The sequence below is a fragment of the Nostoc sp. FACHB-152 genome (genome assembly GCF_014697475.1).
GTDB lineage: Bacteria > Cyanobacteriota > Cyanobacteriia > Cyanobacteriales > Nostocaceae > Nostoc_B.
In genome coordinates, this window is the sequence record NZ_JACJRV010000054.1 from 1 (window position 1) to 48,050 (window position 48,050).

46 protein-coding genes, 1 tRNA gene and 1 pseudogene are annotated in these 48,050 nt (G+C 40.8%); 25 read left to right on the forward strand and 23 right to left on the reverse strand.

Going from position 1 to position 48,050, the window contains the following annotated elements; genetic code table 11:
• Positions 1-39: 39 nt before the first annotated feature.
• Positions 40-573, reverse strand: a complete 534-nt coding sequence (locus tag H6G76_RS25535; protein ID WP_199337533.1) for an alcohol dehydrogenase catalytic domain-containing protein — start codon at positions 571-573, stop codon at positions 40-42.
• A 259-nt stretch (positions 574-832) separates the two neighbouring features.
• Here H6G76_RS25535 and H6G76_RS37825 point away from each other — a divergent pair, with 259 nt between their 5' ends.
• Complete coding sequence (locus H6G76_RS37825) at positions 833-1,378, forward strand: OmpP1/FadL family transporter (protein WP_277883128.1); 546 nt, start codon at positions 833-835, stop codon at positions 1,376-1,378.
• Positions 1,375-2,160 carry an OmpP1/FadL family transporter gene (locus tag H6G76_RS25540; protein ID WP_277883129.1) on the forward strand — a complete coding sequence of 262 codons (786 nt, stop codon included), beginning with the start codon at positions 1,375-1,377 and terminating at the stop codon, positions 2,158-2,160. The genes H6G76_RS37825 and H6G76_RS25540 overlap by 4 nt, the downstream gene beginning before the upstream one ends.
• Positions 2,161-2,249: 89 nt before the next feature.
• Here the strand turns inward: H6G76_RS25540 and H6G76_RS25545 are convergent, their stop codons facing one another.
• Together H6G76_RS25545 and H6G76_RS25550 are read right to left on the reverse strand one after the other, a co-directional pair.
• Positions 2,250-2,489, reverse strand: coding sequence for a hypothetical protein (locus tag H6G76_RS25545; protein ID WP_190707382.1), 240 nt, complete (start codon positions 2,487-2,489; stop codon positions 2,250-2,252).
• A 15-nt stretch (positions 2,490-2,504) separates the two neighbouring features.
• Positions 2,505-3,383 (reverse strand): aspartoacylase, encoded by an 879-nt coding sequence (locus H6G76_RS25550; RefSeq protein ID WP_190707384.1) that lies wholly within the window; start codon positions 3,381-3,383, stop codon positions 2,505-2,507.
• 100 nt (positions 3,384-3,483) lie between these two features.
• On the opposite strand from H6G76_RS25550, the gene H6G76_RS25555 reads away from it, so the two are divergent.
• Entirely contained in the window at positions 3,484-3,645 is a 162-nt protein-coding gene (locus H6G76_RS25555) for a hypothetical protein (protein WP_190707386.1), read from the forward strand.
• 103 nt (positions 3,646-3,748) lie between these two features.
• Here the strand turns inward: H6G76_RS25555 and H6G76_RS25560 are convergent, their stop codons facing one another.
• Entirely contained in the window at positions 3,749-4,492 is a 744-nt protein-coding gene (locus H6G76_RS25560; RefSeq protein WP_190707389.1) for a hypothetical protein, read from the reverse strand.
• Between the two features lie 95 nt (positions 4,493-4,587).
• Between H6G76_RS25560 and hemE the strand changes: the two genes are divergently transcribed.
• The 4 genes from hemE to H6G76_RS25580 all read left to right on the forward strand — a co-directional run bounded on the left by hemE (position 4,588) and on the right by H6G76_RS25580 (position 7,176).
• A complete protein-coding gene (hemE, locus tag H6G76_RS25565; protein ID WP_190707392.1) occupies positions 4,588-5,649 on the forward strand; it encodes a uroporphyrinogen decarboxylase in 1,062 nt (353 codons plus the stop codon).
• Between the two features lie 77 nt (positions 5,650-5,726).
• Positions 5,727-5,936, forward strand: coding sequence for a type II toxin-antitoxin system HicB family antitoxin (locus H6G76_RS25570; RefSeq protein ID WP_190707395.1), 210 nt, complete (start codon positions 5,727-5,729; stop codon positions 5,934-5,936).
• Between the two features lie 3 nt (positions 5,937-5,939).
• Positions 5,940-6,164 carry a type II toxin-antitoxin system HicA family toxin gene (locus H6G76_RS25575; RefSeq protein WP_190707397.1) on the forward strand — a complete coding sequence of 75 codons (225 nt, stop codon included), beginning with the start codon at positions 5,940-5,942 and terminating at the stop codon, positions 6,162-6,164.
• Positions 6,165-6,219: 55 nt separating this feature from the next.
• A complete protein-coding gene (locus H6G76_RS25580; protein ID WP_190707400.1) occupies positions 6,220-7,176 on the forward strand; it encodes an NAD(P)-dependent oxidoreductase in 957 nt (318 codons plus the stop codon).
• Between the two features lie 151 nt (positions 7,177-7,327).
• On the opposite strand, the gene H6G76_RS36690 is transcribed toward H6G76_RS25580, so the two are convergent.
• Positions 7,328-7,468, reverse strand: a complete 141-nt coding sequence (locus tag H6G76_RS36690) for a hypothetical protein (protein WP_199337534.1) — start codon at positions 7,466-7,468, stop codon at positions 7,328-7,330.
• A gap of 192 nt (positions 7,469-7,660) precedes the next feature.
• Here H6G76_RS36690 and H6G76_RS25590 point away from each other — a divergent pair, with 192 nt between their 5' ends.
• Together H6G76_RS25590 and H6G76_RS25595 are read left to right on the forward strand one after the other, a co-directional pair.
• Positions 7,661-9,250, forward strand: coding sequence for a B12-binding domain-containing radical SAM protein (locus H6G76_RS25590; protein ID WP_190707402.1), 1,590 nt, complete (start codon positions 7,661-7,663; stop codon positions 9,248-9,250).
• A 151-nt stretch (positions 9,251-9,401) separates the two neighbouring features.
• A pseudogene (locus H6G76_RS25595) lies at positions 9,402-9,974 on the forward strand (Uma2 family endonuclease).
• On the opposite strand, the gene H6G76_RS25600 reads toward H6G76_RS25595, so the two are convergent.
• The 8 genes from H6G76_RS25600 to H6G76_RS25635 all read right to left on the reverse strand — a co-directional run bounded on the left by H6G76_RS25600 (position 9,964) and on the right by H6G76_RS25635 (position 18,065).
• Positions 9,964-10,356: a DUF5615 family PIN-like protein gene (locus H6G76_RS25600; RefSeq protein WP_190707404.1), complete on the reverse strand. Its 393-nt coding sequence runs from the start codon at positions 10,354-10,356 to the stop codon at positions 9,964-9,966. The pseudogene H6G76_RS25595 and the gene H6G76_RS25600 overlap by 11 nt on opposite strands.
• A complete protein-coding gene (locus H6G76_RS25605; protein WP_190707407.1) occupies positions 10,340-10,729 on the reverse strand; it encodes a DUF433 domain-containing protein in 390 nt (129 codons plus the stop codon). The genes H6G76_RS25600 and H6G76_RS25605 overlap by 17 nt, the downstream gene beginning before the upstream one ends.
• A 130-nt stretch (positions 10,730-10,859) precedes the next feature.
• Positions 10,860-12,185 (reverse strand): CO2 hydration protein, encoded by a 1,326-nt coding sequence (locus H6G76_RS25610; RefSeq protein ID WP_190707410.1) that lies wholly within the window; start codon positions 12,183-12,185, stop codon positions 10,860-10,862.
• Positions 12,186-12,212: 27 nt separating this feature from the next.
• A complete protein-coding gene (locus H6G76_RS25615) occupies positions 12,213-12,809 on the reverse strand; it encodes a CDP-alcohol phosphatidyltransferase family protein (protein ID WP_190707413.1) in 597 nt (198 codons plus the stop codon).
• 36 nt (positions 12,810-12,845) lie between these two features.
• On the reverse strand, positions 12,846-14,348 hold the full coding sequence (locus H6G76_RS25620; protein ID WP_190707415.1) for an NADH-quinone oxidoreductase subunit M: 1,503 nt from the start codon (positions 14,346-14,348) through the stop codon (positions 12,846-12,848).
• 292 nt (positions 14,349-14,640) lie between these two features.
• Complete coding sequence (locus H6G76_RS25625) at positions 14,641-16,500, reverse strand: NAD(P)H-quinone oxidoreductase subunit F (protein ID WP_190707418.1); 1,860 nt, start codon at positions 16,498-16,500, stop codon at positions 14,641-14,643.
• 348 nt (positions 16,501-16,848) lie between these two features.
• Positions 16,849-17,355, reverse strand: coding sequence for a GNAT family N-acetyltransferase (locus H6G76_RS25630; protein ID WP_190707420.1), 507 nt, complete (start codon positions 17,353-17,355; stop codon positions 16,849-16,851).
• Positions 17,356-17,564: 209 nt separating this feature from the next.
• Positions 17,565-18,065 (reverse strand): hypothetical protein, encoded by a 501-nt coding sequence (locus H6G76_RS25635; protein WP_190707423.1) that lies wholly within the window; start codon positions 18,063-18,065, stop codon positions 17,565-17,567.
• Between the two features lie 176 nt (positions 18,066-18,241).
• Between H6G76_RS25635 and H6G76_RS25640 the strand changes: the two genes are divergently transcribed.
• Both H6G76_RS25640 and H6G76_RS25645 read left to right on the forward strand, forming a co-directional pair.
• A tRNA-Ser gene (locus H6G76_RS25640) sits at positions 18,242-18,328 on the forward strand.
• Positions 18,329-18,373: 45 nt separating this feature from the next.
• Positions 18,374-18,583, forward strand: a complete 210-nt coding sequence (locus H6G76_RS25645; RefSeq protein ID WP_190707425.1) for a capsule biosynthesis protein — start codon at positions 18,374-18,376, stop codon at positions 18,581-18,583.
• Positions 18,584-18,621: 38 nt separating this feature from the next.
• On the opposite strand, the gene H6G76_RS25650 is transcribed toward H6G76_RS25645, so the two are convergent.
• Both H6G76_RS25650 and H6G76_RS25655 read right to left on the reverse strand, forming a co-directional pair.
• Complete coding sequence (locus H6G76_RS25650) at positions 18,622-20,229, reverse strand: serine/threonine protein kinase (protein WP_190707428.1); 1,608 nt, start codon at positions 20,227-20,229, stop codon at positions 18,622-18,624.
• A gap of 350 nt (positions 20,230-20,579) precedes the next feature.
• Positions 20,580-22,739 (reverse strand): outer membrane protein assembly factor, encoded by a 2,160-nt coding sequence (locus H6G76_RS25655; protein WP_190707431.1) that lies wholly within the window; start codon positions 22,737-22,739, stop codon positions 20,580-20,582.
• A 208-nt stretch (positions 22,740-22,947) separates the two neighbouring features.
• Between H6G76_RS25655 and H6G76_RS25660 the strand changes: the two genes are divergently transcribed.
• Positions 22,948-24,306, forward strand: a complete 1,359-nt coding sequence (locus tag H6G76_RS25660) for a lipid-A-disaccharide synthase-related protein (RefSeq protein ID WP_190707434.1) — start codon at positions 22,948-22,950, stop codon at positions 24,304-24,306.
• Positions 24,307-24,388: 82 nt separating this feature from the next.
• Here the strand turns inward: H6G76_RS25660 and H6G76_RS25665 are convergent, their stop codons facing one another.
• A complete protein-coding gene (locus H6G76_RS25665; protein ID WP_190707437.1) occupies positions 24,389-25,111 on the reverse strand; it encodes a response regulator transcription factor in 723 nt (240 codons plus the stop codon).
• A 307-nt stretch (positions 25,112-25,418) separates the two neighbouring features.
• On the opposite strand from H6G76_RS25665, the gene H6G76_RS25670 reads away from it, so the two are divergent.
• From H6G76_RS25670 to H6G76_RS25685, 4 genes are all read left to right on the forward strand, one after another.
• Positions 25,419-27,467, forward strand: coding sequence for a PAS domain S-box protein (locus H6G76_RS25670; protein ID WP_199337535.1), 2,049 nt, complete (start codon positions 25,419-25,421; stop codon positions 27,465-27,467).
• Positions 27,468-27,726: 259 nt separating this feature from the next.
• Complete coding sequence (locus tag H6G76_RS25675) at positions 27,727-28,158, forward strand: response regulator (RefSeq protein ID WP_190707440.1); 432 nt, start codon at positions 27,727-27,729, stop codon at positions 28,156-28,158.
• Between the two features lie 239 nt (positions 28,159-28,397).
• Positions 28,398-29,732, forward strand: coding sequence for a hybrid sensor histidine kinase/response regulator (locus H6G76_RS25680; protein ID WP_190707443.1), 1,335 nt, complete (start codon positions 28,398-28,400; stop codon positions 29,730-29,732).
• A gap of 23 nt (positions 29,733-29,755) precedes the next feature.
• Positions 29,756-30,883, forward strand: a complete 1,128-nt coding sequence (locus H6G76_RS25685; protein ID WP_190707445.1) for a hybrid sensor histidine kinase/response regulator — start codon at positions 29,756-29,758, stop codon at positions 30,881-30,883.
• Between the two features lie 48 nt (positions 30,884-30,931).
• Here the strand turns inward: H6G76_RS25685 and H6G76_RS25690 are convergent, their stop codons facing one another.
• Positions 30,932-31,396 carry a response regulator gene (locus H6G76_RS25690; RefSeq protein ID WP_190707448.1) on the reverse strand — a complete coding sequence of 155 codons (465 nt, stop codon included), beginning with the start codon at positions 31,394-31,396 and terminating at the stop codon, positions 30,932-30,934.
• A gap of 763 nt (positions 31,397-32,159) precedes the next feature.
• Here H6G76_RS25690 and H6G76_RS25695 point away from each other — a divergent pair.
• A complete protein-coding gene (locus H6G76_RS25695) occupies positions 32,160-32,522 on the forward strand; it encodes a hypothetical protein (protein WP_242056517.1) in 363 nt (120 codons plus the stop codon).
• Between the two features lie 775 nt (positions 32,523-33,297).
• Positions 33,298-34,494, forward strand: a complete 1,197-nt coding sequence (locus H6G76_RS25700) for an AAA family ATPase (protein ID WP_190707451.1) — start codon at positions 33,298-33,300, stop codon at positions 34,492-34,494.
• On the opposite strand, the gene H6G76_RS25705 is transcribed toward H6G76_RS25700, so the two are convergent.
• A complete protein-coding gene (locus tag H6G76_RS25705) occupies positions 34,491-34,835 on the reverse strand; it encodes a hypothetical protein (RefSeq protein WP_190707454.1) in 345 nt (114 codons plus the stop codon). The two genes, H6G76_RS25700 and H6G76_RS25705, sit on opposite strands and share 4 nt — an antisense overlap.
• A 171-nt stretch (positions 34,836-35,006) precedes the next feature.
• Between H6G76_RS25705 and H6G76_RS25710 the strand changes: the two genes are divergently transcribed.
• The 4 genes from H6G76_RS25710 to H6G76_RS25725 all read left to right on the forward strand — a co-directional run bounded on the left by H6G76_RS25710 (position 35,007) and on the right by H6G76_RS25725 (position 38,924).
• Positions 35,007-35,849, forward strand: a complete 843-nt coding sequence (locus H6G76_RS25710) for a GNAT family N-acetyltransferase (protein WP_190707456.1) — start codon at positions 35,007-35,009, stop codon at positions 35,847-35,849.
• 109 nt (positions 35,850-35,958) lie between these two features.
• The gene (locus tag H6G76_RS25715; protein WP_190707459.1) at positions 35,959-36,933 is read left to right on the forward strand and encodes a threo-3-hydroxy-L-aspartate ammonia-lyase; all 975 of its coding nucleotides are present in this window, start codon (positions 35,959-35,961) and stop codon (positions 36,931-36,933) included.
• Between the two features lie 153 nt (positions 36,934-37,086).
• Positions 37,087-38,397, forward strand: coding sequence for an amino acid permease (locus tag H6G76_RS25720; protein ID WP_190707462.1), 1,311 nt, complete (start codon positions 37,087-37,089; stop codon positions 38,395-38,397).
• Positions 38,379-38,924, forward strand: coding sequence for an RNA 2'-phosphotransferase (locus tag H6G76_RS25725; protein WP_190707465.1), 546 nt, complete (start codon positions 38,379-38,381; stop codon positions 38,922-38,924). The genes H6G76_RS25720 and H6G76_RS25725 overlap by 19 nt, the downstream gene beginning before the upstream one ends.
• Before the next feature lie 49 nt (positions 38,925-38,973).
• Here H6G76_RS25725 and H6G76_RS25730 read toward each other — a convergent pair whose 3' ends face one another.
• The 5 genes from H6G76_RS25730 to H6G76_RS25750 all read right to left on the reverse strand — a co-directional run bounded on the left by H6G76_RS25730 (position 38,974) and on the right by H6G76_RS25750 (position 43,318).
• Positions 38,974-39,312, reverse strand: coding sequence for a helix-turn-helix transcriptional regulator (locus H6G76_RS25730; RefSeq protein WP_190707468.1), 339 nt, complete (start codon positions 39,310-39,312; stop codon positions 38,974-38,976).
• Positions 39,313-39,541: 229 nt separating this feature from the next.
• Positions 39,542-40,741, reverse strand: coding sequence for an aspartate aminotransferase (locus H6G76_RS25735; RefSeq protein ID WP_190707471.1), 1,200 nt, complete (start codon positions 40,739-40,741; stop codon positions 39,542-39,544).
• The gene (locus H6G76_RS25740; RefSeq protein ID WP_190707474.1) at positions 40,738-40,917 is read right to left on the reverse strand and encodes a hypothetical protein; all 180 of its coding nucleotides are present in this window, start codon (positions 40,915-40,917) and stop codon (positions 40,738-40,740) included. Before H6G76_RS25740 ends, H6G76_RS25735 begins: the two co-directional genes overlap by 4 nt.
• A 19-nt stretch (positions 40,918-40,936) precedes the next feature.
• Positions 40,937-42,121 carry an iron-containing alcohol dehydrogenase family protein gene (locus H6G76_RS25745; protein ID WP_190707477.1) on the reverse strand — a complete coding sequence of 395 codons (1,185 nt, stop codon included), beginning with the start codon at positions 42,119-42,121 and terminating at the stop codon, positions 40,937-40,939.
• A 675-nt stretch (positions 42,122-42,796) separates the two neighbouring features.
• A complete protein-coding gene (locus tag H6G76_RS25750) occupies positions 42,797-43,318 on the reverse strand; it encodes a Ycf51 family protein (protein ID WP_190707479.1) in 522 nt (173 codons plus the stop codon).
• 152 nt (positions 43,319-43,470) lie between these two features.
• Here H6G76_RS25750 and H6G76_RS25755 point away from each other — a divergent pair, with 152 nt between their 5' ends.
• The 3 genes from H6G76_RS25755 to H6G76_RS25765 all read left to right on the forward strand — a co-directional run bounded on the left by H6G76_RS25755 (position 43,471) and on the right by H6G76_RS25765 (position 47,988).
• Complete coding sequence (locus tag H6G76_RS25755) at positions 43,471-44,169, forward strand: rhomboid family intramembrane serine protease (RefSeq protein ID WP_190707481.1); 699 nt, start codon at positions 43,471-43,473, stop codon at positions 44,167-44,169.
• A gap of 185 nt (positions 44,170-44,354) precedes the next feature.
• Positions 44,355-46,925: a PAS domain S-box protein gene (locus H6G76_RS25760; RefSeq protein ID WP_190707483.1), complete on the forward strand. Its 2,571-nt coding sequence runs from the start codon at positions 44,355-44,357 to the stop codon at positions 46,923-46,925.
• A gap of 385 nt (positions 46,926-47,310) precedes the next feature.
• Positions 47,311-47,988, forward strand: a complete 678-nt coding sequence (locus H6G76_RS25765) for a hypothetical protein (protein ID WP_190707486.1) — start codon at positions 47,311-47,313, stop codon at positions 47,986-47,988.
• Positions 47,989-48,050: the final 62 nt, after the last annotated feature.

The following is a 48,050-nucleotide window of genomic DNA, read 5'->3' on the forward strand; positions in this document are numbered from 1 at the left end:
CTGCAACTATTTTTTCGCGCAGATCGATTGAATATGCTTTCATAAAAAGATAATATTTTTATTCTTATTAACTGTACCCCATAACAGCAGGAAGTGCTGTAATAGCGGTGCGACAGCTGGAAGATCCAACTTTTCAGAAACGTGTAGCACGTAATTTTCATCTACAACTATCTGATTAGAATAGCCACCATAAGTAATTTTTCCTGTCTGTTTCTCTGGGCTGTTGTAGGTAAAAATAATTTCGTTATCACAGAATTGCTCGAAACCTGCACGGCAATTCGGACAGGTACGGCAAGAATCTACCATACAACCAACCCCAGCTGCGTCGCCTACCTTGAATTTGGAAACTTGATCACCAACCTTAACTACACGGCCTACAATCTCATGTCCAGGCACGACAGGATAAACCGTATTCTGCCATTCGTTACGGGCTGTATGCAAATCTGAGTGACACACACCGCAGTAAATAATCTCGATTTGTACATCGTGTGGGCCTGGCTCTCTTCGCTCAAAATTAAATAAGCCCAGTGGTGTAGTTGCACTGGAGGCTGCATATCCAACGATCTTGCTCATAGACTCAGATCCTTTTTACTTTTACTGTGTTTCGCAGGTCAATAAGTAGTTATGTATTGTCAGGATAGAATGTAACGACGAACGGAATTATTACATAAATAAAAAAAAGAGACAGCTTGCTCTCGGTAGAGTGATAATTAGCTTTTATTGTGTAAGTGTCTGGTTTTACAAATTGCTTGAGATCCAATGGCAATATTTGAGAAGTACTTATGTATTAATTTGATAGAAAATAAGTATGAGCATTTAAAAACAATTTAATATGAAGCGATCGCAAGCGTATATTTATTTAGTACCAATACTCACGGCATTAACAATTAGTAATACTGCGAACTTAGCATTAGCTGGCGGATTTACCTTAAATGAACAAAATGTCAAAAACATGGGCAATGGCTTCGCTGGAAGTGCAGCTAATGTTGATGATGTTAGTGCTATTTTTTCTAATCCTGCTGGGTTGACTCACTTAACAGGCAATTCATTTACTGGATCTACATTTGTAATTTTTCCTACAGTAAGATTTAAAAATCAGGGTTCGACAGTTTTCACCGGTGCGCTGTTGACAGGGGGTAATGGTGGAGAAGCTGGTGTTGATATTGTCGTCCCAAATCTCTACACAGCTTGGAGTCTTTCAGATACGCTGAAAGTCGGTATCGGCGTTAATGTGCCGTTTGGTTTGGCAACTAAATATCACAATGATTGGGTGGGACGTTACCAAGCTGTAGAGTCTAGACTTGCCACAATTAATATAAACCCCACAGTGGCAGCTAAATTATCAGATATAGCGGTTCTCAGTTGGGTGCGGGTTTGAATGTACAGTATGCAGAGGCGACACTTTCTAACGCCATTGACTTTGGTTTAATCGGGCGGAGTGCAGGCTTACCTACTCAACCACAACAAGCAGATGGTTTTGTTAAAGTGACTGGTTCTGATTGGAGTGTAGGTTATAACTTGGGGGTGATGTACGAACCCAGCAAACGCACCCGCATAGGTTTAAGTTATCGTTCTCCAATTACCCAAGACATTCGGGGGAATGCAGACTTCACTGTTCCAACCAGCCTTCAGGTACTTAGATCTACGGGTCAGTTTACAGATACTGGTGCTAAGGCTGTTTTAAATCTTCCTGATACCCTATCACTTGCTGTATACCAAGAATTGAGTCCCCGTGTTTCTGTTGTTGGCGATGTTACTTGGACAAATTGGAGTCGCTTTAAGGAATTACGCGTTGAGTTTGATAACCCTAGACAACCAGATAGTGTACAACCAGAGAACTGGCAAGATACCTATCGTTTTGGAGTTGGTGTAAACTACGCTGTGAACGATAATTTAACATTGCGGACTGGTGTTACCTTCGACCCCAGTCCAATTAAAGACGAATTTGTTACTCCTAGATTACCAGGTGGCGATCGCACTGTGGTAGGGGTTGGTGCTAGTTACCGTCCTTCCAAGTCCTTCAGCTTTGATGTTGCTTATAGCCATGTTTTCTCGGAAGACAGCCCCATCAACCAGTCCAGCACAACCACTGGTACAGTCAAAGGTGAATTTGAAAGTTCAGTTGATGTTGTGGGAGTCCAAGTGAATTGGCAGTTTTAGCCATATACTCAGAACAAGCGATCGCTTTGAATTGTCTCATGAAATTATCAGGCGATCGCTATCTCGAAACTGACTGAGAATAACGAAACCTACTGCTGAGTTTGGATTTTCTCTAATAATTCTTCATCCGAGTAAGTCGAATACCATTCACCTTGTAGCTTCAACCTCACTGACTGTGCGCCGCCGCTTGGTGTACAAACAACCCAATAAGTATCGGGTTCACCTTTGACTTGCGCTGCATCTTGATTTTCTGTGCTGTCAGAAAGTCCGGAAAATGCTTGGACACAATTCCAGGTAGTGCCATCGGCAGATGTAACTTCTCGTTCCATATCTCATTCCTAAAACTAAATTTCCAGTATTTTCTGTTGGGTTAAACACATAGCGATGCCCTTTTCATAATAGGCAGCTTCGTTAATAAAAATGGGATAAACTGTAGATGTGCCTTCATAGGCTATCGCTTTCCCATCAAAAGTTAAAAATATCGGCTCACCAGGGTTAAGTGGCTCGTAATCTCGAAACTGAAGTTGCGGGTGAATCATTGCTTGAATCTCTCCATCTTCATTTCTCGGATAATCTATAACTTCCGTAGATTGATAAAATGTCAGCTTCCTGTTTTTTTGTTCGCTTAAACCTTGATTGTAACTTTCTATATAGTCTAAAACTTGATAAATTAAGGCTTCAGTTTTTTGAAATAACTCAGCATTTAAGACTGCCTGCGCTACAGGCCCTACTTCAATAGCAAAACCCAATTCAGATATAGAACAAAGATAGTTAAAGTTTTTTGTAGGTTGAGAATAACAAACTCTCACTTCGGGATTAATTGCACTTAATTCCGCAGCTAATTGTAATAAGAATGGATGTTGACTTTTTAAAATAATAGTTAACTGCATATTTGCAGTTGAACTATGCAAATCAATAATAACCTGCTGTTGATTTTGACTTTCTTCTTTGAGCAAAGAATAAATATTTTTTGCCAAAACATCTTCATAACTAGCAAGTTGCGGATTTTGTAAGTCTGCCTTGGCAAAGCAACGATTTAAATCTTTATCGATATACCTTCTAGCGGCTGCAAACGCTTTAGGATTACTCAAGAAAACGCGACTATCAAAACTGGAACGTTGAATCAGGTTTGGAAACTGATCAAACTTTTTCCCCAGATATATACCTGTAAATTCATTGCCATGTGTGCCAGTAGCAATTACCACTGAATTGATATTTCCCATAATTTTTAGAGATTGTTTAGAGCTATTACCTTTCGTTGTAATTTAACTAGGAGTTCTTGAAGCTGGTTTTAAGTTTCTTCTAATTGCTGTTGTCGTGCAGGTGCGAATTCTTCTAGTGTGGAATATTGCTTCTTATTTTCGTCATGCCAATAAAACCATTCCTGTGTTATTCCTTAATCAGTTAGGCGATCGCATCAAATACTTAAATCAACTTCTGGTATCCAAATTTTATCGCCAGATTTTAAAACACATTTTCCATTAACTAGGCAATAAACTTCAAAATTTTGGTGCTTACGGCGCAATCTTGTTGGCGCGTAAACTACATAATATAATACTCTAACTAAGCATAATCTAAGTTTTTCTGTTTAACTAACCTGAGTTTGACGTTGTAAGCGTCTTTTTAAACTACATAAACCAATAGCTGGTACAACTCCGAGAATAATTGCTGTAAATCCTTGTTGGCTGCCATACAATATTGCTTCAGGAATAAAATTCTGTACAAAAGATAGTAACCAAACTAACAAACTAATCAATAAGAAAGCAACGGAAGGAACAAAAATCCACCACCAAGCTTTGATGGTATAACGTCGCAGTACTAACCATTGAATCAAACCCAACCAAATGCCTGAAAAAATATAAGCAATTGTTGATAAAAATCCAAAGATAATCACTAACTCAGGAGATAAAGTTTCATTAAGAGAACTGGCAATTGCAGAAATATAATTAATCCAAGCTGTAGCAACACAGTCAGCAGTTAGCCAACCTATGCTAGTAGCAATTGTCCATTGCCAACCAGATAGATAGCGACGTATAACCAGTGCTTGGTCAGCAGCAAAAACTACAGCAAACACAATATTGCTGAGTAATCTAATCCCATAGCTCCATGTTTGCAATTGTAAAGACCCAGGTGCAAAAAGACTTTGTGTGAGAATTCTTTCGATCGCCAGACTAAAAACGCCACCCACCACCCAACCCAAAACTGTCATAAAAGTAAACAATAGAAAAAACCTGCGACGTTGGGAACGTGGTATTAATAATTTCCCTGGTGCGGAATTGCTATTAGTAGCTGCAACATTAGAAGGATTTGGATTATTAGAATCAGTTTGCATATTAAGTTAAGTAAAGCAAGCCTTCTGAAAAAGCGTAATCTCAGAATGATAAGCTAAACATTGACATAACAAAGTGACTTAGGATGAAGTGTTAAATGGGTGTTTCCTCAACGGCTCCTCATCTCCTGCGGGCTGCTCGTGGTGAAATAGTAGATCGTCCCCCCGTATGGATGATGCGACAAGCGGGACGATATATGAAGGCGTACCGAGACTTAAGGGAAAAGTATCCTTCATTTCGCGATCGCTCCGAAATTCCTGAAGTAGCGATTGAAGTATCCCTGCAACCTTGGAAAGCCTTCCAGCCGGACGGAGTGATTTTATTTTCCGACATCGTAACTCCATTGCCTGGTTTAGGCATTGATATGGACATTGCGGAAGGTAAAGGGCCAATCATTCATTCGCCCATTCGCACTCAAGCACAAATTGATAGCCTGCATAATTTAGATCCAGAGGCGGCTCTACCGTTTATTAAACCCATATTGCAGGCGTTGCGCCAAGAAGTGGGCAACAAATCAACAGTATTAGGCTTTGTCGGTGCGCCGTGGACGTTAGCTGCTTATGCAGTCGAAGGAAAAGGTTCTAAAACCTATTCCATCATCAAAAACTTGGCCTTCTCAGACCCGGCAATTTTACACCAACTGCTGACAAAATTGGCAGATGCGATCGCTGTTTACGCCCGTTACCAAATTGACTGCGGCGCGCAAGTAGTGCAAATGTTCGATTCTTGGGCGGGACAATTAAGCCCACAAGATTACGATACCTTTGCCCTACCCTATCAGCAACGAGTATTCCAACAAGTCAAGCAAACCCACCCCGACACCCCGCTAATTCTGTTGGTTAGCGGTAGTGCAGGCGTATTGGAAAGAATGGCTCAATCTGGTGCTGATATTGTCACCGTCGATTGGACTGTAGACATGGCCGATGCTCGCGCCAGATTAGGCAAGCACATGAAAGTGCAAGGTAATCTTGATCCTGGTGTACTCTACGGTTCCAAAGAGTTCATCCGCGATCGCATTTATGATACCGTTCGCAAAGCTGGCAATTGGGGTCATATCCTCAACCTCGGTCATGGTGTACTACCAGATACACCAGAAGAAAACGTCGCTTTCTTCTTTGAAACAGCCAAGCAACTCAGTACCGCAGCACTGGTGAGTTAACTACCTTTGTGTCTTTGTGGTAACAATTTTTTAACCACAAAGACATAATAATTGCATTGCTGACACATCTATTTTTTATGAAAACTTTTACAGCAATCATAGAACGTGATCCCGATACAAATCTATATGTTGGGTACGTTCCTGGTTTTCCTGGGGCGCATTCTCAAGGTGAAACATTGGATGAGTTAAACGAAAATTTGCGTGAAGTAATTGAGATGCTACTGGAAGATGAAAATTTAGCTTTTGATACCGAGTTTGTCGGTACACAGCAAATTGTAATTCGATAAATAATGAGCAACATTCCCGTTCTCAAACCTCAAGAAGTTGTTAGGATTTTGGAAAATCTTGGCTTTGTTGAGGTGCGTCAGAAGGGTTCACATAAACAATTCCGTCATTCGGATGGACGAGGTACAACAGTTCCATTTCATAAAGGTAAAGACATATCACCAAGGTTGCTAAGACAAATTGCTATTGATATTAATTTGACAATTGAGGAAATGTTAGAGGCACGATAAACTCTAATGCGGAACAATTAATCTTATTTTTAAATCTTAAATTAAAAAACTTACTATGAGTCAAAAAAGAATATTAGTCACAGGTGCAAGCGGTTGCATCGGTCACTATATCTCAGAAGCATTAATTCAAAATACAAATTACGAACTATTTTTACTAGTTAGGAACCCCAATAAACTGCAAGTTAATACGCAATATCGTCCAGGTGTCACCGTCTTGCAAGGCGATATGCAGGAAATTAAACGCTTTGCGGATTTGTTATCCACCATTGATATAGCAGTTCTCACAGCAACAGCTTGGGGCGGCGACATTACTTATGATATTAATGTCACAAAAACACTAGAATTGCTCAGTTTGCTAGATCCAGAACGCTGCCAACAGGTAATCTACTTTTCCACAGCTAGTGTGTTAGATAACAAAAATCAACCACTCAAAGAAGCAGGAGAAATTGGAACAGATTATATTGGTTCAAAATATCAATGCTTGCATGAAAAAGAAAAATTAGCGATCGCACCTAAAATTACCACAGTCTTTCCCACCTTAGTGTTAGGCGGTGATGCCAACAAACCCTATTCGCATCTCACCTCTGGTATACCCGAAGTTACAAAATATATTAACTTAATTCGTTTTTTGCAAGCAGACGGTAGTTTTCACTTTATCCACGGAAAAGATATCGCTACCGTGGTGCAATATTTAATCGAACATCCACCCCAAACAGAGGAACAACGCAAATTAGTTTTGGGTCAAGAAAGACTCACCGCCAACCAAGCAATAGAAGAAACCTGCGCTTATCTGGACAAAAAAATTTATTTTCGCATTCCGCTATCCATATCATTAGCCAATTTGATTATTGCCGTGTTCCGCATTCAAATGGCTGCTTGGGATAGATTCTGCATGAACTATCGCCATTTTACATATAAAAATGCCGTCAACCCTGCTAGTTTTGGCTTGCCAAATTATTGTGCAACTATGACTGATGTTTTGAAAATTAGTGGGGTGCCGAGAAAAAAATAGAGCGAATCAGGTTATTGGGTAAAATGAAGCCAGTTGAGGAATCAAAAGGTTTACCTGATTCACAAGCATTCCCCCACTACAGGTATAGTTCTCCAGTCATATTCGCATTGCTTCGCCCAGTTTCCCAGCCTGTTGGCGAATTCAGGATTAACTATCCTTTTGCGGTTCTTTCCAGTCGCCAATCTCGGTTAGCGGCGGCTAATGCGGCAAACTGTTCCTGGGTGACATACAATGCGATCTCCTTGGGTAACTCAATCGATAAGGTTTCTGAGTTAGCAGGTATCTTTACCATCTTGACCTCTTGCTTACATCATCAAGAATCGCGGGTCATCCTATTTTTTCAATCAGGCACACAATATTTTCTAGTTAATAATTGCACAGTCAAAACCATTAACGGTAAGCTAAAGCCAACATAGTAAAAAGTCAATAAGTAATTATTTTCGTTAGAGTGAGATAACAATCAAAGTGTGAGGATTGCTACTACATGAGAGTTTTATTAGTTTATCCAATCTTCCCTAAAACCTTTTGGTCTTATGAAAAGATTCTTGATTTAGTCGATCGCAAAGTTTTATTACCACCTTTGGGTTTAGTCACAGTAGCAGCCATTCTGCCCCAAGAATGGGAATTTAAACTGGTTGATCGCAACATTCGCCCAGCCACAGAAGCAGAATGGGAATGGGCAGATGTAGTTATTTTCTCTGCAATGATTGTCCAGAAGCAAGACTTACTCGAACAGATTCAAGAAGCAAAACGTCGCGGTAAGTTAGTTGCAGTTGGTGGCCCTTACCCCACTTCCACACCCCATGATGTTCAGAATGTTGGTGCAGATTTCCTCATTTTGGATGAAGGCGAAATCACCTTACCGATGTTTGTGGAAGCAATTCAAAGGGGTGAAAAATCTGGAACGTTCCGCACCGCAGAAAAACCCGATGTCACAAGCACACCTGTACCCCGCTTTGAGTTATTAGAATTAAATGCCTACGATATGATGTCGGTGCAATTTTCGCGCGGTTGTCCTTTCCAATGCGAATTTTGCGACATTATTGTTCTCTATGGACGCAAACCACGTACTAAAACCCCAGCCCAATTGTTAGCAGAGTTGGATTATCTCTATGAATTAGGTTGGCGGAGGGGTGTGTTCATGGTGGATGACAACTTTATCGGTAACAAGCGGAATGTAAAATTGTTGCTGAAAGAGTTAAAAGTCTGGATGGAAGAACACCAGTATCCTTTCCGGTTTGACACGGAAGCTTCGGTTGATTTGGCACAAGACCAAGAATTGCTGGATTTGATGGTTGACTGTGGGTTTTCAGCAGTATTTCTGGGAATTGAAACACCAGATGAAGATAGCTTGCAATTAACCAAGAAGTTTCAAAATACCCGTAGTTCTTTGATAGATGCAGTGCAAACCATTATCAAAGCTGGGTTGCGGCCAATGGCTGGGTTTATTATCGGGTTTGATGGCGAAAAAGCAGGCGCAGGCGATCGCATCGTCCGTTTTGCGGAACAAGCAGGGATTCCCTCAACTACTTTCGCCATGTTACAAGCACTACCAAATACAGCCCTGTGGCATCGCCTGAAAAAAGAAGGTAGATTGCGGGAAAATCAAGACGGTAATATCAACCAAACCACGTTGATGAACTTCATTCCTACCCGTCCTTTAGAAGAACTGGCTAGGGAATATGTTGAGGCTTTTTGTGCTTTATACGACCCAGTACAATATTTAGATCGCACCTATCGCTGCTTTTTAATGATGGGTACACCAAAATGGAAAGCACCCTTCAAAATGCCAGAGTGGGTAGTAGTAAAAGCACTGCTAATTGTAATTTGGCGACAAGGCATTAAACGCGAAACCCGTTGGAAATTCTGGCATCACTTGTTCAGCATCATCAAGCGTAACCCTGGCGTTGTTGAACATTACATTGCTGTTTGCGCCCATAACGAGCATTTTCTAGAATATCGCCAAATTGTTCGTGATGAAATTGAAAGCCAACTAGCTACATATTTGGCGCAAGGTGCTGAAAAACCTTATGTCCCAGTAGTGGCAGAAAAAGCAGAGGCGATCGCTAGTTAATCTTAACAGTTATCAGTCAGCAGTTATCAGTGAACAGTGATCTATTTATTCATAGATTAGAGTTCCCTATAAGATGGTGGTAGGCGTTGGAGCGATACAACACCATAAGCCTTGATAACTGATAACTGATAACTGTTTACTGCTATATCCTATGACATCCACTGCATCAGAAAAAGTCCGTTGGACAACTGCTGACTTAGAGTTATTTCCTGACGACGGCAAGCGTTATGAGATAATCGACTGAGAATTGTTTGTGACCAGAGCGCCTCATTGGAAACATCAAAAAGTTGGTGATAATGTTTGTACGCAGCTAAAACTTTGGTCTAGCGAAACAGAGTTAGGCGATGCTGCTACTGGTGTGGGAATTATTTTCAGCGATGCTGATAATGTAATTCCTGATGTAGTTTGGGTAAGTAATGAACGTTTATCAGAAATATTAGATGAAGCGGGACATTTAACAGGTGCGCCAGAGTTAATTATAGAAGTGCTTTCTCCTGGCGAAGTGCAGGAAAAACGAGATAAGCAGTTAAAGCTAAAACTATACTCAGTTCAGGGCGTGCGGGAATACTGGATTTTTGACCGGGTAAGAGAAACAGTTGAAATTTACCGTCGGGAAAATGGCGTTTTAAAATTAGCGGCGACTTTGTATAAAGAAGATAATTTAACTAGTCCACATCACGAATGTTATGTTCAGGGCGGGTCAACTAACAATATTATGGAATAAACAGCCGACCGACACCCTTGTAATTATCAATGTCTAAAACTATCTCAATGATACGTTCAACACAACGTTCTCGATAATCTGCTTCATCAAGGCGATCAAGACTTCCAATAGTTAATACAGGGAATGAATGTGCTGTATTTTCCTGACGTATAATCTGTTCAAGTGAATCCTCACCTTTCATATTTCGATTAGCTGTGAGTATCATCATCTGATTTTCTTGAGCATAACGCCAAACGACTCGATCGCTACTTTCCATCGATAGCCCAACCTCTCTAAACGTGACAAACCGGATGGACACGAGTTCAAACCAGCCAGTTTTTGTCAAGATACCAAGAAAAACGAGGGCGTAGCCATCTAGATTGTAGTCAACTAAAAAATTCATGTTTTTCAGCGTTGCGTCTTGCTTTTTGCTCCTCAAGTTTTGCCCAAAGAGTTTCTTGTCCTGGCTTGTGGGGCATTGCTGCAATTCGCGCATAGTGTTCGCGGTTACGCTCTTCCCAATACTGGCGAATTTCTTCTCTGTTTTGGAGAACTTCTTGATATTCAGCTTCTATCTGAGTTTTGTTTGTCTCAATATAAGACAATGCTGCGTTAATTTGTCCGTCAGTTAGGTTAAATTTATCACGAATTAGTTTAGATGGATACTGAGCTTTGAGGAGATCCATAACATCATAAAGGCTGGTGCGTGTGCCTGCAATCGTCAGTCCACGCTCAGTGCGAATAATCAAGGTTTGCTTATTAGATGTTGGAGTCATACATATACCCCCTAGAATCTAGCTTTATGTTACCTCATGTTTAAACCCGGATTTCTTACCATAATTCTCAAACCCTGGCAGATTATGAGAAATATGATCAGAAATCCGGGTCAATATCCTCGCTATTTAATTAACGATAATCTGGAGTTTGAATATTCCGCAGACGGGCAGCATCACGCATACCATAATCAGCACGAGTGAAGCGATTTAATTGTTGTTCAAAAAACTCACGATTGGCTTGCAAATGTTTAGGATTCGGGTCATCTAACGGATATAAAAGTGCAGTTCTCAATGCTTGAATTACCGCAGAAGTAACGTTATACATTGAGCGTTGGAAACTAACACCCAACTGAATCAACATATCATCTTCACCACGGCAATGTTGTTTGTAGTAATCAACAAGATATTGTGGTAAGAAGTGCAACATATCTTGCATTAATAATGTTGGTGGAATACCAGCTGTTCCCACAGGAAAGACATCGGCGTAGAGAATGCCGTAGTGGAAATCTTTTTGGTCATCTGGTACTTGTCCTGCTTGGGCGTTGTATGATTTTGTACCTCTAAATGGGGCAGTACGATAGAAGACAGCTTCGACGTAGGGTAACGCTGCTTCGTACAGCCAAGTGAAGCCTTTTGATTTGGGGATAATTTCGTAGCATTCGCCACGGATATAAACATGATGGTAAATCGGACGACCTGCGATCGCAAATATTCCATTCACCAAAAAGTTCATCGCATCAGGTACGCCCTTAAACCCGCCTTCATCGTAGATGTCGGACATTTCAAAGAACACCGGGGCCATGACTTCCCAGAATAAGCCGAGGTTAGAGTAGTACGACATCTGGCGGCACTGTTCCAAAAACATATCAGGGAACAGTTTGTACAGTCCTAGCATTACGGGGTTGCCTTGGAAGAATGCTTTAATTGCCCTGTCAGCGTTGGCTTTGTATTCTTCCGAGTCGAGATATGCGTCAAATTGATTAACTGGCGCATACATATGCCGATGCCAAAGCATTGCCCGCATACAAGCTTCCGCAAATTCCATATTTATGCGATCGTGGGATAAGTGATGCAATAACTTTGGCATTTTGAAGGTTTCACCTTTTTCCATAAATGCCAAAAGTTCAGGATGGGCTGTTGCTTCACCGCGCCAAATTCTTAAATCAGCAGTATCGCCAGCATAATGATTATGAAGGTCTAAATACTCTTGAGGTAAGAAGTATTTAAAAAAAGCAAATGGCTCTAAAAATACTTGTTCAGCTATATATAATAAGTCACGCCAGTAAAAATCCATCGGTACAGCATAAGCTTTATAAATACCGATAATTTGCATCAAGTTTTCTGGCGTGTCTGGTAACATTGAACCGCCAGCTTCTAAACGATGAATTACTTCGGCAAATTCATGGCAAGAAGGTGGAAGTTTAGTAGTAACAGTTTTTTCTGGAGTCTGTACCATGTTATTTCCTGGATGTTAAATGTATTTTTAGACAGTAGAAATATTGGTTGTTTGTAATTGCTGACGTATCTTTAAAGCATGAAAAATACTCAAAACATCATGTGTCCAAACTGGCAATATTAATGTCATTGCAATTTCTTCCACACTGTAGATAGTTCCAGCAGTACAAGTTAGCCATAAAGTTATGCCAGCGTAATTAAATCCGAACAGTGCCACAATGGCAATAAATAATGTAATTCCCCAAAATTTGGCTGAATAAGTGTGATAGCTTGCGGGTTTGCCATACTTGATTAAATTAACTATCCACCACACGATTTGAGCAAAAATTACCATCAACAAAGGTAGTTTGTAAGCTATCAAAATATCCCGATATCCCAGCCAAGCACTGAAAAATATGCAACTGAAAAGGCAGGTATCAGCCCAGCTATCAGCTTGTCGCAATTTAGCATTGCTAACACCAAGTCGCCGGGCAATAATGCCATCAAAAATGTCGGAAAGAAAAGCAGCAGTAAAACCTACTAAAAACCAAATACTCGTATCACCATCCCAAGCATCCCACAGGAGGAAGGGCGCTATTAAAAAGCGAAATAGTACAAGACCACTGGGAATTAAGGTGAGATTCATATTTTCTCCTGTATCGGTTGCGTAAATCTATTGTTACTATTTCAACGCAACTTCAGGAATTACGGTTTTTTCCGCTGGGATAATTGCCGCTACCATTGCTGTGGTAGTAGGTTCACTCCAACGCACTAACCAAGTAGGTTGGACTCCTAAAAAGATGATTAAGCTTGCCAAAATGAGTGCTGGAACTTTCTCAGACCACAATACCTTGGGATAGTAGGCTAAATCATTGTCGAGTCTGCCAAAACAAGTGCGGTTCAGCAGGATAACGAAGTACACCGCAGTCAAGCCACTAGCGACGACACATAATATTGTCGGGATGGGGAAGACTGAAAAACTACCTTGAAAGACGATAAATTCAGCGATAAATCCTGTTAAACCGGGAATACCAGCACTAGCCATACCACTTAATACAAGTAAGGCACTAATTAAAGGTATGCCACGAATCGGACTCATTAAACCGTTGAGTTTATCTAACTCTCTTGTGCCGGCTTTGGCTTCAACAACTCCTACCAAATGGAAGAGAATGGCAAGGATGATGCCGTGGCTAAACATTTGGGAAACTGCACCGACTAGTGCAAGGGTGGTACTAGCAGCACTGGCAAGCAACACATAGCCCATGTGACCGATGGAACTGTATGCTACCATGCGCTTGATATCGTTTTGCGCGATCGCCACCACTGCCCCATAAATTGCACTAATTGCGCCCCAAATGGCCAAGGTTGGTGCCACAATACTCCAAGCGTTAGGGAACATTCCCATACCAAACCGTAATAGTCCGTAGGTTCCCAGCTTGGCTAACACACCACCTAACAGAATAGCGATAGGTGCAGAAGCTTCAACGTAAGCATCAGGTAGCCATGTATGGAAGGGAACTAAAGGAATTTTGATACCAAAACCCAGGATGATTCCGGCTAGCAACAGCAGTTGCAGTCCAGCCGAGAGGGTTTGAGTAGAGACAGCATCAAAGGCGAAGCTTGTGGAACCTGTCAGCCACACCATACCCAAGAAGGTGGCTAAAATTAATGCGCCGGAAACAGCAGTGTAAATTAAAAACTTAATTCCTGCATAAGCCCGTTTTTCGCCGCCCCAAATCGAAATTAACAAATAGAAGGGGATTAATTCCAATTCGTAGAACAGGAAAAACAGGAGTAAATTTTCTGCCAGGAATGCCCCAGCAACGCCACCACTAACTAATAAAATCAGTGAATAAAATAGCCGTGGGCGTTCAGTGTTTTGACTACTGCTGTAAATAGCAATCCAAGTGAGGAGGCTATTTAAAACCAACATTAATATTGATAGCCCATCTACTCCTAGTTGATAGCTTAAACCTAGGGTTTCATTCCAAGGTAAATATTCTTGAAACTGCATCCCAGGAGTGCTGAGGTCAAATTTCAACAGGATGAATAGATTCCACAACAGGACTAAACCAGATATGGTGAGGGCTACCAAGCGCACGCGATTCGGGGGAATGGAATTACTAGGCCAAAACCCAATAATTAAAGCAGCGATGATTGGTGTCCAGATTAAAACACTCAGCATGGTAGTTTAGGGATTTATAACCACAGATGATTAGCAGAGAGCCAGAAGAGAAACAAGAATTTACAAATGACTATTAGACCTCTTGCATAAATATTTTTTTGTCTCACGCATAGACGCGGTAGCGGCTACTCTTAGACAACGCCTAACGGCGAACCCGCAGGGTAGGCGCAAAGGCGCAAAGAAAATAGTGCAAGTAACGACTTTTGCAAGAGGTCTATTGACTCTTAATTATGGAGCATTAAGTCTTGAGCATTGAGCATTAATCATTGATCATCGACCATTGACCGTTGACTTAAAACATCAACTCTAAAAACTGTATGCCCCAGTATGGCCATGTAACCCACATTCCTAAAAGACCTACGCCTAAGAGGACGGTGAAAGCATAAGTTTGAGTTTGACCAGAGGTGCTGTATTTCAAACCTTCTCCACCCAGTAAGGAGAACAACCCAACGAAGTTAACAATGCCATCAACTACGAAGCGGTCAATCATATCAGCGAATTTAGCAAGTTGGGCAACGCTGAAAATGATGGTCATACGATAGAGTTTTGGAGTGTAAAAGTCGTAAGCCAACAAATCTTGCAAACCTTTCCAAGGTAGGCGAACTGGTTTGGGAATATTGCCAAGATAAATTACGCCACCGACGCTACAACCAAAAATACTCGACCAAATTAGTAAGAGTGCGACATCTTTATTCAGGGTTGCCCAGTTAGGTAAGAGTGATAAGCTTTGCAACACTAAAGGCAGATGTAGGACAAATCCGAATAAAATTACCATTGGCAGTACCATTGGCCAGTGAACTTCAGGCGATCGCTCACTCATTTGCTTAGGTTTACCACCAAAAATCAAGCCAAATTCTCTAGATAAACTAACGGCTGTTAAAGCATTAACTGCTATAACTATCCCAACTAGCCAAGGCTGAGTATCCCATAACCCATCAGCTAATTCCATCAATGCCCAAAAGCTACCTAAAGGTGGGAACCCAATCAATCCTAATGTCCCAACAATAAAAGCTAAACCAGAAATGGGACGGCGTGACCAAAGTCCGCCTAGTTGAGTGACATCTTGGCTGATGCTGTTCCAGATAACGCCGCCTGTACTCATCACCAACAGTGCAGCAGATAAAGCATGAGTAAGTACTAGTAACAGTGCTGCATCATCTTGCCGTGTGCCTACAGCAATAAACACCAAACCCAGGTAAGCACTAACAGAATAAGATTGGCAGCGTTTAACGTCAATTTGGGCGATCGCAATTAAAGAAGCACCAAGTGCTGTAAATGCACCTATCGCTACCATTGCGGCAGAAACTACAGGCGACAGAGTTAACACAGGTTGCAGTTTTATCAGCACCCATGCGCCACTCGCAACTACTACCGAGTTCCGCAAAATGGTACTGGGAACTGGGCCTTCCATTGCTTCATCCAACCACAAATGTAGAGGGAATTGGGCGCATTTACCCATCGGCCCGGCAATTAAGGCTAAACCAACTAAGGTAATTACTGTAGGATCAACTTCGGCAGTTTTTGCCCATACAGCTAGTTCGTTGTAATCCCATGTTCCTGCTAGAGGCCACAAACCTAAGACCCCAATCAACAAAAACAAGTCTCCTACACGTTTAGTTAAGAAAGCATCTCTCGCCCCACTAACCACCAACGGCTGACTAAACCATAAGCCAACTAGCAGGTAGGTTCCTAAAGTGAGGATTTCGAGAATTACATAACTAAAGAACAAATTATTACATAGAGCTAAGGCACACAATCCCGCTTCAAATAAACCTAATAAAGAATAGAAGCGACCCCAACCCCAATCCATTTCCATGTAGCCAATGGCATAAATTTGCGCTAGCAAATTTAACCCCGCAATTACTACCATTGCGCCTACACTAATTGACGAAATTTCTATGGCAATGGTCAGGTCTAAACCTGCTGTTGATAGCCAATGAATAAATACTTCTTGGGGTGGATGATTCCAAGTTGCTTGTAAGGCGATCGCGCTATGGAGAAACGCCAAAAAGGTCATCACTAAATTTACATAACCAGCGGGTCTTGGCCCGGTCTTACGAATGATCCCTGGCGACCAAGGTACGGCTAATAATCCGCCAATTAAGGCATATAAAGGAACTAGCCAAACAGTCTCTAGGAGAAACTGAGCCATGAAATTACCTCTAGATTAAAACAAAACTTAGGTGTACTAAATCAAATCGCTTTGATCCCAGTGCTATCTGCTATTTAAAAGCGCAAGTTTATATTTATTTAATTTTATTAAATTTAAGCTTACCTTTATCTGAAGCAAAATGGAATTAGTTGATTAGATAAATCAGCGATAATTACTCTAATTAATTCTTATATATCTATGGATTGGATTAACAGATACTATGTATTGATTAATATCTATGACAAAACTATAGATAAATTTAAATAGTAATCATTATTCATATCCGCGGATAGTTGCAGTTAATCATTGAAACTGATAAAGCAAAGATTCTCCCTGGTGTTTCACACTTCACACTTTACAATTTTCACCAATTCGCAGCCCCATAATTACTAAGTCACGTTCCACCTCATCAAGTTCAGCGATTTGAGGTAAATGTCCCCAGCGTTGAAAACCTAATGATTCAAATAAATTCAAACTTGGTTGATTATGGGCAAAAATAAAGCCTAAAAGCGTTTTTAACCCTAAATTCGGGCTTTCATGAATTGCTAGGTCTAAAAGTTTGTGTCCCAAACCGCAACGCTGAAAGGCTGGGGCAATATAAATACTGATTTCAGCAGTAGAATTGTAAGCTGGTCGCCCATAGAACGATTGAAAACTTAACCACCCTGCAATTACTTCCTGTTGTTCAACTACCCACAGAGGACGTTTAGAAGGCGATCGCCCATTAAACCAAGCGCGGCGACTTTCCACAGACACAGGTTCTAAATCAGCAGTGGCGAGACGGCTGGGAATTGCAGCATTGTAAATAGCCACGATTGCAGGTAAGTCAGTTTCAGTCGCATGGCGGATAGTCATCAATGCCGTCTCAGAAAAAATACTTCAGAAAATATTCAAAAATCATACAGTGTTCATCAACAGAATTCTATGCCTGCTTCATCTGTAGATTAAGTAATAAAAAATACCATTACATCAACAGTATCAGAGCAGGACTTACGCACCCTGATAATGGTTGAAAAGAAAAGATAATTATAAAGATTACCTGCAATGGACAATTTCAATGAGATTTACATTGAATTAGATTGAATTGCTTTCTTTTTGGGTGTTTCAACAAGCACAGAAAGCAAAAGCAAACTTAATCCCATAATTTTGATCACAGCGTTGATTGCGTGTGCGTACTCCCATTGATTACGATAACGTGTCCAGTTTTGTGGCACAGGATTTGTCAACCATTTGGCAAATTCAGCATTCATCGGTGCGACAAAAACTATCCAACTCACTAACGCCAACACTAAAAGAACCGTTCCGCCTACAGTCAAATAAAAACTTGCACCATGTCTACGAACAAGAAACGCTAATACAATTGCAGACAGAATCGCGCCAACTTCAAATAATGCACCGACTGAGCCAAAAAGTCGATAAACATTTTCAAAGACTGTGACTCTAACCCAAAGTTGCTGGTCAAATTGCATTCTTCGCGGCAATTCAAATAAATGCGCCATAGATAGGCTGAGACTAAACGCAGTCAGCATAATTGTGATGAATCGCCAGGTTCGTGTGAGTGTCATTTTGCCTTACCTCACAACAATAGCCATTATGCTCTAAGATATACCTGCCATAAAATCTTGCGTCACTACCAAATGGCGTACCTAGTTTTAAGAAATGAAAAGGTTTGAGAGCGATCGCTTTTTGTAACAGAATGCTATGATCACAAAGAGACTTATTTGCCTTGAAATCCCTACCTGGAGAGGTGGCAGAGTGGTTGAATGCGACGCACTCGAAATGCGTTTTGGCGGCAACGTCAACGTGGGTTCAAATCCCACCCTCTCCGTTTTTGTTGAGTTGCAGTAAACTATTACCAACTTGCGAGGAGTGCATGATGGTAAATCAGAGGTTGGTGCAATTATTTTCGTTTGGTTTTATTAGTTGTTGTTTTTGTCTTGGCTTGGGTATTGGCATTTTTATTCGCTTTGGGCAGTTGCAACCATCAAACGCTGCTACTACTGCCGAACCGGAGAGAATTCCATTTGCTATTCCTATGCCCAATCCATCTCCAAATGATGACATTTTAACGTTAAGTCCATGACAAACTATGAGAGACGCTGCCCGGCAACGTCTCTAACCTTAATTATCATCTGAAGGGGTTGCTTGTGGCTTTTCATCCTTTTGCGATCGCACTTCCGCAGCAGAATTTTGCTTATTCTCCACAGTTGGGACAACCACAGGTGAAGAATCAGAACTTTTTGATTCAGTTTTTGGTGGTGCGACTGGAATGACTACTGAGTCTGGACGTTGACTAGGCTGAGTTTGAGGAACAACAGGCGTAGAATTTTCTGCCGATTGCTTGCGAGAATTTTTGCGAGATGCACGATATTCTCTTAACTTATCCACAAGTGATGCTGAAGGGGAAGTAGTAGGAGAGACAGCAGCTTGTTCAGCATTTTGAGGTGCAGAGGTTTCTAAGGTGGCTGGAGTTGTATTTTCTAAAGCAGTGCTGTTGTTAGAACTGACGGGTTCCGCAGTGGGTGCAGGACGGTTGCGCTTGCGCCGCCTAGAAGGAGTATATGCAGAGGTCGTTTGAGTATTTTGAACCTTATTAGTTTCTGTAGCAACAGGTGAGGGAGAATTCGGCGGTGATACACTTTTTTGTGCCTCAGTTACAGGGTTCTCAAACAGTGGTTTTGTAGATGACTGCGGCTGTGGCCCAGATGAAAGCATATTTGTAATGCCAAAACCAGCAGTAGCTGCAACTAAGGCTACACCTGCGCCGAGTAATACTTTCGGGTATGGCAGTTTTTTATAAATTGATGTGACAGGTTGTAAAAGCGATCGCTTCGGCTTTCTTTTAAAAATCGTCTGCTGTGAAGATAAATCGATGGTGGCAACTGTCTGAGTTGCTACAGGTTGAGGGCTGAAACTCGTAGCACCACCTGGTAAAAGTTGCAGCCACTCTGCTACTGTTGCTGGGCGAAAACGCGGATCAACAGCCATCCCACGCATGACTGCTTGATTTACGGCTGCACTTAGGTGGGGTTGTAATTCCTTCGGGGAGGGCATTTTTTCGCGATCGCGCAACAATGCTGGCATAGGAACCTGTGCTGTTAACAAAGCATACAAGGTTGCAGCCAAACCATACACATCTGTAGCTGGTGTGCGCGGTGCTTGTGTTAAATATTGTTCAATCGGTGCATAGCCTTCAGAAACCATGCCTGTGTGAGTTTGTTTCACATTGTTATTAAATTCTCGCGCAATGCCAAAATCAATTAATATTACCTCCTGCGTACCTTCACGGAGGATAATATTCTCTGGTTTCACATCCCGATGTAGCAAACCATTGTTGTGAACAACCTGTAATGCCGCGCCAATTTGACGGATATAATGAATGGCTGTGGCCTCTGGCAAGGGTATAGCTGGCAGTACATAGGCATTGCCTAAAGTTTCGCCAGGAATGTATTCCATCACCATATAAGGCAGCCCATCTTCCACAAAAAAGTCGCTAACCCGGACAATATTGGGATGAATACAAGTAGCTAGCCGTCTGGCTTCATCTTGGAATTGACGCTCAAATTTGGCAAAATCTGGGTGTTGCCGCAGTTTTTCATTAATGGTTTTCATCACTACTTCATGACCTAAGTAGTGATGCGTAGCCTTAAACGTAATGCCAAAGCCACCGCGTCCGATTTCTTGGATCAGGGTATATTTTCCACCCTGCAAAATTGTGCCTGCTAACATAGTAAAGTTTTGCGTCCTGAGTCCTGAGTGAGCGGATATTATGGATACCCTGAAGTTGCACAGCCTCCCAATGAAAGTTACAACTTGTTTTTTTAATAATACTGTAGGCTCTTAGTCATAACTCTTGAAAATTAGGTGAAGAAACAGAGGGAATAGAGGCTAGAGGCTAGCGGTTAGGGGCTAGAAAATAGTATTTTTACTCAGCACATTCAAGTTAGGAGGCAGAAGGGAAGAGGGTTTGACTTGGTTTATTCGTAGCAGGTAGTTCGCAACCAGTACGCCTGTAATAAAAATATTTTTATCTAGCCTCTAATCCCTAATCTCTAGTCTCTTGCCCCTAGCCTCTCATTCTAAAATCTCTGACCTATACCTAAATGCACCTTACTTTCTCCTTGGTCGTTAATGCCATAGTCAGCGCGAATTAACCCAAGGGGCGAATCTAACCGCACTCCTGCACCGTAACCAAACCCGTAACCGGGTTTATCACGCACGCCTGCGGGATCGCCTAAGACGGTGTTACCAGAACCTAAATCTGTGCCGAAGTCAGCAAATAATACACCCCCAACTATCGGCAAAATGGGAAAGCGGTATTCTGCGGAAGCTACAACATAACTGCGTCCACTGCCAACCTTTCCACCATCATAACCACGCACAGAGTTGGAACCACCTATATTAAAGGCTTCGTAAGGTGGTAAATCACCAATAACAGTCCCAGCTTGGACGTTGAAAGCAAAGACTTGTGGCAGCTTACTGTTATATAAGTTTACCGGCAGATATTGGCTGTAGTTAGCTGTGACCCGATTGAGGGAAATATTTCCTTGACCAACGGGTATGGATTGTTCTGTACTCAGTTTCAGCAAGGAACCTTGAGTAGGGTTGAGAGGATTATTTCTTTTATCTTTGGCGGCGGTGAAGGAGACGGTAGTTAAGTCATCAATACCTGTACCACTGGCAGATAGGGGATTTCCTTGAGCATCTTTGGGCGTAATATTACCTTGGCGATCGCGGATTGTCGTTCTTGTATAATTCAATCCTAAAGAAGCGTCCCAGCCGTCAATCGGTCTTTGCAAGCTAACACTACCGCCAATCTGACCTTCTCGGACTTTATCGCCGTTAGCCAGCTTGATAGTATCATCAAAGGTTTCCGAAAGTTCTTGGCGACGGAAGCCGTTGACAGTGTAACCTAGGCGGTCAGGGTTATTCTCACGATAAGGGCTAATAAATTTGCCATCAAATTGCAAATCACGAGAACTTAAACCCACATTGGCATTAAATATATTGTTCTGACCGCCAACATTTTGGTCTTGATAATTGACAGTTCCAATTATCCCTTGATCGGCATTGTAACTACCGCCTAAGTTAATGGCACGCGCGCCATTCTCTTTGAGTTCGTAGACTAAATCTAGATTTGTTGCATCTCCTTCTAAAGCTACGTTGACGCTAGAAAATAAGCCTGTACCATATAACTTTTGAATATCTTGCTGTACCAGCTTTTCTTGAAAGATTTGTCCTTGTTTGAGTTGAATTTGCTGGCTGAGAAACTCTGGTTTGGTGCGCCCAGTAACAGGATTACCTTTACTATCAACGGTTTGACCTTCATCGTTGACAAAGCGAAACTTAATCTCACTTACCAAGCCTTCCGCGATGTTAATGTTGAGAATTCCCTCACGACTGGGTTTAATTGATAATACTCGCGCCAAGTTATAACCGTTGTCGGCGTACCATTTGTTTACTTGTTCTACAGCTTGTCGCAACCCCGCCGGACTGATGGCTTTACCAAATTGCGGTTGAAAACGTTCTAACGCTACTTGATAAGTCAGTGCTTTTGCGCCGGAAAGTTGCAGCGATCGCACTACCACAGGTTGCACCTGATAGACTACACTCAATCCTGCTGCTGTACTGCGACTATTGACATTAGCACTGGTAAATAAATCAGTATTCAAAATTGCTGCAACATCCTGTTGTAACTGGTTTTGGCTAGTTTCTGCGCCAGTTTGAGTTTTAATAACTTTGCGTATGACTTCTTGCAATTCAGGAGTCGCGCCTACTATTTGTACATCCGTAGCTGTGACTACTAAGTTGTTATTTGTCGGTAGGGAGTTTGGAGGTGATAAAGGGATGACGTTACTATTTCCTGGCTTTACCTGTGTTAGTACAATTGGGGTTTTATTAACTTCTGGTTTCACCTGACTTTGCAATATATTTACTAAACTTCTCACCTGTGAGGAGAGAGGTTTTAATGTCTCCCCCTTCCCTACTAGGGAAGGGGGCTGGGGGGTTAGGTTTTCCCCAAGTGATACAGGCTTTTGTGAAAATTGCGGGACAGCTACGGTTTCGGGGGATGCAATAGTCTCTACCCTTGTAGGCGTTTCTTCAATTACAGGAACTACAAAGTCTTTAACTTTTTTTGTTTCGGTTGTCGGGGTATTTGGCGCGGCTAATGCTTGTTGAGTGACGTTACTAGCAGCTAAAGTAGCTAAAGTTAAAATTGCTGTTTTAGAAATTTGCATAACAAAATAATTACTAATTCGTAATTCGTAATTCGTAATTGAAGAATGCAAGCCTATTTTGGGAATTTTCCAAAACCGTAGTGATTCCCTCAATTTACTAAGGGAAATAATTAGCTTTAAACCTTTAGCTATTTTCTCTGGGTAATTACGAGTTACGAATTATCAGTTACAAATTCTGTTGACACTGAATTTTGATGTTTTGTTTCTTATGAGTAATGTATCTCGCGTATCTCAAGCCTCTGGTTCTCGATTACGGTTACTTGTTCTGAGTAATGGTCATGGAGAAGATATAATTGCAGTCCGAATTTTGCAAGCACTACAACAACAATCAAACCCACCAGAAATTTTTGCTTTGCCTCTGGTGGGTGAAGGACACGCTTATCAACAGTTAGGTATTCCCTTGATTGGTTCAGTACGCACTATGCCTTCTGGTGGCTTTGTATATATGGATGGCCGTCAACTAGTGAGGGATGTGCGCGGCGGTTTGGTACAGCTGACTATCAGCCAAATTCAATCTATGCGGCGTTGGGTGAGTTCGCAAAAAAAATTAGGCAATCAACGAGCGATTTTAGCTGTGGGCGATATTGTACCTCTGTTGTTTGCGTATTTTAGTGGTGCAAACTATGCTTTTGTAGGCACTGCGAAGTCAGAATACTATGTGCGAGATGAAACGGGATTATTGCGACGCAAATCAAAATCTGCCCGTTGGGAAAATTTTTCTGGTTCAATTTACCATCCTTGGGAACGCTGGTTAATGAGTAGTCGCCGTTGTCAGGCGGTGTTTCCTAGAGATAGCTTGACTACAGAGATTCTCAAACAATGGCCGATTCCGGCTGTTGATGTGGGGAATCCGATGATGGATGGTTTGTCACCGAGTTTCCCGCGAAATCAATTTTATACTGCTGATTTCCAAAAACAAGAATTAGCAAGACCATTAGTTGTGACGCTTTTACCGGGTTCTCGTCCTCCAGAGGCTTATGAAAATTGGCAAGTAATTATGGAGGCTGTGTCTGCGTTGCTGGCTAGTTTTCAAGAACGAGATTCAGTAGTGCATACTTCTGGCAATGTCGTATTTTTAGCTGCGATCGCTCCTAGCTTAGATACCAACCAATTCATCCCAGTTCTTCAAGCCCAAGGATGGCAACCGCACACTCAATCTCCGATTTCCCTACCTGATCCCAATGTCTTAATTTTTAAGCAACGAAACGCTTATTTGCTGCTTTCTCAACAAGCTTATAACGATTGTTTACATCTGGGAGATGTGGCGATCGCAATGGCAGGCACAGCTACTGAACAATTTGCTGGTTTAGGCAAACCTGCGATCGCTATTCCCGGACAGGGGCCACAATACAATCCTGGTTTTGCAGAAGCCCAAAGCCGCCTTTTAGGAGACTCTCTAATTTTAATTGAGCAGCCAAATAAAGCAGCGAAGGTGATGCGATCGCTACTACAACACCCCGACAGATTACAAATCATTGCCGAGAATGGTTTACGGCGTATGGGTAAACCAGGCGCAGCACAGCGCATTGCCGATTGTTTACTAGAAAGGATGAAGTCTGAAGAATAAAGTATGAAATATGAAGTGTCTATTTCAACCTAACCTGTGGGTTTTGCTGTGCAGTACACCCTTCAACCTCCAACCTTCATCCTCATGCGACTAACCCAGAACGTAAGGCGCGAACAGCAGCTTGAGTACGGTCATCGGCGCACAGTTTGTTTAAGATATTGCGAACGTGGGTTTTAACTGTGCCAACGGTGATGTATAGTTTCTCAGCAATTTGACCATTGCTGCACCCAGCGACGATTAATTCTAGAATTTCTAATTCCCGTTGGGTTAGGGGATAAGTTTCTAAAACTTGCTCGTATTCTGTGGCTAATGCTTCGATTTTCACAGTCTTGGGTTTGTCGCTGCCTGCGGCTTCACCAGGTATACCTTGGCGCATTTTGCGTAATACCACATTAGCGATCGCTGGATCAATCCAAGAGTTACCACCAAAGGTTGCTTGTATCGCTTCTGTTAGCTTGCTGATACTGGTTTCTTTCATGTAATAAGAGTCTGCACCTGCGGCAAACGCTGCCAATACCGCATCCTCTGTGTGATCCATTGTCAAAATGAGAATTTTGGTAGCTGACTGCCCAGACTCCGCTTGGTAGCGTCTAAACTTACGGGTGAGTTCAATACCATCCATATCTGGCAAGCCAATATCTACCACTGCCACATCCGGCTTTGCCGTTTCTAAAAGTTTCAGTCCTTGAGTGGCATTTGCTGCTTCACCAATTACTTTTAAACCGCTATGAGCCTGTAATGCTGCTTTCAGACCCATTCTGGTTAAATCGTGATCCTCAATTAAAATAATGCTTATTTCGTTCATTGCTAACTCACTCTTCTTTAGATTGCGCTTTCTCAATTATGCGCTTTTGTAAGCTACTTTATGTAATTTTCCCAAACCAAAGATAGATGATTTTTCAATCAGCTTGCATCCACCGATAGAAGTAGGAATTTCAATTTTTTTTAAATAGGTAGATGTAAAAATCTAGCCGAGGATATATGGCTATTCTACAACAAAATATGAAATATTTGTGAAAAATCTTCCTCTAGATCGCTGTTTAATCATTATTTTAGGAGTTGTAACTTATTGTCAAAATTAATCATATTTTAAAGCTTAAAAGCTGCTAAAAATGAACAAATTACAACAAATTAAAGTTCTACTAAGAGAAACTAAGCCAGATGTAAAAGCTATCTTGAACCCAAGTATTAAATTCATCGGATTAATGCAGGCAGATGGCAAGATCTTGGAAATCAATCCGTCAGCTTTAGAATTCAGTCGATTTACTAGCAGCGACACAATTGGTCGTCCACTATGGGAAGTTTGGTGGTCAAATGGGTCAAGGCTAACCCAGGCAGAATTACAAACTGCCGTGGCGCGTGCTGCCGCAGGTGAATATATACATTATGTGGATTTTTTAGGGACAGGCGATCGCTTACAAACTTTTGCATTTTCGATTAAGCCCATTAGCAACCAACAAGGGAAAGTCATTTTTTTAATTTTAGAAGGTCACAACATTCCTGATCGTGAATTTACTATCTCTGGCAGTGTAGAACAGGTAATAGGCAATAGGCAACAGGCAATAGGATATAGCGAACAGTCTCACCAGCAAAACCCACTTTTGCCTGTTTCTGGTTCCCTCTTCTCTCCTCAAGCAGAGCAAGCCTTACTTGAAAGTGAAGAAAGGTTCCGTGCTACCTTTGAACAAGTCGCTGTTGGTTTAGCCCATGTTGGGTTAGATGGGCGTTGGTTACGCGTTAACCAAAAGCTGTGTGAGATATTAGGTTACACCCGTGAAGAGTTGTTAAATCTCACATGGGTTGAAATTAGCCATAGTGATGATTTAAGAATTGATTTGCGTAACATTTGTCAACTATTAGCAGGTAAAATTTCTACTTACTCTTTAGAAAAACGTTATATCCGCAAAGATGGTTTACCTGTTTGGGTAAATTTAACGGTTTCATTACTGCGAGAAACCACAAAAGCATTACCAGAGCCTAAATACTTTATCGCAGTGATTGAGGATATTACCAAACGCAAACAAGTAGAAGTGAGTATCAGAGAAACGGAAGCTAGATTCCGCATCATGGCAGATACTGCACCTGTGATGATTTGGATGTCTGACTTAGATAAATTATGTAACTTCTTTAACAAAGGTTGGTTAGAATTTACTGGCCGCACAATGGCACAAGAGCTAGGTAACGGCTGGAGAGAGGGAGTACATCCAGAAGATTTAGAGCGTTGTATCTATACTTATACATCGTCGTTTGATACGCGATCGCCTTTTGTTATCGAGTATCGGCTGCGGCGATTTGATGGCGAATATCGCTGGGTTTTAGACAAAGGTTCGCCCAGATTTGCTAGTGATGGTGACTTTGCTGGGTTTATTGGCTCATGTATTGATATTAGCGAGCGCAAACAAGCAGAACTAGCACTTCAACAACGAGCCGAAGAACTCACCTACTTAAACACCATCCTGACGCAAACTACAGCTATGTTGCAAAAGCGGAATCAGGAATTAGATCAGTTTGCTTATGTTGCTTCTCATGATTTAAAAGCACCACTCAGAGCAATTGCTAGCCTCTCACAATGGTTAGAAGAAGACCTTGCAGGTCAACTTTCAAAAGAAAACCAGCATCAATTAGATTTGTTGCGTGGTCGAGTACAACGGATGGAAGGTTTAATTAACGGCTTGCTAGAATACTCGCGCATCGGGCGTAATCACACAGACCAGTCTTTGGTAAATGTTGGCGATTTACTTCAAGAAGTGATTGATTATTTAGAAGCACCTTTAAGTTTTAGGATTGAGGTGGCATCGGAAATGCCTACTTTCATGACTAAGCGAATTCCTCTGCAACAAGTATTCACGAACTTGATTGAAAACGCCATTAAACATCACTCGCACCCTGATGGAAGAGTAAAAATTTCTGTCAATGAGCAAGGGAAATACTACAAATTTACTGTTGCTGATGATGGCCCTGGTATCCCCGCCCAATATCATCATAAAGTTTTTACTATCTTTCAAACTTTAGAAGCTCGCGATCGCAAAGAAGGCACAGGTATCGGTTTGGCGATCGTCAAAAAAATTATAGAAACAGAAGGGGGTACGATAAATTTAGATTCAAGCTCAGGAGTTGGCAGTAGTTTTCACTTCACTTGGCCTAAACAATTAGGAGAGTAAAACTGCTTAAGCTTATGGTACAAAATGTTTATTGATAACTATCACTAATGACTGAGGACGGGCATTAGTAGGCTCATTTACAATAATGGTGAGCTTAATAAAGTCTTTGCTACTTTATTGCTTAGTTTAGAAGTGATTATTTAAGTAAGTAATTACTATTTATAAATTAATAATAAGTAATTAGCTGTGAATAATCAACTTTTTTTGATAATTAATTTATATAATTAACTTCAAAAAACTGAATTAATAAATTTATAAAATGCTGGAAAAACTAATAAATATACTACTAGTGGAGGATGATGAAGTTGATATTATGAATGTCAAACGGGCATTCAAAAAAGTTAATATTAATAACCCACTTTATTTGGCTAGTAATGGGATAGAAGCTCTAGCAATGTTGCGTAGTAAAAATGGGCAACCCCCACAAGTACCAACCCAGCGACGCTTAATCTTATTAGATTTAAATATGCCAAGAATGGGTGGAATTGAATTCCTCCAAGAATTACGTTCTGACCCACAATTGCGGGGAACTCCTGTAGTGATCATGACGACCTCAAATCAAGACCAAGACAGGGTAGAAGCATACAACTTGAATGTTGCTGGCTATATCCTGAAGCCCGTAACATTTAATAATTTTGTCGATATGATGGCAACATTAAATAAATACTGGCTACTGTGCGAAATACCTTAAGTTGCCAGACATCTAATAGAATCAGTGTACCAGTATATCAGGGGAAGAATATAAGAAGGTTGACAGAATTTCCAACTCTGTTTGGGTAAAAAACAGGATATATTAATAATATTAAAATCTGTTAAATTATCAATTGCTCTATTCAAAAGTCTATCTAAAATCTAAAATTGTTTAGTTGGATAGTTTGAAACTAGAAATGATATACATCAACACCCATAGGACAGTGAAAAGAAAAGCAGATGGAAGAGACCTTAAGAATTTTGGTTGTAGACGATGATGACGTAGACCGGATGGCAGTACGTCGTGCCTTGACTCAAGCAGGTGTCAAGATGGAACTGTCAGAGGCTGGGAATGGTAATGAGGCATTATTAGCTTTAAAAAATACTGCCTATGACTGTATTTTCCTAGATTATCGCTTACCAGATCAGGACGGTTTGACACTGCTCAACAGACTACGTGCATCAGAAATCAAAGTTCCTTTAGTCGTTCTGACTGCCCAAGGAGATGAACAAATTGCTGTCGAATTGATGAAAGCTGGTGCTACAGACTATCTTTCCAAATCTCGTGTATCTTCAGAAACTTTAGGCCAAATTTTACGGAATGCTCTACGGGTATACCGTGCTGAAATGCAAGCTGAAATAGCACTCCAGCAATTAAAAGAAAGTAATGAGCAATTAATTCGCAAAAACCAAGAATTAGAAAGACAACGGCAACAAATTCAACTACAAAACTTAAAGTTATTAGAAGCATCCCGCTTAAAATCTCAGTTTTTAGCCACTATGTCTCATGAATTGCGAACACCAATGAATGCCATCATTGGGTTTTCGCAAATATTGTTGCGTCCCAAATTTGGGCAATTGACAGATCAACAAAAAGATATGGTGGAACGGATTTTAAATAATGGCAAGCACTTACTGATGTTATTAAACGAAGTTCTTGACTTTTCTAAATTGGAAGCAGGAAGACTAGAGCTAAAAGCCGAACTATTTGATTTAACAACAGTAGTAAATGCTACCGTCGCGGAAATGCATTCTCTGGCAGAATCTAAACAGCTTTCATTAGCAGTAGAAGTAGATTTACAAAATCCCTGGATATTTAATGACTCAATGCGTTTGCGGCAAATTTTAGTCAATTTGCTATCAAATGCGATTAAGTTTACAGAAACAGGTGGTGTCTGGGTAGAAGTTAAAGAACTACCAGAGAGTATGATTGCGATCGCAGTTCGGGATACAGGTATTGGTATAGCTCCTAAAGATTCTAAACATATTTTTGAAGCCTTTCGCCAAGTTGATCAAAGTATTACCCGCAAATATCCTGGTACAGGACTGGGCTTGGCAATTATCGATTCCTTGGTGCGAATGATGAATGGCACAATCTTTTTAGAGAGTCAGTTGGGAGTTGGTTCTTTGTTCAAAATAGAAATACCACGACACATATCACTCAAAAAAGGAGCCGGAGAAGTCCCGGCTTTAAACATGGACGGGGAAAATATTTTTTTCTCGGCTCATAACCCTCATCACCCTGCTCCTCAACCCCGCCACGCTTCAATGAGGCATCCCAATTTAAAACTATAAATTCTTATTGAAATTGATAAATTATGTCTGTAGTTGAAAACCATAAAAATAACCGGATTTTAGCTGTTGATGACACTAGAGATAATCTCATTTTGGTTCAAACTATTCTAGAAAGTGAAGACTATGAGATTGATATAGTCTCAGATGGCATCTCAGCTTTGAAGTACGTTGAAAAAACTCCCCCTAAATTAATTTTGCTGGATGTGATGATGCCTGGGATAGATGGTTATGAAGTCACTCGGCGCATTCGAGCTAACCCGGCTTTCAGTAAAAACTACATTCCAATTCTGTTAATCACAGCCTTTCATGAATCCAGCGTTGTCGAAGGATTAGATGCTGGTGCTGATGATTTTATTCGCAAACCATTTGATACAGATGAACTATTAGCGAGAGTGCGATCGCTAATGCGACTCAAGGACAGTTTGGACGAACAGCAAAAAATGGCACGTCAACGGGAAGACTTTGTATCACGTCTTACCCACGATTTACGCACACCCTTAGTTGCCGCAGATCGAATGCTGGATTTGTTTCAACAAGAAACATTCTGCAAAATTTCGCCAGAAATGAAACAAGCGATTTCTGTCATGATTCGCAGCAATCAAAACTTGATGCAAATGGTCAATACCTTGCTCGAAGTGTATCGCATGGAAGCAGGGAAAAAGACCTTTAATGATGAAGTGTGCAATTTGCCAGAAATAGTTCAAGAAGTAGTCAGCGAACTCTCACCACTAGCTGACGAGAAGAATATCTATGTAAAAGTTGATACTAGCAGTTTAGCACACAACCAAAAAGATCCTGGGGTAGTCATGGGCGATGCCCTAGAACTGCGCCGCATATTTAACAACCTCCTGGGTAATGCGATAAAATTTACCGATACAGGCGGGATTAAAATTAAACTCGAAGAATCAGCCAATTCTACAGGAAAAACTTGGGTCAGCATTGCCATAGAAGATACAGGTTACGGTATCGCCCCCGAAGACCAAGCAACCATTTTTGAGCGGTTTCGCCAAGGCAGAAATAAACGCTCTGGTAGCGGCTTAGGGCTGCATCTTTCACACAGAATCGCTGAAGCTCATGGTGGTAATATTACTTTGAAATCTGAACTTGGTAAAGGCAGTGTATTTACAGTCCAGTTACCAAAAAATATGTAAGGGAATTAGAGGCTGGAGGCTAGAAATTGCTCCTCTCTGCGGCTCGCTTCAATTGCTTGAATCTTGACATAATTCATAGGTTGAATGAGGTTCAAGTTTTCCCAATAATAGACGGCGAACAACTGCCTCTAAATCATCCAGCAGATATGGTTTGCTGATATAGTCGTTGAACCCTGCTAACAGAATCCGTTCTCGATCCTCTCTAGCGGCTAAAGCAGTCACAGCCAGCACAGGAATTTTATAAGTTAGTGGATCATGTTTAAGACAACGTACAACATCAATGCCATTAAAAGTAGGTAACAAAATATCTAGGATAATTAGGTCTGGCTGATACTCCTTGGCAACCAAGACCGTTGAGAAACTATCTGTTTGGCAGATGAATCTACAGCCAAGTGACTCTAGCGCATAACTCATGAGCAAAAGATTATCATCGTTATCTTCTACTACCAAAATTAACGGCTGCTGAGAGGTGTGCTGCTTTGCATCGCTGATGAATGAATGTGCTAAATACATCTTTTCTCCATAAAATTCAATCGGGATTCATCGTCTTGTTTGAGATTGCAGACGAGCCATCCCACAAGGGATAGGATGGAGCGAATTCAAAATAAGCGATTTTTTTGGTATTGCATTTTTAAATGCGGCAATAAAAAATTTTAGTGTCATTGGTTTAGCAGCTACTTCTTGATTATACGCAAACTACAGATTTTTTTTTTGCAAAACTTAATCATAAATTAATTATAAAATTTAGCTATAGAATATTTTCTATGGTTAAACTTTGCTCACTAAAATCTAAGTTATCGGCTAATAAGTATTGTTGCTTGGTCATAGTTGTGCGATCGCATTTAAGTAGAGGGACATAAATAATTGTAATTAGGAAAAGGCAGGAGACAGGAAGCAGAGGGCAGGAGGGAAGAGGTTTTTAGCTATTTTGCCCAAGACTTATCTAGTTAAGTTTATTTGTGCCTTCCTACTTATTTCACTACAAAAAATTAACTTTGATTAGGAAAATTTAAGAGAGTCAAGCATTTTAAATGAGTATATTTTCCTTTTGTATTAAAATGTAGTATAATAGTATTTTAAAATTCAAAACATTATTGAATTAATTAGTATAAACTCAACTAAAAATAGGTTGCCCAAATTCCTTTTTAATAATTAGAGAAAATTAATCAATCTTCCCTAATGAGCTTGGTAAGTAGTGGATATCAAACAATAGAAGAGATTGAAAACTTGATTACTAGTTTCAATCACTGCACCTTAGCACGTTCTGAATGGAACCATGCTGCACACTTACACAGTTGCACTTTGGTATCTCACTCGCTATGAGAAACAACAAGCTATAGATTTAATTCGTCAAGGGATTCAGCGATATAACGCTGTGATGAACATTCAGACTACACCTACCAGTGGCTATCATGAAACTTTGACACTGTTTTGGATTTTTATGGTGGAGCTTTATCTATCTACTTGTGATAGCAATACTCCTTTAGTTCAGTTAAGTAACAAGCTCATCCATACATTTAAAGATAAAAATCTTCCCGAAGAGTATTATAGCGAAGATTTAATTATGTCTTGGGATGCTCGTGTTCGCTGGGTTAACCCAGATTTAAAGCCGTTGGACGTATTTATAATGGATATTTAGTTATCAATTATTAATAAAATTTGCAGACGTGCTACTTGAAACTTAACTCTTTACTTGCAAATTTTAAAACCCTGCTACAGGAAGGTTTTGAGAAATATTAAAAAATGTGCGTGTTGAATTAATCCAACTATTACAAAGAAATTATAAATGTTACGAAAACTTTGCTTTATCTTGAAGAAAAATTCCCCATTCTCAATTTTAACTTAATTGATATTTACAACCAAAACCAAAAAATTTAACTCAAAACTTCTTAAGAAAGGGACGAATTTCATTATTTATGCTACAATGTAGTATAAATAATAGAAAATTAAGACACTGTGCTTAGTATTAAATTTCAATCTGTGGAAAACAGCGTATTTGTACTATATAAAGTCAATTCTAACCAGTGTTAGAAAAGTTTAATTATTGTAACAAAATAATATATAAAATTATGTAAAGATTCAGGGCTAAAAAAATTGGTACTAGTTTACTTAGCTGCTATAACAAAGTAGTAAAACCAAATTCATTGTTGGATAATATGAATTATCAGGTTATTGTTAACATAAATAAAAAAGAAAATTTCCTATTCTTTAGAAGCAGATTAACTAGCCGTCAATAGATATTGCCCACTATATAAGCTACGGTAAGCATCGGTATACAACAAATCTTTTCAGTAACATTAGCCTAAGGATAAAAACTTTTAGACAAATAGTTTATAGCACAAGAAAACTTTTTCAAATCCCTTATTCTTCACCTCATTGTAGATTTACTTCCAACTGCCGCATAAAGAAAAAATATGGAATTTGATTATTTTAGAAGCGACAACACATCCAATAATAAACCTCAAAACTTACTTACGAGCGGCTGGCGACCATTTCAAAGAGATTTAGACTGGGATTTTTTATGTGAATTATTACAGAATGACACCAAGGAATTAACGCAGAAAACTTTTAATATAGCTAGTACTTTTGCAGAAGTTTTAGGTAGAAATAATTATACTTGGTGGGCTAATTTATTAAGCGTTGCTTCTGATAATACGCGCTACGAATTAGAAAAATTCTGGAACTATATTACACCTGACCCTCAATCACCTGATCATCGGTATAAAGATGTTTTGACTACCGAAACCCCAATATTACAATTTGTCAGCCGTAATAGTATTCCTATTGACTATGTTTTAAATCGTTTACAAGAAATTGCTGTTTTACGGGTATTACAAATTTTAGACCGTCCCGATGTGATTACTCAGTATTATTCAGAAAGGGATTTTTATTTTCCGGTGGAAAAGTTTATCAACTGGGAACGTCTAGATGTGATTAATACTGTTTATGCTTACTGGTCATCTTATGATATTTGGCTGCAAATTGAGCCATACGATCGCGGGCGGCGACAATATACTTTAATGGCGAAAGACTTAGCACCCTTAATCAACAAAGCTACCTATGATTTAGCCGTTATGCTAAGTGGCTATCAAAGCCGTGTGGGCAAAGTTCACAGCCAATACCCAATTCGCACATTCCCCCAAGAGATTCAAAGTTTCACTGACGCATTACAGCAAGCGGTACTAAATCAAAATCAGTTAGCAGTAGTAGTTCACGGCGAACCAGGAACAGGTAAAACCGCCTGGACACAAGCAGTTGCCAAAGAAATTCTCATGCCTTTGGGGTATGTGATATTTATTTTGGATCATGATGCGATCGCTAACTTTGTCCCACCAACTTATTTAGAAAAAATTTGTATCATCATTAACGAAGCTGACAATCTAGCTCAAAATCGTGCTTCCGAAATCGCCCAATCTAACAATAAAACCGAACATATCTTAAGTTTGTTAGATGGCACATTGTACCAAAGTGTTATTGATGACTCTGGTATTCAAATTAAGCAGCGATTAGTTGTGTTGATGACTTGCAACACCACAGAAAGATTAGACCCAGCCATGTTGCGTAAGGGAAGAGTAGATTTGATTGCCGAATTTACACAGCGTTTTGTTTAATTGTCTGGGAAATTTTGCTCTATTTTCAATTGGCGATCGCAAGTGTTGATAATCCTCATCACACTCCTGTACAAACTAATCATAGAAATCCCTAAAGGGCTACGTTCTCCATACTTTATTTCCATGCTTTCAAACCAATGTTGAAATTGTTGGTCAGACCAGCTATGTGCTTCGTCTTCCAGACATCCCCTCAGCATTTCTAACCCACACTCTGCTGGAAACTCAGCTGCGATCGCCGCTTGCTTGCACTCTTGAATAGATTCAACTACGGCAATCATTACAGTAGTACGCGTTCTTTTAGGTATTTTTCTGGGTTGATTTTCCGTAGAAGCTGCGTGCATAATAATTAAGATATTATTAAGATAATATCAGCATTGTTTTTCATCCATTTACATTTATTAACCTAAATAGAAAATTTTTCTAGCTCCTAGAGAAGCATTTGTATTTCTTTCTAGTAGTAGATGAAGTAATGGTAGGGTAAATAAGAACCCTTAACTTATCAGAACATCCTTGTGAAAGTCCGTAAATTTCAGGATGCTAAAGAATTTTACGCAAGAATCCAAGAATACTTACTGCAACAAGAAGCGTTGCACAATTTGCTGTTAGGAATTTGCCACACGTTGATTCATCACCCAGAACGCTTTGATGAAACACCTTACTTAGCAACAGTAGAGTCAGATGGAGAAATTGTGGCAGTAGCCATGAAAACGCCACCTCGACCTTTGTTGCTGTCAAAAATCACAGATTTCCAGGCAGTTGATTTACTTGCCCAAGACTTATATTTGTCTGATAAATTACTGTCTGGGGTAAATGCACCCACAGAAGAATCACAAGCCTTTGTTGCGGCATGGCATTCTTTGACGGCTCAATCCTACCAGTTAGCATTAGCATTGCGAACCTTTCAATTACAAAAGGTGCAAAACATCTCGCCAGTCACAGGCTATTTGCGCCTAGCCACAGAGAATGACAAAGAATTACTGGTGAAGTGGCATGAAGCTTTTAGTTTAGAAGCTTTAGGTAAGATTGAAACCGACTCACAACGCTGGGCTGAGTGGATATTCAAACAACAAAAAGCTTACCTTTGGCAAGATGAAGTACCTGTTTGCATTGCTTGTTGGAGTGAAGTTACACCTCATAGGGCGCGTATTGGTATGGTGTACACACCACCAGAGTACCGCCGCCGAGGTTACGCCAGTGCTTGCATAGCAGCATTAAGCCAAACTTTACTCAACCAAGGAAATCAATTCTGCTTTTTATTCACAGATTTGGCAAATCCAACCTCTAACCATATATATCAAGAGATTGGCTACCAACCAGTGGGTGATTGGCAGCAATATTCTTTTGTTTCAGACTAAGTACAACTTCGCGTAAAATCTTAGCGAATTGAGGGTTGAAATCTAAACGCAAAGGTACGCAGAGAATTCGCTACGAATTAATGAAATGTTGTACTAAGACTTAATCATAATGTTACAAAATAGCACCGTCACAATAGACTATATAAAAGCTGCACTAGCACGTCTTGAGGGGATCGCCCACCGTACACCCGTGCTAACTTCAACAACTGTTAACGATCGCACCCATAGCCAAGTCTTCTTTAAATGCGAAAATTTTCAACGCACAGGCGCATTTAAATTTCGTGGCGCTTACAATGCCCTAGCACAGCTATCCCCAGAACAAAAACAAAAAGGTGTAATCACCTTCTCTTCAGGAAATCATGCCCAAGCGATCGCCTTAGCGGGAAAGTTACTCAATATTCCCACCACTATTGTCATGCCTGACGATGCCCCAGCCGTCAAGCAACAAGCTACTCGCGGTTATGGTGCAGAAGTGATTTTATACAATCGCCAAGAAACAGACCGCGAAGAATTAGCCAAAACCCTAGCAAGCGATCGCCACCTTACCCTAATTCCTCCTTACGATCATCCCCACATCATCGCCGGACAAGGAACCGCAGCCTTAGAACTTATCCAAGAAGTTGGTCAATTAGACCTGCTATTAGTCTGTTGTGGTGGCGGTGGGCTAATTTCTGGTTGTGCGATCGCCACCAAAGCCCTATTACCCAATGCTAAAGTCATCGGTGTCGAACCAGAACTCGCTGATGATGCGACTCGTTCCTTCCACAGCAAAACCTTGCAAACCGTCACAAATCCTCAGACAATTGCCGATGGTGTTCGCACCCCCAGCCTGGGTAAACTCACCTTTCCCCTAGTCCTAGACTATGTTGATGATATGGTCACAGTCTCAGAAACCGCCATTATCAGCACCATGTTTTTCATCTGGGAACGCCTCAAAATTGTTGTAGAACCCACGGGTGCATTAGCCGCCGCCGCCTTACTTGAAGATGTAGTGCAAGCACCAGACAAGAGAGTTGGTGTAATTATTAGCGGTGGTAATGTGGATTTAGCACAAATCAGTAAGAGGCTAGAGGTTAGTTTATAGGTCACTCCTTCAAACTTAAGCCAGAACTCTGTGAAACCTTATCCTTGTCTCTGCGCCTCTGCGGTACCCTGCGGGAATACGCTGACGCGTCTACGTTTCCATCTCCTAGTTTTTGCTAAGATAAATAGTCACATAACTTAACATCTACTCAGCATGACCACAATCAAGACTGCTTTTCCAGCACATCAAAAAGAAGTCACACGATTGTTTTCTCACCTGAAAGTTGATGGCAACCAGGTGACTCATCAACCCGGTAGTGTGTTAGGAAGTACAGCCTTAATTGCAGGCACAACCGTTGGCGCAGGGATTTTAGCATTACCTGCCGTCACATTGCCTTCTGGTGTCATACCTTCCACAGTTTTACTAATTGCTGTGTGGTTATATGCCTTAATTTCAGGTCTGTTGATTGCCGAAGTAAGTATTAACACCATGCGTTTAGCAGGTCGTCCGAGCATAGGCTTGTTAGCAATGGTTGAAAACACATTAGGTCAAGCAGGAGCAAGAATCTTTGGTGGTGCATATTTATTTCTGCACTATGCTTTACTAGTAGCTTATATCACCCAAGGTGGAGATATTCTAGTCTCTGCGGTTTCCCATGTGTGGGGTATGCAAAACATCCTACCTAGCTGGGTGGGGACTGTGGCTTTTACGCTGCTATTTGGCGGCATTATGTATGTAGGACGAGAAAAGTTGATAGAAAAATTGAATAACGCTTTTGTAGGAATTGTCCTTGCTTCTTTTCTCGGACTATTGTTTTTAGGAATCACCCAAGTTAAAACTGTACATTTCTTGTTTCAAGACTGGAATGCTTTAGGAACTGCCATCCCAGTCATGTTAGTAGCATTGTTTTATCATAACGTTGTGCCTGTTGTCGTCACCCAGCTAGAAGGAGATAGCCGCAAAATTCGTCAGTCCATCACTATTGGTTCTGCAATACCTTTAATCATGTTCTTGGCTTGGAATGCGGTGATTTTGGGTAGCGTCAGTCCAGATATATTGAAAGCTGGTAGTCAAGCTGTTTTCGATCCCCTGCAAGTGCTGCGGGCTGGTGGCGGTGGACAATGGTTAGGAGTATTAGTATCTATTTTTTCAGAGTTTGCGATCGCCACATCTTTTATCGGCTTTGTGTATGGCTTGCTAGATTTATTTAAAGATATTTCCCCAAATACACAAACTCAAACAGCTAATCGCTTACCTTTATATTCATTGATTTTATTACCGCCGATGAGTTTGGGTGCAATCAACCCCAATATTTTCCTTACTGCCTTAGATTTTGCTGGTACTTTCAGCATCTCCATCTTGGGCGGAATTATCCCAGCATTAGCAACCTGGAAACAACGTCAACAACTGCAACACACAAATAGGCTTGTTCCTGGCGGTAAGCTAACACTAATTATTATGATTGGCGTAGCATTAGGCCTGATTTTGAAACAGATTATTTTCTTATGGATACTGCGCGCCTAGTCAAAATTAGTAAATACTTAAGCAAACATTTGCGCCACCAACCAGAACACATTGGAATTACACTGGCTGCTGGTGGTTGGGTAAAAGTTGATGAACTTTTAGCAGCTTGTACTCAACATCAGTTCCCTATCACCCGTGAAGAATTAGCCCAAGTAGTTGCCACCAATGAGAAAAAACGCTTTTCGTTTGACTCTACAGGGGCTTTAATTCGTGCCAACCAAGGACATAGTGTAGAAGTTGATTTACAATTGCAACCTGCTGTCCCACCAGATGTTTTATATCATGGTACAGGACACAAATCAGTCGAGTCTATTTTACAAACAGGACTATGCAAAATGTCTCGTCATCACGTGCATTTGTCACGAGATATTGCTACAGCCGAAACTGTAGGCGCACGACATGGTAAACCTGTAGTGTTTGCTGTGGATGCAACCGCTATGCATCAAGCAGGGTATACTTTCTACTGTTCAGATAATGGCGTTTGGTTAGTAGATGCCGTACCACCTGAATATCTGCATAGACTTTGAAAGATGATTGATACTAAAAATTTATTATTTGGTTAGGTTCATTGCGGATTCATTCACCTCTGCCTAAATCGCAGCAAGAAATCGCAGGCGAAATTACACTATTATGGCTAAATCCCGCGAGATACTTCTCTAAAACCTGAAATTGCGGAATATTCAAACTGTAGTAAATCCATCTCCCTTCTTGGCGGGAGTTAACTAAACTCGCTTCTTTCAGAGTTTTGAGGTGAAACGAAAGTTTTGATTGACTTACCTTTAAAGCATCACACAAATCACACACACAAAGTTCTCGCTGTCGCAGCAGTTCTATCACATGAATCCGCAGAGGATCGGAAAGTGCGTGAAAAGCGGCTGCAATTAAATGTGGAATGGTCGAAGTAGAAGCTTGCATGAAGGTTGGTGTTGCTTAAAATACGCCATTTCTATTGTGAACTATAGATTTGTGGTAGGGAACAGGTAACAGGTAATAGGTGACAGGTTACAGAGTGAAAAGTTTTTGAGAATCTAAGTTTTATTAGCTACCGATGTCCTAACTATCTTAACGATTGTTATGGTACAGCATTGCAGAGTAAAACTTTGACATCAGCAATGCCGTAACACAGAATTTGTGATTTGCCAACCTAAACCAAGGCTTCTGATTGATAGCGGATACCAGCTTGTTTAAAGCGATTTAAAGCTTCACCCAAGCGATCGCAATCTGCAATCAAACTTAGCCGCACATAGCCTTCACCAGCAACCCCAAAGGCATTACCTGGGGTGACAACTACGCCTGTTTGTTGTAAGACATTCAAGGCAAAATCAGTGGAACCGATGCCTACAGGACATTTCACCCACAAATACATCGTGGCTTTAGTTTTAGGAATATCCCAACCCAACTGTCCTAAGCCTTGAATGAGAAAATCGCGGCGGGTACGATAACGTTGTTGGACTTCATGCAAATATACATCTGGCAATTGCAAAGCGGTTTCAGCAGCTGTTTGTAAAGCCGCAAAAATGCCATAATCCAAGTTAGTTTTGAGTGTCCGTAAACCTTGGATAACTTGATTATTCCCTACCACAAAACCCACACGCCAACCAGCCATGTTATAGGTTTTTGATAAGGTGTGAAATTCTACGCCAATTTCTTTCGCGCCAGGAATTTCTAACAAACTGGTAGGTTGATAACCATCAAAAGCCAACTCTGCGTAACACAAATCATGCACCAGCAGAATTTCATATTTCCGGGCAAAGGCGACAATTTCTTCAAAAAATTCTCGCGGAGCAGTGGCAGCTGTGGGATTACTGGGATAGTTAAAATAGAGAATTTTGGCTTTTTGGGCAACTTCTTCAGGAATCGCCGCTAAATCAATCAACCAGTCATTCTCTGGTTTGAGAATCAAGCTGTGGATTTGCGCCCCAGCAATTACAGGCCCGCGAAAATGAGCAGGATACGCTGGAGAAGGAACTAAAACTACATCCCCAGGGTTAATGTAAGCCATTGCCAAATGGCCTAATCCTTCTTTAGAACCGAGTAGCGGTAGGGCTTCGCTATCAGGATCAAGCACCACTCCATAGCGGCGATTATACCAATCGGTGATGGCACGGCGAAAACTAGCAGTGCCTTCAAATGGCGGATAACCGTGATTGGCTGGATTTTGCAAAGCTGCGATCGCAGCTTCTACCACTGGTTGTGGTGTCGGGCCATCCGGGTTGCCCATACCCAAATCAATTAAATCCAAACCTTGTTCCCGCGCTTTAGCCTTAAGCTCATCTAGACGGGCAAATACATAAGGAGGTAGTTTTTGTATGCGTTCTGCTGGGGCGATCCAATTAGATGTCATTGATGTACCACTTCTTGATACAGTTGATTTGTGAGTAAAATTTCTCCAATCCACCACAGCTGCCAACTGTGGATAAATTTGGTCAAAGAACTAGGAAACCAAATATGAAATTGCCCAAAATTCCAGTTTTGGATATGGGCAATGTAACTAGAAAACACTAAAAGATCAGGATTCATACTGCAAAGTTGAAGTAGTTTATTCCTCTATCTCATCAATTGCCTTAGCAGAAACTCGGTTGTTGGATTCTCTGCTATCTGTAGGCGCAGTTGTTGACACCATAGCTGCCATCAACTGTTCTAATGCCACCTTAAAAGGTAGCCGATGAATATCTGAATTAGGGGCTAAGGCAATTTCCGCAGCTGTTTTTAGCTGACTTAATGTAACGTTGCCAAGTCCCAAATCATCTAATTTTTGTGGTAAACCAATCTCTGCGTAGAACTTCAACAACTGTTGCCGAGAAGTAGTTGCTAATTGATTGCCTTGAATCATTTCTTCTAAACGCAGTTGTACCAAAATGCCAAATGCGACTTTTTCGCCGTGGATACTGCTATGTCCGGCGATGTGAGTTAAACCGTTGTGTACAGCATGGGCAGCTACAGTCCGGCACTGCGCCCCACCCAGTCCGCCAATAACTCCTGCGAGTAAAACTGTGGCATCAACAACTTCTTGCCAAACTTCACTACCTGGTTTTTGCAAAGCGACGGTTGACTTTTGGAATAAAATATCACGCAAAACTCTTGCTTGTTGCACTGCGGCAATAATCAAAGTTTGCTCTAAGTGTCCACTGCTAACAGAGGCTTCGTACCACTTAGCGATCGCATCACCAATTCCTGCTACCAATGTATGTTGTGGTGCAGTTTGAATTAAATCATAGTCGAGAATCAATAAATCAGGACAGCGAGACAACGCCACATCATATAAAAATGCTCCTTCCTCAGAGTACACATTAGAAAGGGCAGTCCAAGCTGCACAGGTAGCCGCCGAGGTGGGAACTGTCACCACTGGTAATTGCAACTGATGGGCGACTAATTTAGCTGTATCCAAGGCTTTCCCACCGCCAACACCAATGATGACATCGGCTTTATGTTCTTTAGCTGCCTTTCTTAAAGATTTCAGGCTACTTTCCGAACAATCTGCACCATAAGAAGCTTGGGCAGTGTGCAATTGTTGCTGTTCTAGAATTGGTTGTAAACTTTTTTGGGTCAGAGCCAGCGTGCGATCGCCTGCAATAATTAAAGGACGACTACCCAAACGGGCAATCTCTGCTGGTGCTGCTTGCAACACCCCTACACCACGAATTACCTTGGCAGGTGCGATCGCTAGTGCTAGTAATGAACTAGATGTTTGAGTAGATAATGTAGTAGTAGATTGATCCGGCATATAAGCTAGTTAGGCAAAACCTTGATTTTTCTTGATCCTAGTAAATTTAGCTATAGCGCAGAAAGCTAAGAAGATGAAGACTGCATAGCAACACAGTATAAAATTTCATACTTCATACTTTCTTACTTGTTTGTGTTGACGACGAGGCGTGACTTGAATGTTGCCCATTAGTCTAAAATTATGAAATATCAAAGTTTTGAATAACTGTATAAGTAATTCACGATATCATTCACTGACACGCAGTAAACGCCTCGACAATTACTAATTGAGAAATGGTCTTAGGGCAAATAATCAGTTTCCCTGTCACCATCAGCTATGACTAGTGCTTACTCAGCATTTTTTCACAAGTTTAATTAGTAAATCATATCTTAATCTAAAAATAATCCTTATTGTATATTGAAATACAAAAAAATGGATGTGATTCTGAAGTCCTTCAGGTAGCAATGGGAAACAGGCCATAGTTCAAGCTGTTTTTCTGTTTAACACTGAAAAAATATGCACTTATATTTAAAACGAGAGGGCTTGCACCTTCTCGTTTCAACACTTCATTATCCAAATCCCCATAACAGTCAAGGGATTTACCTACTTCCTAAACATGGGGCAGGCAATAGGGAAGAGGCAATAAGCAATAGATTTGTTTGCTACTGATTGAGGATTGCTATATTCTCTTCTAGATTAAGCAGTTGGTTTGGGCAGTTGAGCAAATTTATCTGCATAAATTTCAATTGCCATCTCTGCATCTTCGCGTGTGTCTAGCGTGCGTTTAATTTGGCCAAGGTAAAGTGGTACAGTTACCCCAGGTTCGGGATGTATAAGGGTACGCGCACGAATTGTCAAATAGTTGTCTCCGCGTTGGCCTAAGCGACCATAAGAGTACAGATTACTAGCTGCTTGCCGCAGAGTAGCTTCTAGTGCTGTGGGTGAAATTTTTGGAGAAATGGCAATTACTGCCTGTGTAGAACCATTATCATAAACCAGCGTAAATTTTTCTGCTCCTGGAATTACCGTGCGACTCAATGGTACTAACGAGAGAGCGAATAAACCGCCTGTTAGCACCAGCATAAAGCCAGTTGTACCTACCAGCCGAAAGCGGATGCCCCATTTTAAAATAAAAGCCAGCACTGCTAAAGCCGCAAATACTAATGTGGCTATACCCGACCATTGGGTGTATTGAAGAAAGTCAGCTGTTGAGAACATACAAATTGGCTAATTAGGTGTCTTCGTGTTCTTTACAAACACACCCATTTTACCGAAATGGTTAGTGTTCGTTTTAACTAATTTGTCATTAATATTTCTTGGTGGGTTTGCTGATGTTACTCTAACTGAGAAATAAAAAACGATTAATTCCGATGATTCCTATTAGCGATCGCATCCAAATTACTAGCAAGCCAATTATCAATTATTGGCTAATTGGTATTAATATTGCTATATTTTTCTGGGAACTGCAATTAGAACTGAGTGGAGCATTAGGAAGTTTTGTTAATAATTGGGGTATCATTCCAGCCCAGATAACAGCAGCGATACATAATGCAATTTTTATCAATTCTGCCGCTTGGGTAGTTTTGGCTTGGCGATCGCTTTCACTAATTTCAGCACTATTTATCCATGCTAGTTTTAGTCAGATATTAGGTAACTTAATTTTTTTATGGGTTTTTGGCAAAACTGTCGAAAACTTTCTGGGGCATAGACGCTATTTGGGATTATATTTATCTGCTGGGATTTTGACTGGGATCATCCAAGTGATAGCTGAACCAACTTTGACAGTGCCGTTAGTTGGGGCTAATAGTGCGATCGCCGCAATTTTAGGAGCATACTATATAAAGTTTCCTCAAGCAAAAGTCTACAGTGTTTTGCCATTATTATTAATATATATTCCTACAGAAATCCCTGTGATTTTTTATCTATTTTGGTGGTTTACTCAACAGGTATTTTACGGCATTGGCAGTTTAAATATACCACCATCTCGTGCAAATTCACCTAGCCTAGCTTACGGGTTGCAAATCGTTGCTGGCGTAATTGGTGCAGCTTACATAAAAATCCAGAAATGAAGTTCCAACTTCTGCTAAAAGAAATAGGTCAATTATAGACTGAACAATTTAACATATATCTTGCGGCAGAATACTTTATATATAAAGTGAGAGATCGTAGGTTATAAGAAAAAAATCCATATTTACTCAAACTGTGGAGTATCTGCCGTTTCTAGGATGATTTTTTATTGCTAATGGTTTTCAAGATGCTAGACCAGGATAAACATGAATTAGCAGCTTTACGGCAGCGTGTTGCAGAGTTAGAAGAATTAGAAATTCAGTATCAGTACAGACAGTTAGAACTAGAGGCGCAACTGACTGAACTCAAAGCACAAGGGCAAACAGCACACAAAAATCCTCATAGTCAGGCAGATATGGCATTTACACTGCAACAACTCCAACAAGAAAAAGCGGAACGGCAGCAAATTGAACTTGCCCTTCAAGACAGCGAACAATTGCTGAAACTTGCAATAGACGCTGCGTGGATGGGTTTTTGGGACTTGGATGTTGCCACCAATAAATTAATCTGGTCTGAAAGTCAGGAACTGCTGTTCGGCTTAACTCCAGGTAGCTTTAGTGGAACTTATGAAGCTTTTCTATCCCGTATACATCCTGATGATAGAGAAAGTGTGAGAGAAAGGATTGCATCTGCTTTGGCAGACAAGATTGACTACAAAGATGAATTTCGAGTGATTTGGCCTAACCAAAGCCTGCATTGGATCTCGGCTCGCGGAAAATTTTACTATAACCAGCAGGGGCAGGCGCAACGAATGTTAGGCGTATGCATGGATATTAGCGATCAAAAGCAGACAGAAGAAAACACCCGTCAACTCACAACCCAAGTTCAAGAACAAGCAAATCTCTTAAATACTATTTTGGCTGCATCCGTAGATCATATTTATATTTTTGACCGCGCAGGTCGTCATAAGTATGTAAGTCATGGTGGTGCTGCTATTTTGGGCTTAAAATCCCAGGATCTCCTGGGTAAAGCACTGCAAGAACTAGATTTGCCCGGAGACTTTACCGCACAGGTACAGATGCAACAAAAAACGGTGATTGCAACTGGCGAACCCATCAAGGATGAATGTAAATTAGTCACAGTAGATGGCATCCGTTATTACGAATATATTGTCACGCCATTACGCGATCACAACCAAAGCATCGAGGGTGTAATTATAGTCTCTCGTGATATATCGGAACACAAAAAGGTAGAACAATCATTACGCGAAAGTGAAGCCAGATTCCGACAATTGTCTGAGTCTAACTTAATCGGTGTAGCTTTTTGGAATATGGAGGGTTATATCACTGATGCTAATGATGCTTACTTAAACTTAGCGGGTTATACACGTGAAGAGTTTGCTGCTTTAGGTAAAATTGATTGGCGAAAATGCACTCCAAAAGAGTATTTGCATTTAGACGAATGCGCGCTTGCAGAAGTTCAAGCAACTGGAGTTTCGCAGATCTATGAGAAAGAGTATATCCACCGCAACGGTAAGCGAGTACCAGTTGTTTTAGGGATAGCTTTATTAAATGATTCTCAAGATAACGGGGTAGCTTTTGTTCTAGATATTAGCGATCGCAAGCGGGCTGAACAAGAACGCGATCGCCTCCTCGAAAAAGAACGCTTGGCCCGTAGAGAAGCAGAAGTTGCTAACCGCATCAAAGATGAATTTTTAGCAGTTCTCTCTCATGAACTGCGAACTCCACTCAACCCGATTTTGGGTTGGGCGAAATTGCTGCGTAATCGCAAATTTGATGAAAAAACAACCAAACAAGCATTAGAAACAATTGAACGTAACGCCAAACTACAAACCCAATTAATTGAAGATTTACTAGATGTCTCCCGAATTCTGCAAGGCAAACTAAGCTTAAATGTCTGTCCTGTTAGCTTAAATATGGTAGTTGAGGCAGCATTAGATACAGTACGCTTGGCAGCCGAAGCCAAGTCAATTCAGATTTATACCCTCTTTGACCACAGTATCGGGCAAGTCATGGGCGATCCTAATCGCTTGCAACAAGTAGTTTGGAATCTGTTGTCGAATGCAGTTAAATTTACGCCAGCAGCAGGCCAAGTAGAAATTCAAGTTCAAGAAGTTGATGGCCAAGCGCAAATTAGAGTCAGCGATACAGGCAAAGGAATTACACCAGAATTTTTGCCCTACGTATTTGATTATTTTCGTCAGGCTGATGGCACAACAACCCGCAAATTTGGCGGCTTAGGTTTAGGGCTGGCGATTGTGCGTCAAGTCGTAGAAATGCATGGCGGAACAGTCAAGGCAGAAAGTCCAGGCGAAGGATTGGGTGTAACTTTCATTGTCAGAATACCGTTATTGGTAACTAATCAACAGGTCAAACGTGATCAGCAAGAATTACCCCCTGATGTTTCTGAAACTCCAGATCTTTCTGGTGTGAAAATTTTAGTGGTAGATGATGAACCGGATATCCGTGACTTAGTGACCTTCATTTTGCAAGATTATGGTGTGGATGTCACCGCAGTCACATCAGCAGGGGAAGCTTTAGAAGAAATATCGCAGTCGCTACCGGATATTTTGATTAGTGATATTGGGATGCCAGAAGTAGACGGTTATATGCTGATACGTCAGTTACGCCAGCAGCCGCCAGAACAAGGAGGAAATATACCGGCGATCGCCCTAACAGCTTATGCTGGAGAAATGAACCAGCAGCAAGCACTAGCATCTGGTTTCCAGATGCACGTATCAAAACCAGTAGATCCAGATGTTTTGGTGGATGCGATCGTCAGCTTAATTAAGCACTAATACTGCAAATAGGTATATCTGAATTATTTAAGAATATTTTACTTGTATCCAATACGATAACAAGATATACTCACGAATTGCTTGTTTACAATCAAAAACAGGCAAAATTGCCCATTTTTAAATTTAGTAATAAAAACTTTCCATTTATTTGCCTTTTTACTAAAATTCCTTCAGATTTACAGTCTCTTGTTTCAAAAAATCATAGAGCATCATCTTTGCGTTGATGCTTGCATGACTCTGCATGGGTTTGAACTACTCAGTCATAATAAGTATCCAAATATACTTGTTAAAGCTAATAATTACAAATGTTTGGAATTACTAGAAATATTGGGAAGCTTTGATTATGATCAGACACATACTTGCGTGTTTGCTTTGCGCTACTTCTATGAGTAGCACTTCGTTCCTTTCTTTAGAAGCAGCATTTGCTCAAGAGAAGATTCCACAAACTTCATTAACAAAAGTTCCAGAACCAACAACCAAACAGCTAAACCTGTATGGTGGTAATATCATACCACCAACTACAAAGGTGCTAGGTTATTCACTAAATGATGTAGCTAAAGCGATCGCTTACTTCACTGCAAGTGGAAACAATTTAGCTTTTTTACCTCAAACACCCTTCCAAATCCTTTATATTCAAGATTTCACTAACAACACAGGCACTTTTACTGTACGTCCTGGCACAATCTTATTCGTTCCCCTCGGTGCTAGCGATAACTCACCTCCTGTGGTTGGTAATTATCCTAATAATTCACAAGCAGCAGCTAATTACGTTTTTGGTTCCCAACAGCTAGGAGCAACTTTTGAAATTGTAGTTGATGGTGTAAAAACCACTATTGATGACCCTCGTTACATCGGCGGGCCAGTGTTGACTCCAGGGCTACCGAATGGTGGCTCTAATTTTCTCCAAGTTGGTGTTTTTCTGACTCCTTTATCTCCGGGTGAGCATACTATTTCAGGTAAATTTTCTGCAAACGGTCAAGCCGTTATTAACATTCTTGGACAGCCGTTGTCAGTTCCGTTTACTTATAGAACCCATTTGACATCTTATGAGGTTTTGAATTAAGGTACTCCTCAGCATCTAAAATCCAATGCTAATGGCGTATTCCAGCGACTTCACTGATGCAG

Excerpts from the sequence above, each read along its gene's own strand:
- H6G76_RS25765 (WP_190707486.1), top strand. The coding sequence starts at position 47,311 with ATGAGTAGCACTTCGTTCCTTTCTTTAGAAGCAGCATTTGCTCAAGAG.
- hemE (WP_190707392.1), top strand. The coding sequence starts at position 4,588 with ATGGGTGTTTCCTCAACGGCTCCTCATCTCCTGCGGGCTGCTCGTGGT.
- H6G76_RS25605 (WP_190707407.1), bottom strand. The coding sequence starts at position 10,729 with ATGACTCCAACATCTAATAAGCAAACCTTGATTATTCGCACTGAGCGT.
- H6G76_RS25740 (WP_190707474.1), bottom strand. The coding sequence starts at position 40,917 with ATGAATCCTGATCTTTTAGTGTTTTCTAGTTACATTGCCCATATCCAA.
- H6G76_RS25730 (WP_190707468.1), bottom strand. The coding sequence starts at position 39,312 with ATGCAAGCTTCTACTTCGACCATTCCACATTTAATTGCAGCCGCTTTT.
- H6G76_RS25685 (WP_190707445.1), top strand. The coding sequence starts at position 29,756 with ATGTCTGTAGTTGAAAACCATAAAAATAACCGGATTTTAGCTGTTGAT.
- H6G76_RS25695 (WP_242056517.1), top strand. The coding sequence starts at position 32,160 with ATGCTGCACACTTACACAGTTGCACTTTGGTATCTCACTCGCTATGAG.
- H6G76_RS25670 (WP_199337535.1), top strand. The coding sequence starts at position 25,419 with ATGAACAAATTACAACAAATTAAAGTTCTACTAAGAGAAACTAAGCCA.
- H6G76_RS25545 (WP_190707382.1), bottom strand. The coding sequence starts at position 2,489 with ATGGAACGAGAAGTTACATCTGCCGATGGCACTACCTGGAATTGTGTC.
- H6G76_RS25560 (WP_190707389.1), bottom strand. The coding sequence starts at position 4,492 with ATGCAAACTGATTCTAATAATCCAAATCCTTCTAATGTTGCAGCTACT.
- H6G76_RS25720 (WP_190707462.1), top strand. The coding sequence starts at position 37,087 with ATGACCACAATCAAGACTGCTTTTCCAGCACATCAAAAAGAAGTCACA.
- H6G76_RS25665 (WP_190707437.1), bottom strand. The coding sequence starts at position 25,111 with ATGAACGAAATAAGCATTATTTTAATTGAGGATCACGATTTAACCAGA.
- H6G76_RS25675 (WP_190707440.1), top strand. The coding sequence starts at position 27,727 with ATGCTGGAAAAACTAATAAATATACTACTAGTGGAGGATGATGAAGTT.
- H6G76_RS25755 (WP_190707481.1), top strand. The coding sequence starts at position 43,471 with ATGATTCCTATTAGCGATCGCATCCAAATTACTAGCAAGCCAATTATC.
- H6G76_RS25600 (WP_190707404.1), bottom strand. The coding sequence starts at position 10,356 with ATGAATTTTTTAGTTGACTACAATCTAGATGGCTACGCCCTCGTTTTT.
- H6G76_RS37825 (WP_277883128.1), top strand. The coding sequence starts at position 833 with ATGAAGCGATCGCAAGCGTATATTTATTTAGTACCAATACTCACGGCA.
- H6G76_RS25715 (WP_190707459.1), top strand. The coding sequence starts at position 35,959 with ATGTTACAAAATAGCACCGTCACAATAGACTATATAAAAGCTGCACTA.
- H6G76_RS25535 (WP_199337533.1), bottom strand. The coding sequence starts at position 573 with ATGAGCAAGATCGTTGGATATGCAGCCTCCAGTGCAACTACACCACTG.
- H6G76_RS25680 (WP_190707443.1), top strand. The coding sequence starts at position 28,398 with ATGGAAGAGACCTTAAGAATTTTGGTTGTAGACGATGATGACGTAGAC.
- H6G76_RS25590 (WP_190707402.1), top strand. The coding sequence starts at position 7,661 with ATGAGAGTTTTATTAGTTTATCCAATCTTCCCTAAAACCTTTTGGTCT.
- H6G76_RS25550 (WP_190707384.1), bottom strand. The coding sequence starts at position 3,383 with ATGGGAAATATCAATTCAGTGGTAATTGCTACTGGCACACATGGCAAT.
- H6G76_RS25630 (WP_190707420.1), bottom strand. The coding sequence starts at position 17,355 with ATGACTATCCGCCATGCGACTGAAACTGACTTACCTGCAATCGTGGCT.
- H6G76_RS25725 (WP_190707465.1), top strand. The coding sequence starts at position 38,379 with ATGGATACTGCGCGCCTAGTCAAAATTAGTAAATACTTAAGCAAACAT.
- H6G76_RS25645 (WP_190707425.1), top strand. The coding sequence starts at position 18,374 with ATGATGGTAAATCAGAGGTTGGTGCAATTATTTTCGTTTGGTTTTATT.
- H6G76_RS25690 (WP_190707448.1), bottom strand. The coding sequence starts at position 31,396 with ATGTATTTAGCACATTCATTCATCAGCGATGCAAAGCAGCACACCTCT.
- H6G76_RS25745 (WP_190707477.1), bottom strand. The coding sequence starts at position 42,121 with ATGCCGGATCAATCTACTACTACATTATCTACTCAAACATCTAGTTCA.
- H6G76_RS25610 (WP_190707410.1), bottom strand. The coding sequence starts at position 12,185 with ATGGTACAGACTCCAGAAAAAACTGTTACTACTAAACTTCCACCTTCT.
- H6G76_RS25760 (WP_190707483.1), top strand. The coding sequence starts at position 44,355 with ATGCTAGACCAGGATAAACATGAATTAGCAGCTTTACGGCAGCGTGTT.
- H6G76_RS25705 (WP_190707454.1), bottom strand. The coding sequence starts at position 34,835 with ATGCACGCAGCTTCTACGGAAAATCAACCCAGAAAAATACCTAAAAGA.
- H6G76_RS25575 (WP_190707397.1), top strand. The coding sequence starts at position 5,940 with ATGAGCAACATTCCCGTTCTCAAACCTCAAGAAGTTGTTAGGATTTTG.
- H6G76_RS25750 (WP_190707479.1), bottom strand. The coding sequence starts at position 43,318 with ATGTTCTCAACAGCTGACTTTCTTCAATACACCCAATGGTCGGGTATA.
- H6G76_RS25650 (WP_190707428.1), bottom strand. The coding sequence starts at position 20,229 with ATGTTAGCAGGCACAATTTTGCAGGGTGGAAAATATACCCTGATCCAA.
- H6G76_RS25620 (WP_190707415.1), bottom strand. The coding sequence starts at position 14,348 with ATGCTGAGTGTTTTAATCTGGACACCAATCATCGCTGCTTTAATTATT.
- H6G76_RS25615 (WP_190707413.1), bottom strand. The coding sequence starts at position 12,809 with ATGAATCTCACCTTAATTCCCAGTGGTCTTGTACTATTTCGCTTTTTA.
- H6G76_RS25570 (WP_190707395.1), top strand. The coding sequence starts at position 5,727 with ATGAAAACTTTTACAGCAATCATAGAACGTGATCCCGATACAAATCTA.
- H6G76_RS25700 (WP_190707451.1), top strand. The coding sequence starts at position 33,298 with ATGGAATTTGATTATTTTAGAAGCGACAACACATCCAATAATAAACCT.
- H6G76_RS25635 (WP_190707423.1), bottom strand. The coding sequence starts at position 18,065 with ATGACACTCACACGAACCTGGCGATTCATCACAATTATGCTGACTGCG.
- H6G76_RS25625 (WP_190707418.1), bottom strand. The coding sequence starts at position 16,500 with ATGGCTCAGTTTCTCCTAGAGACTGTTTGGCTAGTTCCTTTATATGCC.
- H6G76_RS25735 (WP_190707471.1), bottom strand. The coding sequence starts at position 40,741 with ATGACATCTAATTGGATCGCCCCAGCAGAACGCATACAAAAACTACCT.
- H6G76_RS36690 (WP_199337534.1), bottom strand. The coding sequence starts at position 7,468 with ATGGTAAAGATACCTGCTAACTCAGAAACCTTATCGATTGAGTTACCC.
- H6G76_RS25580 (WP_190707400.1), top strand. The coding sequence starts at position 6,220 with ATGAGTCAAAAAAGAATATTAGTCACAGGTGCAAGCGGTTGCATCGGT.
- H6G76_RS25655 (WP_190707431.1), bottom strand. The coding sequence starts at position 22,739 with ATGCAAATTTCTAAAACAGCAATTTTAACTTTAGCTACTTTAGCTGCT.
- H6G76_RS25660 (WP_190707434.1), top strand. The coding sequence starts at position 22,948 with ATGAGTAATGTATCTCGCGTATCTCAAGCCTCTGGTTCTCGATTACGG.